General features: G+C 67.9%; 57 protein-coding genes, 1 tRNA gene and 1 pseudogene (2 of these 59 only partly in view). 22 read left to right on the forward strand and 37 right to left on the reverse strand.

Annotation, left to right across the window (positions count from 1 at the left end):
* The 5 genes from ASC95_RS24075 to ASC95_RS24095 form a co-directional block, all read left to right on the forward strand.
* A protein-coding gene (locus ASC95_RS24075) for a DUF962 domain-containing protein (protein WP_057300190.1) crosses the window boundary here: on the forward strand, positions 1 to 413 show its 3' portion. 127 nt of this gene lie to the left of the window's left edge; only the last 413 of its 540 coding nucleotides appear in the window; its start codon lies beyond the left edge, outside the window; the stop codon is at positions 411 to 413.
* Positions 414 to 759: 346 nt separating this feature from the next.
* Positions 760 to 1773, forward strand: a complete 1014-nt coding sequence (locus ASC95_RS24080; protein WP_057300191.1) for a 2-dehydropantoate 2-reductase — start codon at positions 760 to 762, stop codon at positions 1771 to 1773.
* Positions 1774 to 1859: 86 nt separating this feature from the next.
* Positions 1860 to 2438 carry a cysteine hydrolase family protein gene (locus ASC95_RS24085; RefSeq protein WP_057300192.1) on the forward strand — a complete coding sequence of 193 codons (579 nt, stop codon included), beginning with the start codon at positions 1860 to 1862 and terminating at the stop codon, positions 2436 to 2438.
* Positions 2431 to 3408 carry a GlxA family transcriptional regulator gene (locus tag ASC95_RS24090; RefSeq protein ID WP_235538034.1) on the forward strand — a complete coding sequence of 326 codons (978 nt, stop codon included), beginning with the start codon at positions 2431 to 2433 and terminating at the stop codon, positions 3406 to 3408. Before ASC95_RS24085 ends, ASC95_RS24090 begins: the two co-directional genes overlap by 8 nt.
* Before the next feature lie 125 nt (positions 3409 to 3533).
* Positions 3534 to 3779: a hypothetical protein gene (locus ASC95_RS24095; RefSeq protein WP_057300193.1), complete on the forward strand. Its 246-nt coding sequence runs from the start codon at positions 3534 to 3536 to the stop codon at positions 3777 to 3779.
* A gap of 52 nt (positions 3780 to 3831) precedes the next feature.
* Here ASC95_RS24095 and ASC95_RS24100 read toward each other — a convergent pair whose 3' ends face one another.
* The 3 genes from ASC95_RS24100 to ASC95_RS24110 all read right to left on the reverse strand — a co-directional run bounded on the left by ASC95_RS24100 (position 3832) and on the right by ASC95_RS24110 (position 8291).
* Complete coding sequence (locus tag ASC95_RS24100) at positions 3832 to 4965, reverse strand: serine hydrolase domain-containing protein (protein ID WP_057300194.1); 1134 nt, start codon at positions 4963 to 4965, stop codon at positions 3832 to 3834.
* A 10-nt stretch (positions 4966 to 4975) separates the two neighbouring features.
* A complete protein-coding gene (locus ASC95_RS24105) occupies positions 4976 to 7126 on the reverse strand; it encodes a TonB-dependent receptor (RefSeq protein ID WP_057300195.1) in 2151 nt (716 codons plus the stop codon).
* A gap of 118 nt (positions 7127 to 7244) precedes the next feature.
* A complete protein-coding gene (locus ASC95_RS24110) occupies positions 7245 to 8291 on the reverse strand; it encodes a helix-turn-helix transcriptional regulator (RefSeq protein WP_057300196.1) in 1047 nt (348 codons plus the stop codon).
* A 227-nt stretch (positions 8292 to 8518) separates the two neighbouring features.
* On the opposite strand from ASC95_RS24110, the gene ASC95_RS24115 reads away from it, so the two are divergent.
* The 4 genes from ASC95_RS24115 to ASC95_RS24130 all read left to right on the forward strand — a co-directional run bounded on the left by ASC95_RS24115 (position 8519) and on the right by ASC95_RS24130 (position 10659).
* Positions 8519 to 8956, forward strand: a complete 438-nt coding sequence (locus ASC95_RS24115) for a hypothetical protein (protein ID WP_057300197.1) — start codon at positions 8519 to 8521, stop codon at positions 8954 to 8956.
* A 105-nt stretch (positions 8957 to 9061) separates the two neighbouring features.
* Positions 9062 to 9829, forward strand: a complete 768-nt coding sequence (locus ASC95_RS24120) for a TerC family protein (protein ID WP_057300198.1) — start codon at positions 9062 to 9064, stop codon at positions 9827 to 9829.
* Positions 9830 to 9871: 42 nt separating this feature from the next.
* A complete protein-coding gene (locus ASC95_RS24125) occupies positions 9872 to 10270 on the forward strand; it encodes a DUF1801 domain-containing protein (protein ID WP_200960193.1) in 399 nt (132 codons plus the stop codon).
* Complete coding sequence (locus ASC95_RS24130; RefSeq protein WP_235538035.1) at positions 10267 to 10659, forward strand: hypothetical protein; 393 nt, start codon at positions 10267 to 10269, stop codon at positions 10657 to 10659. The genes ASC95_RS24125 and ASC95_RS24130 overlap by 4 nt, the downstream gene beginning before the upstream one ends.
* An 8-nt stretch (positions 10660 to 10667) precedes the next feature.
* Here the strand turns inward: ASC95_RS24130 and ASC95_RS24135 are convergent, their stop codons facing one another.
* The 4 genes from ASC95_RS24135 to ureE form a co-directional block, all read right to left on the reverse strand.
* Entirely contained in the window at positions 10668 to 11510 is an 843-nt protein-coding gene (locus ASC95_RS24135) for an urease accessory protein UreD (protein WP_235538036.1), read from the reverse strand.
* Positions 11500 to 12147 carry an urease accessory protein UreG gene (gene ureG, locus ASC95_RS24140; RefSeq protein ID WP_057300199.1) on the reverse strand — a complete coding sequence of 216 codons (648 nt, stop codon included), beginning with the start codon at positions 12145 to 12147 and terminating at the stop codon, positions 11500 to 11502. The genes ASC95_RS24135 and ureG overlap by 11 nt, the downstream gene beginning before the upstream one ends.
* A gap of 79 nt (positions 12148 to 12226) precedes the next feature.
* Positions 12227 to 12910, reverse strand: a complete 684-nt coding sequence (locus tag ASC95_RS24145) for an urease accessory protein UreF (RefSeq protein ID WP_057300497.1) — start codon at positions 12908 to 12910, stop codon at positions 12227 to 12229.
* Entirely contained in the window at positions 12894 to 13541 is a 648-nt protein-coding gene (gene ureE / locus ASC95_RS24150; protein WP_057300200.1) for an urease accessory protein UreE, read from the reverse strand. Before ureE ends, ASC95_RS24145 begins: the two co-directional genes overlap by 17 nt.
* A gap of 63 nt (positions 13542 to 13604) precedes the next feature.
* On the opposite strand from ureE, the gene ASC95_RS24155 reads away from it, so the two are divergent.
* From ASC95_RS24155 to ASC95_RS24170, 4 genes are all read left to right on the forward strand, one after another.
* Positions 13605 to 13829, forward strand: coding sequence for an AbrB/MazE/SpoVT family DNA-binding domain-containing protein (locus ASC95_RS24155; RefSeq protein WP_057300201.1), 225 nt, complete (start codon positions 13605 to 13607; stop codon positions 13827 to 13829).
* Positions 13826 to 14221, forward strand: a complete 396-nt coding sequence (locus ASC95_RS24160) for a type II toxin-antitoxin system death-on-curing family toxin (protein WP_057300202.1) — start codon at positions 13826 to 13828, stop codon at positions 14219 to 14221. Before ASC95_RS24155 ends, ASC95_RS24160 begins: the two co-directional genes overlap by 4 nt.
* A gap of 17 nt (positions 14222 to 14238) precedes the next feature.
* The gene (locus ASC95_RS24165) at positions 14239 to 15060 is read left to right on the forward strand and encodes a crotonase/enoyl-CoA hydratase family protein (protein ID WP_057300203.1); all 822 of its coding nucleotides are present in this window, start codon (positions 14239 to 14241) and stop codon (positions 15058 to 15060) included.
* Positions 15061 to 15251: 191 nt separating this feature from the next.
* Positions 15252 to 15908, forward strand: coding sequence for an energy transducer TonB (locus tag ASC95_RS24170; RefSeq protein ID WP_162250842.1), 657 nt, complete (start codon positions 15252 to 15254; stop codon positions 15906 to 15908).
* Positions 15909 to 15991: 83 nt separating this feature from the next.
* On the opposite strand, the gene ASC95_RS24175 is transcribed toward ASC95_RS24170, so the two are convergent.
* From ASC95_RS24175 to ASC95_RS24200, 6 genes are all read right to left on the reverse strand, one after another.
* A complete protein-coding gene (locus ASC95_RS24175) occupies positions 15992 to 17872 on the reverse strand; it encodes a hypothetical protein (RefSeq protein ID WP_057300205.1) in 1881 nt (626 codons plus the stop codon).
* 321 nt (positions 17873 to 18193) lie between these two features.
* Positions 18194 to 19990: a hypothetical protein gene (locus tag ASC95_RS24180; RefSeq protein ID WP_235538037.1), complete on the reverse strand. Its 1797-nt coding sequence runs from the start codon at positions 19988 to 19990 to the stop codon at positions 18194 to 18196.
* A gap of 202 nt (positions 19991 to 20192) precedes the next feature.
* Positions 20193 to 20450: a TfoX/Sxy family protein gene (locus tag ASC95_RS24185; protein WP_057300207.1), complete on the reverse strand. Its 258-nt coding sequence runs from the start codon at positions 20448 to 20450 to the stop codon at positions 20193 to 20195.
* Positions 20451 to 20459: 9 nt separating this feature from the next.
* Positions 20460 to 21272 (reverse strand): alpha/beta hydrolase, encoded by an 813-nt coding sequence (locus ASC95_RS24190; protein WP_057300208.1) that lies wholly within the window; start codon positions 21270 to 21272, stop codon positions 20460 to 20462.
* Between the two features lie 45 nt (positions 21273 to 21317).
* Positions 21318 to 21995 carry an ion channel gene (locus tag ASC95_RS24195; RefSeq protein ID WP_057300209.1) on the reverse strand — a complete coding sequence of 226 codons (678 nt, stop codon included), beginning with the start codon at positions 21993 to 21995 and terminating at the stop codon, positions 21318 to 21320.
* 165 nt (positions 21996 to 22160) lie between these two features.
* Positions 22161 to 23060 (reverse strand): PEP-CTERM sorting domain-containing protein, encoded by a 900-nt coding sequence (locus ASC95_RS24200; protein ID WP_057300210.1) that lies wholly within the window; start codon positions 23058 to 23060, stop codon positions 22161 to 22163.
* Positions 23061 to 23423: 363 nt separating this feature from the next.
* Here ASC95_RS24200 and ASC95_RS24205 point away from each other — a divergent pair, with 363 nt between their 5' ends.
* Complete coding sequence (locus ASC95_RS24205) at positions 23424 to 24245, forward strand: spondin domain-containing protein (RefSeq protein ID WP_057300211.1); 822 nt, start codon at positions 23424 to 23426, stop codon at positions 24243 to 24245.
* 39 nt (positions 24246 to 24284) lie between these two features.
* Here ASC95_RS24205 and ASC95_RS24210 read toward each other — a convergent pair whose 3' ends face one another.
* Entirely contained in the window at positions 24285 to 25376 is a 1092-nt protein-coding gene (locus ASC95_RS24210) for a hypothetical protein (RefSeq protein WP_157256479.1), read from the reverse strand.
* Positions 25377 to 25468: 92 nt separating this feature from the next.
* Positions 25469 to 26020: pseudogene (locus ASC95_RS24215) on the reverse strand (CoA transferase); the annotation flags it as partial.
* Positions 26021 to 26478: 458 nt separating this feature from the next.
* On the opposite strand from ASC95_RS24215, the gene ASC95_RS30165 reads away from it, so the two are divergent.
* The 4 genes from ASC95_RS30165 (at position 26479) to ASC95_RS24230 (ending at position 28476) form a co-directional block, all read left to right on the forward strand.
* A complete protein-coding gene (locus ASC95_RS30165; RefSeq protein WP_082568053.1) occupies positions 26479 to 26736 on the forward strand; it encodes an AbrB/MazE/SpoVT family DNA-binding domain-containing protein in 258 nt (85 codons plus the stop codon).
* Positions 26733 to 26873 carry a hypothetical protein gene (locus ASC95_RS30925; protein ID WP_157256480.1) on the forward strand — a complete coding sequence of 47 codons (141 nt, stop codon included), beginning with the start codon at positions 26733 to 26735 and terminating at the stop codon, positions 26871 to 26873. The genes ASC95_RS30165 and ASC95_RS30925 overlap by 4 nt, the downstream gene beginning before the upstream one ends.
* A complete protein-coding gene (locus ASC95_RS24225; protein WP_057300213.1) occupies positions 26866 to 27129 on the forward strand; it encodes a PIN domain-containing protein in 264 nt (87 codons plus the stop codon). Before ASC95_RS30925 ends, ASC95_RS24225 begins: the two co-directional genes overlap by 8 nt.
* Positions 27130 to 27270: 141 nt before the next feature.
* Positions 27271 to 28476: an FRG domain-containing protein gene (locus tag ASC95_RS24230; RefSeq protein ID WP_082568054.1), complete on the forward strand. Its 1206-nt coding sequence runs from the start codon at positions 27271 to 27273 to the stop codon at positions 28474 to 28476.
* Positions 28477 to 28746: 270 nt separating this feature from the next.
* On the opposite strand, the gene ASC95_RS24235 is transcribed toward ASC95_RS24230, so the two are convergent.
* From ASC95_RS24235 to ASC95_RS24255, 6 genes are all read right to left on the reverse strand, one after another.
* Positions 28747 to 29046: an addiction module antidote protein gene (locus tag ASC95_RS24235; RefSeq protein WP_057300215.1), complete on the reverse strand. Its 300-nt coding sequence runs from the start codon at positions 29044 to 29046 to the stop codon at positions 28747 to 28749.
* 6 nt (positions 29047 to 29052) lie between these two features.
* Positions 29053 to 29349 (reverse strand): type II toxin-antitoxin system RelE/ParE family toxin, encoded by a 297-nt coding sequence (locus ASC95_RS24240; RefSeq protein WP_057300216.1) that lies wholly within the window; start codon positions 29347 to 29349, stop codon positions 29053 to 29055.
* A 68-nt stretch (positions 29350 to 29417) separates the two neighbouring features.
* The gene (gene ureC, locus ASC95_RS24245; protein ID WP_057300217.1) at positions 29418 to 31136 is read right to left on the reverse strand and encodes an urease subunit alpha; all 1719 of its coding nucleotides are present in this window, start codon (positions 31134 to 31136) and stop codon (positions 29418 to 29420) included.
* Complete coding sequence (locus tag ASC95_RS24250) at positions 31133 to 31438, reverse strand: urease subunit beta (RefSeq protein WP_057300218.1); 306 nt, start codon at positions 31436 to 31438, stop codon at positions 31133 to 31135. The genes ureC and ASC95_RS24250 overlap by 4 nt, the downstream gene beginning before the upstream one ends.
* The gene (locus ASC95_RS31525; RefSeq protein ID WP_200960194.1) at positions 31438 to 31605 is read right to left on the reverse strand and encodes a hypothetical protein; all 168 of its coding nucleotides are present in this window, start codon (positions 31603 to 31605) and stop codon (positions 31438 to 31440) included. The genes ASC95_RS24250 and ASC95_RS31525 overlap by 1 nt, the downstream gene beginning before the upstream one ends.
* Before the next feature lie 9 nt (positions 31606 to 31614).
* Positions 31615 to 31917 carry an urease subunit gamma gene (locus ASC95_RS24255; RefSeq protein ID WP_056195107.1) on the reverse strand — a complete coding sequence of 101 codons (303 nt, stop codon included), beginning with the start codon at positions 31915 to 31917 and terminating at the stop codon, positions 31615 to 31617.
* Between the two features lie 225 nt (positions 31918 to 32142).
* On the opposite strand from ASC95_RS24255, the gene ASC95_RS24260 reads away from it, so the two are divergent.
* A complete protein-coding gene (locus ASC95_RS24260) occupies positions 32143 to 33642 on the forward strand; it encodes a peroxidase family protein (protein WP_057300219.1) in 1500 nt (499 codons plus the stop codon).
* Here the strand turns inward: ASC95_RS24260 and ASC95_RS24265 are convergent.
* From ASC95_RS24265 to apbC, 15 genes are all read right to left on the reverse strand, one after another.
* On the reverse strand, positions 33626 to 34204 hold the full coding sequence (locus tag ASC95_RS24265) for a nitroreductase (RefSeq protein ID WP_057300220.1): 579 nt from the start codon (positions 34202 to 34204) through the stop codon (positions 33626 to 33628). The genes ASC95_RS24260 and ASC95_RS24265 overlap by 17 nt on opposite strands.
* On the reverse strand, positions 34201 to 34971 hold the full coding sequence (locus ASC95_RS24270; RefSeq protein WP_057300221.1) for an ABC transporter permease: 771 nt from the start codon (positions 34969 to 34971) through the stop codon (positions 34201 to 34203). Before ASC95_RS24270 ends, ASC95_RS24265 begins: the two co-directional genes overlap by 4 nt.
* On the reverse strand, positions 34968 to 35786 hold the full coding sequence (gene phnE / locus ASC95_RS32095) for a phosphonate ABC transporter, permease protein PhnE (protein WP_235538038.1): 819 nt from the start codon (positions 35784 to 35786) through the stop codon (positions 34968 to 34970). Before phnE ends, ASC95_RS24270 begins: the two co-directional genes overlap by 4 nt.
* Positions 35783 to 36589, reverse strand: coding sequence for a phosphonate ABC transporter ATP-binding protein (locus ASC95_RS32100; RefSeq protein WP_057300223.1), 807 nt, complete (start codon positions 36587 to 36589; stop codon positions 35783 to 35785). The genes phnE and ASC95_RS32100 overlap by 4 nt, the downstream gene beginning before the upstream one ends.
* On the reverse strand, positions 36586 to 37458 hold the full coding sequence (locus ASC95_RS24285) for a putative selenate ABC transporter substrate-binding protein (RefSeq protein ID WP_057300224.1): 873 nt from the start codon (positions 37456 to 37458) through the stop codon (positions 36586 to 36588). Before ASC95_RS24285 ends, ASC95_RS32100 begins: the two co-directional genes overlap by 4 nt.
* 30 nt (positions 37459 to 37488) lie before the next feature.
* Positions 37489 to 37890, reverse strand: coding sequence for a DsrE family protein (locus tag ASC95_RS24290; RefSeq protein ID WP_057300498.1), 402 nt, complete (start codon positions 37888 to 37890; stop codon positions 37489 to 37491).
* Positions 37869 to 38300 (reverse strand): glycine cleavage system protein H, encoded by a 432-nt coding sequence (locus ASC95_RS24295; protein ID WP_057300225.1) that lies wholly within the window; start codon positions 38298 to 38300, stop codon positions 37869 to 37871. Before ASC95_RS24295 ends, ASC95_RS24290 begins: the two co-directional genes overlap by 22 nt.
* Before the next feature lie 12 nt (positions 38301 to 38312).
* Positions 38313 to 38408, reverse strand: a tRNA-Sec gene (locus ASC95_RS24300).
* 1 nt (position 38409) lies between these two features.
* A complete protein-coding gene (selB, locus tag ASC95_RS24305; RefSeq protein ID WP_057300226.1) occupies positions 38410 to 40353 on the reverse strand; it encodes a selenocysteine-specific translation elongation factor in 1944 nt (647 codons plus the stop codon).
* Positions 40354 to 40363: 10 nt separating this feature from the next.
* Entirely contained in the window at positions 40364 to 41788 is a 1425-nt protein-coding gene (gene selA / locus ASC95_RS24310; protein WP_057300227.1) for an L-seryl-tRNA(Sec) selenium transferase, read from the reverse strand.
* Positions 41788 to 42786 carry a formate dehydrogenase accessory protein FdhE gene (gene fdhE, locus ASC95_RS24315; protein WP_057300228.1) on the reverse strand — a complete coding sequence of 333 codons (999 nt, stop codon included), beginning with the start codon at positions 42784 to 42786 and terminating at the stop codon, positions 41788 to 41790. The genes selA and fdhE overlap by 1 nt, the downstream gene beginning before the upstream one ends.
* On the reverse strand, positions 42773 to 43399 hold the full coding sequence (locus ASC95_RS24320; RefSeq protein WP_057300229.1) for a formate dehydrogenase subunit gamma: 627 nt from the start codon (positions 43397 to 43399) through the stop codon (positions 42773 to 42775). The genes fdhE and ASC95_RS24320 overlap by 14 nt, the downstream gene beginning before the upstream one ends.
* Positions 43400 to 43411: 12 nt before the next feature.
* A complete protein-coding gene (gene fdxH / locus ASC95_RS24325) occupies positions 43412 to 44326 on the reverse strand; it encodes a formate dehydrogenase subunit beta (protein WP_057300230.1) in 915 nt (304 codons plus the stop codon).
* A 9-nt stretch (positions 44327 to 44335) separates the two neighbouring features.
* Complete coding sequence (gene fdnG / locus ASC95_RS24330; RefSeq protein WP_157256482.1) at positions 44336 to 47407, reverse strand: formate dehydrogenase-N subunit alpha; 3072 nt, start codon at positions 47405 to 47407, stop codon at positions 44336 to 44338.
* Between the two features lie 145 nt (positions 47408 to 47552).
* Positions 47553 to 48647 carry an iron-sulfur cluster carrier protein ApbC gene (gene apbC / locus ASC95_RS24340; RefSeq protein WP_057300231.1) on the reverse strand — a complete coding sequence of 365 codons (1095 nt, stop codon included), beginning with the start codon at positions 48645 to 48647 and terminating at the stop codon, positions 47553 to 47555.
* A gap of 116 nt (positions 48648 to 48763) precedes the next feature.
* Between apbC and ASC95_RS24345 the strand changes: the two genes are divergently transcribed.
* From ASC95_RS24345 to ASC95_RS24355, 3 genes are all read left to right on the forward strand, one after another.
* Positions 48764 to 49654 carry a DUF3034 family protein gene (locus ASC95_RS24345; protein WP_057300232.1) on the forward strand — a complete coding sequence of 297 codons (891 nt, stop codon included), beginning with the start codon at positions 48764 to 48766 and terminating at the stop codon, positions 49652 to 49654.
* Between the two features lie 13 nt (positions 49655 to 49667).
* Entirely contained in the window at positions 49668 to 50117 is a 450-nt protein-coding gene (locus ASC95_RS24350) for a group 1 truncated hemoglobin (RefSeq protein WP_057300233.1), read from the forward strand.
* A 62-nt stretch (positions 50118 to 50179) separates the two neighbouring features.
* Positions 50180 to 52432: a TonB-dependent siderophore receptor gene (locus ASC95_RS24355; RefSeq protein ID WP_057300234.1), complete on the forward strand. Its 2253-nt coding sequence runs from the start codon at positions 50180 to 50182 to the stop codon at positions 52430 to 52432.
* A gap of 742 nt (positions 52433 to 53174) precedes the next feature.
* Here the strand turns inward: ASC95_RS24355 and ASC95_RS24360 are convergent.
* On the reverse strand, positions 53175 to 54530 hold the 3' portion of the coding sequence (locus ASC95_RS24360) for a LapD/MoxY N-terminal periplasmic domain-containing protein (protein ID WP_082568059.1). 564 nt of this gene lie beyond the right edge of the window; the window shows 1356 of its 1920 coding nt (coding positions 565-1920); its start codon lies off the right edge, out of view; its stop codon occupies positions 53175 to 53177.

Raw genomic sequence — 54530 nt, forward strand, 5'->3', positions numbered from 1 at the left:
TCGCGCGCGCCGAGTTCTCCATCGGCGATACGCCGATGAATGCGGCCATCGTGCTGTGGGCGTTGTCGGCGCTCTGGTACCTGACGCGCGGCAACCTGGCGCTCGGCTTGGCCACCACGGTCGTCAACGGCATGCTGACGGCGCTGGCCATGATCGCCGCCCAGGGTTCGATGACGAGCTGGCTCGTCATCGGCATCGGCAGCTTCGTCGTCGGCTGGGTGTTCCAGTTCATCGGCCACTACTACGAGGGCAAGAAGCCCGCCTTTGTCGACGACCTCGTCGGCCTGCTCGTCGGCCCGATGTTCGTCGTGGGCGAGGGTATGTTCATGCTCGGCTGGGGCCGCGCGCTGCTGGCCGAGATCGAACGCCGCGTGGGGCCCACGCATCTGCGCGACCTGGCTCACCCCGTTTAACGTCGCATTACCGTCACGTCGTTTGTGACCGTGTACCTCCGCTATGCCTTCGCTGCGCTTCCTGCCGCAGTCACCTTCGGAGGCTGGCAGCTTGCGGCTTGGGCCTACGTGCACTTCGGCTGCTCGGGCAGCCTTAAAAGCTTGGCTCCATGCTTTGCGGGGGAGGTGAACCTTCTTCCGTGGCTTGGTCTAGGCCTATTCTGGTGTCAGTTGCTTGTTTGGGTGGCAGTACCCATCTCGCTATGGCTCATGCTTCGCGTCTTTGCGCTTCATCATGCTCGGCACTCTGGCTCGGCAATCTAAACCGTTCCAGCCGACTGCCTTCGGCCGCGGCTGAGCGCCAACAATGACCGGCATTCTTGTCATGGGCGCCGGCTCCGTCGGCTGCTTTGTCGGCGGCCTGACCCAGTTGGCCGGCGTGCCGGTCCATTTCGTCGGCCGCCCGCGGGTGCTGGCCAACCTGCGCAAGCACGGCTTGCGGCTGACCGATCAGGACGGGCTGGACCGCCACATCCCCGCACTGGACCTGCGCCTGCATGAAGAGCTGCCCGCCGGCCTGAAGCCCGACCTGGTGCTGCTGTGCGTGAAGTCCGGCGCCACCGCCGAAGCCGCCACGGCGCTGGGGCTGACGCTGCCGCTGGGCACGCCCGTCGTCAGCCTGCAGAACGGCATCGCCAATGCCGACGCCGCCCGCGCGGCCGCGCCGCAGCTGCACTGGCACGCGGGCATGGTGCCCTACAACATCGCCGAGATCGGCCCCGGCCGCTACCACCGTGGCACCGGTGGGTCGCTCGCGGCCGAGGGCTCAGCCGAGGATCTGGCTCTTGCCGCCTGGCGGACGGCCCTGGCCCGCATGGGCATGGGGCTGGAGCTGTATGCGGACTTGGCGCCGGTGCAATGGGGCAAGCTGCTGCTGAATCTGAACAACCCGGTCAATGCACTGTCCGGCCGGCCGTTGCGCGACGAGTTGCTTGAGCGCGGCTACCGCCGCGTGTTGGCGGCCCTGCAGGAGGAAGCCCTCGACCTGCTGAATGCGGCGCAACGCCCGGTCGCCCAGCTCACGCCACTGCCGCCGCGCCGGCTGATCACACTGCTGCGCATGCCGACATTCGTCTTCCGCCTGGCCGCCGCGCGCATGTTGCGCATCGATGCCAAGGCCCGCTCCAGTATGGCCGACGACCTGACGCAGGGCCGCATGACCGAGATCGACGCGCTGTGCGGCGAGATCGTCCGCCTGGCCCGCAGCCAGGGACGCAGCGCACCGCTGAATGCGCGCATGCTGAACCTCGTCGAGTCCTGGCCCAAGCGCCGCCGGCCCTACACGCCCGTCGAGCTGCTGCAAGCCATCAGTTTGTCCTGAATTGATCCATCTCCGTCTGCCAGCGCGTGGCGGCGGATGCATGACGGCGGAACACTGGAGGCCTCAAACAACGCAACGAGGCCCCCATGACTACCGCCCTCATCGTCATCGACGTCCAGCACTCCTTCACCCAGCGCCCCACATTCGAGACCGACGGCCTTCCGGCCTATCTGGCCGCGCAGAACCGCCTCATCGAGGGCTTCGAGGCTGCTGGCCTGCCCATCGTGCGGGTCTTCCACGTGCAGCCCGATGCCACCGGTGCTGACCCCTTCAGCCTGGAGAGCGGCCATGTCCGCCCGCTTGAAGGCCTGCGCGACTTCAAGGCCGACCTGACCGTGCACAAGACCCGCCACAGCGCCCTGGTCGGCAGCGGTCTGGACGTGTGGCTGACGCAGCGCGGCATCCGCCAGCTCGTCATCAGCGGCATCCGCACCGAGCAGTGCTGCGAGACGACGACCCGGCATGCGTCGGACCTCGGCTGGGACGTCATCTACGTGCCCGAGGCGACACTCACGTTCACCATGCAACACCCCGACGGCTCGCCCCTGACCCCCGCCCAGCTCCGCGCCCGCACGGCCGCCGTGCTGGATGGCCGCTTTGCCCGGATCATGGACGCGGAAGGCGCACTGCTGGCTGTCACTCAAGAGGAAGCCGCCATTGCCTGAACCCCTACAGGTTGTCTTCGTCCTGCAGGACGACAGCCTCGTCCTCGACTGGGCCGGCCCGGCCGAGGCGCTGCGCCTGGCCAGCCTGGAGATCGCCGCGCTGCAGTTGGATGTCGCTCCCTTTGTGCTGCGCTTCGCCGGCACGCACAGCGAATCCACGGGTTCGGTCGGCATCCAGCTGCAGGCCCTCGAACCGCTGCCGGACCGCCTGCCCAAAGACAGCTGGATCGTGCTGGTGGGCCGCACCTCGGCCGCAGAGGCAAAGTCGCAAGCCTCGCGGCGCGAACTCATCGCCTGGCTGTCTCGCCTGGCACCTGGGCGACCCGGCCTGCGCCTGGTCACCGTCTGCTCCGGCGCCCTGCTGGCGGCGCAGGCCGGCCTGCTCGACGGCCGCCGCGCGACCACCCATCACCAGCACCTGGACGACCTGGCCCGCCTCGCGCCCAGCTGCACGGTGCTGCAGGACCGCGCGTTCGTGCAGGACGGCAACGTCTTCACCAGCGCCGGCGTGACGGCCGGCATCGATCTGGCTCTGCACCTGATCGCCGCGCATGCCGGTGAGCTGGTGGCGGCCCGCGTAGCCGAGCAGATGGCCGTGGCGCTGCGCCGTGGCCCGGCCGACCCCGAGCTGTCGCCGCTGCTGGCGCACCGCCAGCACCTGAACGCGCGCCTGCATCGCGTGCAGGATGCGCTGAGCGTCGCCCCGGCCGAAGACTGGCCGTTGGAGCGCATGGCCGATCTCGCCGCGACGACGCCGCGCACTCTGAGCCGCCTGTTCGCCCAGCATGCCGGCACCAGCCCGCAGGCCTATCTGCGCGGCGTGCGCCTGGCGGTGGCGAAACGTTCGCTCGAGACGGGCGCCAGCGTGGCCGCCGCCAGCGAAGCGGCGGGTTTCAACTCCGAGCTGCAGTTGAGACGCGCCTGGGCTGCGGTGGGCTGGCCCGGCACGCCGTCCAGCGCGAGGCGCTGACGCGTTCGTCCCGCCGGATTGCAGTTCATCCGCCCGCGGCGGCGATCCGTCGCCCGGACGTCGCGCTGCCCGAGGTCAGTGACGAAACTGCAATCACTGACCCAGCCAACCCACAGGAGCCCAGCATGAACACCGCCGCCAAGACCTTCATCGTTGCCATCGCTTCCGTCGCCGCCGCAGCTGCTGCGGGCGTGGGCCTGGCCAACCGCACGGCGGCTCCGGCCACCGAGATCGTCAAGCTGGAGCGCGTGGTCATCGTCGGCAAGCGTGCGCAGACGGCGGTCGTCGCCCAACTGCCGCGCGTCATCATCGAAGGCCGCCGCGACGTCACGACGATTGCCGCCGCCCAGACGCCGGTCTGGATCGTCTGAGCCTCCACGCTGCCGTCAGTCACCCACCCGCCGCTGGCGGGTTTTTCTTTTTCTAGCAGCCGTAAAGCGCCTGCACCAGCAGGGCCGCATTCGGCCCGCCAACCACCCCCGGCGCCATGCGGTTCATCATGTAGGCAAGGCAGAGCCGCCTCTGGACATCGACGAGCACCAGCGACCCGCCCCAGCCGCCCCAGAAGCAGATGCGCTGCTCGGGGATGAAGGGCAGCGTGGCCGGCTCGGGCAGGCCGTAGCCGATGCCCATGCACAGCGGTACGCCGAGCACGAGGTCGATGCCGCGTGCCTGCACGTCGAAGATGCGGTCCACCGTCGCGGGCTTGAGCCAGCGGCGGCCACCGAGCGTGCCCTCGCAGGCGACGATGGACTGCAACTGGGCCACCGAGCGCGCATTGCCATGGCCGTTGGCGGCCCCGATGTCGGCCCGGCACCAATCCTCGCGATGGCTGTAGGCCGCGTCGGGTGCGGGGTTGCCCAGCGTGCGCAGCATGGGGCTGCCGGGCGGGATGGCCGAGAAATCGACCCGCGCGGGCGTCGGTGGCACGACGCGGGCCACGCGCGCATCGTGCTCGGGCGGCAGGCCGATGTGGAAGTCCGCGCCCAGTGGCCCAGCCAGCTCGCTCGCCAGGAAGGCGCCCGTCTTCTGCCCCGTAATGCGGCGGATCAGCTCGCCGACCAGGTGGCCGTAGTTCAGCGCGTGATAGCCCGACGCACTGCCCGGCGTCCACCACGGCGACTGCCCCGCCAGCAGCGCCGTGCTGCGCTCCCAGTCGCACAGGTCGCCCATGCCCATGGGCTGCTCCCAGCCGCTGACACCCGAGGTGTGGCCCAGCACGTCCCGCACCAGGATGCCGCTCTTGCCGTTGGCGGCGAACTCGGGCCAGTAGGCGGCCACCGGTGCGTCCAGGTCCAGCTCGCCGCGGTCGGCCAGCAGCAGGGCACAGAGGGACGTCATGGTCTTGGTGGTCGACCAGACATGGGTCAGCGTGTTGCGGTCCCAGGGTCGTTGGTGGGCCTCGTCGCACCAGCCGCCCCAGTGGTCGAGCACGAGCTCGCCCTCGACGGTCAGCGCCAGCGAGGCGCCCAGGTCGTCGCCACGATCGAACAGCGCGTCGAAGGTGTGGGCGAGCGGCTCCCAGCGGGCCTGGTGGTGTCCCAGCAGATGCTTCATGGCGTTCTCCTCAGAAGTCGACGCTGGCGCCGAGGGCAAACTGTCGCGGCGGCGTGTACGTGACCTGGCGCGCGGCGCCCAGCACGGGCGAGGCGATGCTCATGCTGGTGATGGCCGTCGTGTCGGCCACGTTGCGCACATTCGCCCACAGCTTCCAGTGCCCCGCAGCCGGCCGCAGCGTGGCGGTCAGGTGGAGCATGCCGTAGGCGCCCTGCATCGCGTCAGGCGTGTTGAATTCAGTGAAGTAAAAGCGGCCGCGCCAGCTGTAGTCGGCGCGCAGCGTGGTGCGCATATCGCCAACGCTTGCGGCCCATTCAGCGCCGAAGGTGAGCTGCTGCCTGGACGCCTGGGCCAGCTGCCGGCCGCGCACATTGACCGGCGTGGTGGGCGCGTTGCGCAGGTCGACGTTGGTGAAATCCGTGTACCTGGGGTCCATCAGGCCGAGGCCGGTGGACAGCGTCAGCGGCGCGACGGGCTTGACCGCCGCTTCGATCTCCACGCCATCGATGCGCGCCGCCGAGGCGTTGGCCAGCAGCGTCGTCGCCTTGCCGACCTGGGACACCTGCATGTCCTTGTAGCGGCTGCTGAAGACGGCCGCGCTGAGCACGCCGCGGCGTTGCAGGAACTCGGTCTTGAAGCCGAGCTCGATGCTCGTCACCTTCTCCGGCTTGACGAGATCGGGCTGCAAGGCGCCCAGGTTGACGGCGCCCGACTTGAAGCCATGGGCCCAGCGCGCATAGGCCAGCATGCCGGCGGCCGGCTTGCATTCGACGCCGACGCTGCCCGGCATGCTCGTCCAGCCTTCCCCGGGGTGGCCGGTGCCTGTGAGGCCGAAGGCGGCGATGTTCTGGTACTCGTCGACGCGCTTGCTGTCATGGTTGACGCGCAGGCCGGCCAGCAGCGACCACTGCGGGTTCAGCGTGTAGCGCAGGTCGGCGTAGGCCGCCGTGGAGCGCGTGTGCACCCTGCCGCCCAGCAGGAAGCCGACACCGCCGGGGAAAGGCACGCTCACGGGAGCGCCCGGCACGAGAAAGCCCAGCGGCACCTGGGTCAGGATGGCGACGTCCTGGCGCTGGTCGAACTGCAGGGCCGTGACGCCCACCAGCCACTGCAGCGGGCTGGCCTCGTCGGAGGCAAGGTGGACGTCCAGGCTCTTGTCGGTGCTGCCGGTCTGGAAGCCCGAGGTGGTGACGGCGGCCTCGGTGGTGTCGCTGTCCCACAGGCGATCGACCTGGCTGCGCCGCCAGCTCACGGAGGCGCTGAGCGTTTGGCTCCCGAGCGGCATCTCCAGCAGCGCCTGCGCCGTGCTGACCTCCACGCGGTTGCTCGAACCCTGGCTCTTGACGACCCGCGGGTCGCTGCTCTGCGTGACGCCGTAGAGCAGCACCGGGATGGACACCGGGTCGGGCAGCACAGGCACACTCATGCCGGCATCGCGCTCGCGGTAGTGACCGGCCACGAAGCGCAGGCTGCCGTTGCCGCCCAGGCCAGATTGAAGTTGTGCCCGGAAGGCGCGGCTGGACAGGTCGTCCAGGCGCCGCGGCCCCTCGGCCAGCGGGTTGCGGGTATGGCCGTCGCCCTCCCTGACCTGGTAGGACAGCCGGCCATCCAGTCCGTCGCTCAAAGGCCCGGAGACGAAGCCTTCGCTCTCACGCCGGCCATCGTTGCCCAGCAGGAGGCCGACGCGTGCCTGCAAGGCGGAGGTCGGCAGTGCCGAGATGATGTTGACCGCACCGCCAGTGGCATTGCGGCCGTAGAGCGCGCCCTGCGGCCCGCGCAGGATCTCGACGCGCTGGGTGTCGAACAAGGCGGCGTTGGAACTGGTCTGGTCGGACACATAGGCGCCGTCGGCGTACAGGGCCACGCCGGGGTCGCCGCCGGCCAGGATGAAGACATTGCCGATGCCGCGCACGAACAGCTGGGTGGCGCCCTGCCCGTTCGTGAATGCGGTGTTGGGGCTGAGCATCACGAGGTCCGCCAGGCCGGTGTCGCCGCGCTCGGCCAGGCGGGCGCCGTTCAACGCGGTGATGGCGGCGGGCGTGGTGTCCAGCACCGTCACGCGGCGTTCGGCCGTGATGACGACGCGCTCGATCTGCACGTTGTCGGACTGCGCTGCGGCCAGCGTGGACGCCGCGGCCAGCGCGAGGGGGCTGAATCTCATGCTCTGTCTCCGGTCGCCGCGTCTGTGTGGCGGCGTCGGGGCATGGTCGCGAGCCCGGCTTCGGCCGGCTATGGCGAATCGGCAGCGCGTGGTGCCGAATCGGAACTCCTGCGGACTTTCAGTGCCTGTTCAGGGTCTGGCTGGGCGATTCACCGAAGCGCTCGCGGTAGCGCGCCGCAAAGCTGCCGAGCTGCCAGAAGCCCCATTCCGCAGCGATGGCCGTCACCGTGACGCCGGGCGGCGCCGAACGCAGCGCCTCGCGCACGCGGTCCAGCCGGTACTGCTGCAGGTAGCGCTGCGGTGACACGCCGAAGTGGCGCTCGAAACCGCGCCCCAGCGCCCGCACGCCGACGCCGGCGGCGCTGGCGATGTCGGCGACCGAGGGCACATCGGCCGCGTGGGCGTGGATGTAGTCGCGCGCGCGCCGCGTGGACAGCGGCAGCGCGGCCGGCGCGTCCAGCCCGCGCGTGTAGCTGTTGGGCCAGGCCAGCAGCAGCTCGAACAGGGCCGCATCGCGCAGGCTGCCCTCCAGCTGCGGGGCCGCCGCATGCGGATAGGCCGGCGTGGCGGCCAGGTGGCCGAGCACGCGCAGCAGGGCCGCCACCGGCGCGCCGCCGGCACCGCAATGGTCGGCAAAGCGCAGCGGGTGGGCCAGGTCCGAGCCGAGCAGGCTGCGGCAGGCGCTGCCCATGTCGGCGTCGTCGACGCGCAGGTTCAGCAGCTGCATGTCGCCCGACATCTCCAGCCCGTGCACCTCGTCCGGCGCGATGACGCCGGCGTCACCGGCGCCATAGCGCTCGCCGTCGCCGCTGCGCCAGACCTCGCCCTGGCGCAGGTAGGAGAACACCCAGTGGCCATGGGCGCGCGGCATGGCCATGCGTGCGGACGTGCCGTAGCGCAGCTCGCCCAGGTGCAGGCGGGCGAACTCGGCGCCGCGCAGCTTCAGCGCAAGGGTGGATTCGTCCTGCACGCGCAGCACATGCGGGCCGTAGACGCCGCTCAGCACGGCCCGCGCTTCGTCGGGATCGGTCGTCTCGCAGACCGAGACGAGGCGGGAATTGCCTAGCGCGGCCTCGACCTCCGCCCCCTGCAGGGGCCGTTCGGCGCTGAAGGCGGCGGTGGGCAGCATGACCGGGTTGTAGGCCAATTCAGCGGCAGCCGCCATCGGGGCACATGCCCGGACGCGACAGTCACTCCGGGGACAGGCGTGACGAAGCACATCCCCTAGTTCAAGCCGTCCCCAGGCTGTCGCCGCAACCTGTCGCGGCCGCGCCGAACTCGATGCCGGATTTGCCGCCCCGGTCGCATCACCATCCTCAAGGACAGCCGCCTTTCACACACTGCCGCCGCCCGCAGCCCGACGTTGACGGGCATCAACCCAAGGAGCAAGCCATGAACTTCAAAGCCACCCTGTGCGCCGCGGCGGCGGCCCTTTCCCTGTCCCTGCCGGCCCTGGCCGACGACTCCAGCTACACGCCCGGCTCGGTCTGGTTCTTCTCCAACATCCAGATCGAGCCGGGTCATTTCGAGAAGTACATGGACTACCTCGGCGCCAACTGGAAGAAGGTGCAGGAGCTGGGCAAGAAGGAGGGCATCATCGTCTCGTACCACGTGCTGGCCGTGAACGCCCAGCGCCACGGCGAGCCCGACCTGGTGCTGGCCGTCGAGCTCAAGGACTACCAGAACGCCGCCCAGCAGCTGGCCTTCCAGAAGAAGATCGAGGCCATGCTGGCGGCCGATGTGCGCAAGCAGGACGTCGCCTCCGGCGAGCGCGGCGCCATGCGCAAGCTGGTGGGCAACATGCAGTTGCAGGAGCTGATCCTGAAATAGGCGACAGTCCATACCCAAAGCAAAACCGAAGCTTCGTTCAGGCTGAGACTGTCCGTGGGCAGCGGGGCGCTGGAGACAATGCCCGGCTCACCACGGACGCCTGCCATGCTCGAACTGCTGACCGACCCGCAGACCTGGATCGCCCTCGCCACGCTGACCGCGCTGGAGCTGGTGCTGGGCATCGACAACATCATCTTCATCAGCATCCTGGTGGACAAGCTGCCCAAGGCGCAGCAGGAGACCGCGCGGCGTGCCGGCCTGTTCGCCGCGATGTTCATGCGCATCGGCCTGCTGATGGTGCTGGCCTGGATCGTCGGCATGGTGGAGCCGCTGTTCAACCTGCCCGGCATCGAGCGCGGCATCTCGGGGCGTGACCTCATCCTCATCGGTGGTGGCCTCTTCCTGATCTGGAAAAGCACCGGTGAAATCCACGGGTCGCTGGAAGGCGAGGACGAAGGCACCAGCGCCGGCGGCAAGACCAAGGCGGCCTTTGGCGCCGTCATCCTGCAGATCATGGTCATCGACCTGGTGTTCTCGCTGGACTCCATCATCACCGCCGTCGGCATGGTGGACGACGTGCGCATCATGATCGGCGCCGTCATCGCCTCGGTCGGCCTGATGATGCTGTTCGCCGGCCCCATCGGCCGCTTCGTCTCCAACCATCCGACCATCAAGATGCTGGCCCTGAGCTTCCTGGTCGTCGTCGGCGTGGTGCTGGTCGCCGAGGGCTTCGGCCACCACGTGCCCAAGGGCTACATCTACTTCGCCATGGCGTTCTCGCTCGGCGTCGAGATGATGAACATCAAGATGCGCCGCAAGTCCGTCAGCAAGGTCAAGCTGCGCCAGCAGATCCCAGGGAGCAGCGGCGACTGACGGCGGCCCGCACAATCATCGGGTCGTCGACCGAGGCCACCGATGATGAAGACCGACGGGCTGTTCCGCTTTCCCGCCGCTACGCGGCACGACGCCGGCGTTGTGGCCTGGATGGACGCGCACCCCGGCGAGCTGGGCGACCTCGCCCGCCACTGGTTCGACGTCATGCGCAGCTGCGACGACGACGTGCGCGAACTGCTGCACGACGGCCACCCTACCGCCTGCGCGGGCGACGTGGCCTTTGGCTACGTCAATGCCTTCACGGCCCACGTCAACGTCGGCTTCTTCAAGGGCGCCGAGCTGCCCGATCCGGCAGGCTTGCTGCAGGGCGCGGGCAAGTCCATGCGCCACGTCAAGCTCAGGCCTGGCGAAGCCATCGACGAGAACGCGCTGCGCGCCTTGATTGCCGCCGCCTGGACCGACATGGACTCGCGCCGGTGATCGCACTGCGCCTGGAGCCGTTCACCGCCTTCGGCGACCTGCTCTTCAGCCTGAGCGTCGAGGACCTGATCGCGCGTCTCGGGCCGCCCAACCGCTGCACGCGCAACGACGTGGCCTTGAACGAGTACGACTACGGCCACAGCGTGCTGCGCTTCCAGGACAACGGCCGGCTGGAGGAAATCACGAAGCGGGCGCCGGTCCTGCAACTGAAAACGGTCGCCATCCCCTTCGCGGCGCTAGCCGGCTTTGTGCGCGCGCAGGACGCCAACACCTTCGAGCGCGCCGGTTTTCTGGTCAGCCCGGCCTTGGGCATCGCCTTCGTGCCGGAGGAGCCCGACTGGGTCACCGCGCTGGCACGCCATTGCATCGCCACATGGCGGGCGCTGTGAGGTTCTGATCAGGTGGCCCAGATACGAGGGTCGGTGCTCGCCAGCGCCCACAGCCGCTCACGCCACAGCGCCCTGACCCGCCGCAGCGCCAACGTGACCGTCTCGACCTCGTCGCCGGCGATGCGCGCCAGCAGCACGGTGCCGCGCAGGCTCTGCAGATGCGTGATGCCGGCAGCAGGCACATCGGCCAATAGCGCGCGGCCGTCGGCCAGCAGCGCCTCCGCATCGGCCAGCGCGCCAGTCTGCGCATAGACCAGCGTGCCCAGCACGCGGTGGCCAGCCAGGCCGCAGGGGCCGTCCATCAGCGCTGCGTCCGTCGCATCCAGCCAGCCGCGATCCAGCCACTGGCCGGTGATCTCCAGGTGCTGCAGCATGCGGCCGGCCACAAAAGGTTGCGCCGCAGCGGGTAGGCCCAGTCCCAGCACCTCGGTCGCCAACAGGCTGGCGCCGGGCGCGAGGCTGAGCTTCACCTCGTTGCGGGCGATGCAATCCGGATAGGCCAACGTCTCCTGCGGCAGCCATTCCAGCCGCGCGCCCTGGCCCACGGTGGCCTGCACGACCTGGGCCGCCTCGCCAGCGTTGGAACGATAGAAGCGTGTCGCCGCCGGCGTCGTCACCAGCAGATGGGCGCCGGCCTGCACGTCGATGTGGATGTCCAGCCGGTCGCCGCCGACGAGGCCGCCGGGCGGATGCACGAGCACCGCGTGTGCAATGCCGGCGCCCTCGGGGTAGAGCGTCTTCAGCAGGCGCAGCGGGCCGTCGTGGCGGGCATGCACGCGGGTGGCGTTGCCGCCATCGCGTGCCGCGCTCAGCGTCAGCCGCGCGGGCCAGTGGATGGGGTCAGCCGACAAGCAGACCCTTGGTCTCGATGAAGCGCACCACTTCGGCCAAGCCGTCCCGGGTCTTGAGGTTGGTCATCACCCAAGGCTTCACCGGCCGCATGCGTGCGGTGTCGCTGCGCATGACGTCGAGGTCGGCACCCACGTGCGGCGCCAGGTCGGTCTTGTTGATGACGAAGAGGTCGCTCTTGGTGATGCCGGGGCCGCCCTTGCGCGGGATCTTCTCGCCGGCGGCCACGTCGATGACGTAGATGGTCAGATCGGACAGCTCGGGGCTGAAGGTGGCCGCGAGGTTGTCACCACCGCTCTCGACGAAGACGATGTCGGCGTCGGGGAACTTCTCCAGCATGCGGTCCACCGCTTCGAGGTTGATGGAGCAGTCCTCACGGATGGCGGTGTGCGGGCAGCCGCCAGTCTCCACGCCCATGATGCGTTCGGGGGCCAGCGCACCCGCCACGGTCAGCAGGCGCTGGTCTTCCTTGGTGTAGATGTCGTTGGTGACGACGACAAGGTCCCAGCGCTCGCGCATGGCCTTGCACAGCATCTCGACGAGGGTGGTCTTGCCCGAACCCACCGGGCCGCCGACGCCGACGCGCAAGGGCGGCAGTTTCTTCGTGCGGTTGGGAATTGCGTGCAGCGGTGAAGTCATGTGAGCCCCCGAACCTGCCGCTGTGCGTCAGGCCCCCCGAGGGGGATAAAAAAACTTGGAGCGGTCCGGCGTTTTCTTGTCATGAGCGGAACAGTCGTGAGTATTGGTTTTCGTGGCGGGCGCCATGGATGCCGAGCAGCGGTGCGAAGGCCATGGGCTCGGATGCCGCCAACGCGGTCGCCACGGCTTGTGGGATGACTTGCACGAGGCGTGCCAGCAGGCGCTGGCCCGAGGTCTGGCCCAGGGGCACGCAACGCACGGCAGCCTGCATCAGGTTCTCGGCCCAGCCGAAGGCGATGGCTTGCAGCGCCGGCTCCAGCGCCGCGCCGCGGGCGGCCGCGGCAGCGCCCATGACGACGGGCCAGGTCGGCGCAGGCTTGAGCTTTTGCAGCAAGGGCAGCACCGCGGCATCCGGCATCAGGCCCTGCATCCACACGACCAGGCTGCGGCCCATCTGCTGGGCCTGCTGCAGGCTCTCGCTGGTCTCGCGGGTCTGCAGCACCCAGGCGTTCAGCTCGGCCAGCCGCGCACCATCAAGCGCCAGCGCCGCCGCATGCGCCGCCGCCGCGATGGGCAGCTCGGCGCGCGCCTGCACGAGTTCGAGCTGGTTCAGCAGCCAGGCGCCGGCACTGGTCTCGTCATGCACGACGCCGGCGTCGACCGCCGCCTCCAGGCCCTCGGAATAGCTGAAGCCGCCGACCGGCAGGGCCGGCGAGGCCAGCCACAGCAGATGCAGCAGCGCAGGATCAGTGCTTGTGGTCATGGCCGTGGTCATGACCGCAGCCCGGGCCGTGCACGTGGCCGTCGTCATGCGCCTTGACCGGGATGGCCAGCGGCTTGCGGGCCGGCGCGGCCGCAGCGGTGTGCTCATGTGCATGACCGCGGTCGTGGTCGTGGTCGTCGTGGCCATGACCATGGTGATGATGACCATGGCCGGCGCCTTCGCCATACGCCCCACCTTCCGGCTCGAAGGCAGCCTGCGCCTCGGTCACGATGAGATGCTGGCGGCGCAGCATGTCGGCCAGCACGGGGTCGGGCTCGAACTGCAGCAGTTCGGGCTGCAGCTCTAGTGGCACATGGCGGTTGCCGAGGTGGTAGGCGGCGCGCAGCAAATCAAATGCGGAGCCGTGCTCCGGGCAGTGACGCACCTGCAGCACAGGTTGGGCAGAGGCGATGACGCGCACCAGCGTGCCGTCCTCAGCCACCAGCACGTCGCCGCCACGCAGGCTGGTGCCGCGCGGCAGCACGACCCCGATCTCGCGACCGGTGGAGTCGGTGGCCGCGAAACGACTCTTGCTGCGAGTGTCCCAGTCGAGTTCGAGGGTCGGCGCGCGCTTGACGAGCACGGCGGCGAGGCCGGCGCCGCCGGCGATGCGTTTGGAGGCGTGGATCATGGGCTTGTAAAAAGGCAGAGGCGTCGGATAGTATTACAGAAGTTATAACTCGAAGGGATCGCGATGAGCGCGCTCAAGGTAACCCAGATCGGCAATTCGCTTGGCGTGATCTTGCCCAAGGAAGTGCTGGCACGCTTGAAAGTGGAAAAGGGCGATGTGCTCTACCTCTCCGATGCGGTCAACGGCGTACTGATCTCGCCCTACAGCCCGGAATTCGAGCAGCAGATGGACGCGGCGCGCAGCATCATGAAGAAGCGCCGCGCCGTGCTGCGGGAACTGGCCAAGTGAGCTCGCCTGCCTGGCGCTGGCTGAGCGCCGACGTTCTGAGGGCCATCCACCACGAGCAGCTGGCGGAGCACGGCGGCGCCGCGGGCATTCGTGACGAAGGCCTGTTCGAGTCGGCCGTCGCACGGCCACAGAACCTGGCGGCCTACGAGCAGCCCGACGTGTTCGAGCTGGCGGCCGTCTACGCCGTGGGCTTGGCCAAGAACCACCCCTTCATCGACGGCAACAAGCGCACGGCCTACGTAGCGATGGAGCTGTTCCTCTGGCTCAACGGGCTGGAATTGTTGGCTACCGATGCCGATTGCGTCATCACCATGCTGGGCGTTGCCGCTAGCCAGATCAGCGAAGCGGAGCTGGCCGACTGGCTGAGGCAGCAAACCGAACCTATTGCCTGAATCTCAAGAGACTGCACATGACCGCCCCTCAACTCGAAACCCTCACCGTCTCAGTCCAGGACCACATCGCCACCGTCCGCCTGAACCGCCCCGACAAGGCCAACGCGATGAACGCGGCGATGTGGCAGGACATCCGCCGCGCCTTCGACTGGGTGGACGCTGAAGCACAAGCGCGCGTCGCCGTGCTGGAAGGCGAAGGCAAGCACTTCACCGCGGGCATCGACCTGGCCATGATGATGGGCATCGCCCCGCAGATCGAAGACCCCTGCGACGGCCGCACCCGCGAGGGCTTGCGCCGCGTCATCCTGGACATGCAGGACACCCTCACCAGCCTGGAGCGCTGCCGCAAGCCCGTGCTCGCGGCCATCCACGGCGCCTGCGTCGGCGGCGGCATCGACCTGATCTGCGCCGCCGACATGCGCTACTGCAGCGCTGACGCCTACTTCTCCATCAAGGAGATCGACATCGGCATGGTGGCCGATGTCGGCACGCTGCAACGCCTGCCCAAGCTCATCGGCTCGCAGGGCCTGGTGCGCGAGCTGGCCTACACGGGCCGGCGCGTGGAGGCGGCCGAGGCACGCGAGATCGGTCTCGTCAATCGCGTGTTCGACAGCCGCGAGGCGCTTGGGGTTGGCGTGCGCGAGATCGCCGCGACGATTGCGTCCAAGTCGCCCCTGTCCATCCGCGGCACCAAGGAGCAGCTGAACTACGCCCGTGACCACTCGGTGGCCGACGGCCTCAACTACATCGCGACCTGGAACGCCGCGATGTTGATGAGCGAGGACCTGACCAAGGCCATGATGGCCGGCAAGGGCGCGGCGCCCTCCTTCCGCAATTGAGCGCGAACGCAGCGGACGCAGGCACCGCCAAGCGGATCTGAGCACGGCCTGCCGCGGCGTGGTTGCTGCAGGCACCGGAGAGCAGTGGCTCAAGTCTCGAGGGCATCGGCGCCTGCAGCCAACAATTCGTGCGTCGAAAAAAGCGCGCTGTGATGGGCCGCCGACCGGATTCGTTCAGCCAGGGAGACCGCGTGGATTTCGCTCAACGGCAGTACCGCCCGGGCAGGCGCTTCACCGGCATCGGCGTCGTGGTGCTGTTGCATCTCATGCTGGGTTGGGTCTTGGTCAACGGCCTGGCACACCACATCGTCCAGATGGCCCAGAAGGCCCCCGTAGAGATCAAGCTCGTCCATCCAAAAACACCGCCGCCGCCATCGCCGAAGATGGCCTTGCTGCCACTGCCTACCTTGTCTCCGCCGCCGCCGCGCTTCATACCGCCGCCGGAAGTGCAAGTCACGCAGCCGCCGGAGACGACCGTCGCTGCCACAGCCATCCCCCAGCCTTCGCCTGGCGCGGGCACTGAAGCGGCACCTCAACCAGGCCGGGGCCAGCCGGGAGGTGCGCTGGTGCGCACGCCGTTGCAACTGGACTTCAGCAAGTGCGGCTCGCCGACCTATCCCGACATCGACGTGCAAGGCACGACGATGGTCGTCTTCACGATGGACATCACCGGCGCCATCTCTGAAGCGCGGGTGGCCGAGTCCAGCGGTCCGTCACGCAGGCACAAGGTGCTCGACAGACTGGCCGTCAACTTCGTGCTGTCCTGCAAGGGCACGCCCGGCACGGTGAATGGCAAGCCCGTGCCGCTGCGCGGCATCACGCCCATCACCTGGAACCTGAAGGACTGAGAAGGCGGCTTTGGCCAGGACGGGCGGGCCCGCCCGCGTGCGTTGGCCATCCGGCGTCCCTCGCGCCGCGCTGAATCCCATGGCTAATTCCTTTTCGTGCTGTCCGGCGCGAGCTTGCGCCGCCTCATGGCTTCCATGCGCAGCCCCTGCGCGGCAGCAATCAGTTGCATCTGCTGCTCGATTTTTCCAGCACGAAGCGCCATGGTCTCGAGGAAGGCTGCCGAGGCTTCCGCGTTGGAGATGAACTCCACGCTTTGCAACACATCCTTTTTGTCGATGGTCCACTCCTTGAACGGCGCGTCGGGCGCTGGGTTGCGACGCATCTCCGCAAGGATGTCGCCGCGGGTCACACCTGCTTGGAGGCGGCCCTGCCACTGCTTGGCCCATTGGGCCGAAGGCGCGTCGCGCACGTTCTGCGCCAGCGAAACGAGCGTATGGTGGGCCTCATCCGCATTGCCGGCATAGGCGTAGGCCAGCGCAGCGGAGCGCGCGAGCGCGTCGACTTCGCGTGCGGTCTGCCAGGCCGAGATGACACCCTCCAGCGCTGCGCTGTCCGGGGCATCCGTGGCGGCCACCTCGGTTTTGAAGGCGGCCAAGGCAGCTTCCGGCGATTGCGGGTTCAAGCCGCGGGCGCGCTGCAGGTGGCCCTGAGCAGCCTGGAGATAGGCGCGCCTGGCATCGCCCTCGTTGCGCTCGGCCAGGCGCAGGTTCGCCATGCCCAGCAGATACCGGGCCTCGAAATTGGCGTCCTCCCCTTGCAGCACGGCATTCAGCGCAGGCAGGGCCTCCTGCGGGTTCCCCCAGTCGATCTGCGCCCGGCTCAAGGTGAGGCGGGCCAGGTCGTCGTTCGGGAACTGCGCCGCCAGCCCTGCGACCTTCTTCAACAGCGCCTCCCCGGCTGGCCGGCTCGGGCACGCCTTCAAGGCGGCATCCGCCAGCACGAATTCGCCTGCCGCACGGGGCAGCGCATGAAACCTCACCCGGCTGGCGGGCAGCGATGGGAGCGCCACACGCAGGGCATCCGTGCCCCGAAGGCTATACCGCCACATCACCTGGTCGATCTCGGATGCCTTCAGGCCGTAGGCCCGCTCGAAGGCTGTCGTCGGGGAGGCGCCGCGGTCGACGAGACCGAGATAGCGGTTCAGGCGCTGGCGCCTGTCGTCCGACGACAGCATGTAGTGCGTCAACAGCCACGACTTCGCCTCGAACTCCAGTCGCGCCCCGCCCGGTCCGGCATCGTTGTGGGCGTTGGCGAGCTTCTCCTCCAGGACGTCGCCATATTCCAGGCTGGATACCCGGTTGTCTCTGACAAGTCGCAGGTAGCCGCCGATGTCCTTCGGCACCCGGCCCACCACCATCTGCTTTTCCGAGAATCGCGCGGCGGAGAAGTACTGCGCGAAGCCGTCGACGAACGACGTCGGGATGCGGATGTCCGTGTGGCGATAAAGGAAGTGCCGCGCATACGCCTCGAAGACATAGGACAGGGTGTCGTCCAGCGGTGACCGGTCGAGTTGCTCGTCGGCGAGGCTGGGGACGCGTTCCAGATGCACCCCGAACCCCTGGACGCCGGAAGCGCAACTGCTGTACAGGCCCACGGCATCAGCCGGCACGCTGGCGTCGACCTCACGCAAGGCCGAGACTCGGCTGTGGTAGTACAGCGTCAGCTTCGGTTCCTGCTGCTCGGCCTTGCCCTTGGTTTGATGATTAGGCCGGGTGTACAGGCGCAGCACATGGTCGAGCTTTTCCAGGTTGTCCAGCAATTGAGTGACGTCTTCCTGATTGGCGTCGGAGTACACGACGAAGCGCTGGCTTTCGGCCCGGACCCACGCGGAGAGGTCGTCCTTCTTGCCGGCCACCTCCACGCGCTCCAAGTTTGCCGGGCGGGTTTGCTGGGCGCCGGCGGCGCAGGCCGACAGCAGACAGAAGGCGGCAGCGAGTGTGTTCGCCCAGGGTTCTTTGCGCATGGCTATCCTTTTCTTTTGAAGTGTGGCGGTGCATGGTTGCGGAACCGAGTCTTCATCCTAACTGGCCAGTCAGTGCCGCACCAACTCCACGATGGACTGTTCTTTCTATCCTTCCTGCCGCAGTTCGTCGTCGCGTCGCAGGGCCAGGTGAAGTGGCAGTTGCGCCTACTGGTCACAGCGCAGGCGGCGGGCTGTTCGGGTTGCTGGGCTACTTCTCCCGCAGCACTGAGAGGGCGGCACTGACCGGGGATGGACTGCGCCTGTCCGCGTTAATTTGCCACCCGCCGTGCCGCAGCCGCGCGCCCCGCTGAAGCCCCGGGCCTATTCCTTTTTCGTGTCGTCCGGCGCGAGCTTGCGCCGCATAAGGGCTTCCATGCGCAGCCGCTGCGCGGCAGCATTTAGTTCGCTCCGCAGATTTAGATTAATAGAATTTGGTTTCGAATTCGGCGGCTCAATCACCGGCGCGTTAATCGCCTGGGTATCGATGAAGTCCGCCGAGGCTTTCGCACCGGAGATGAACTCCACGCTTTGCAGCACTTCCTTCTTGTCGATGGTCCACTCCTTGAACGGCGCGTCGGGCGCTGGGTTGCGGCGCATCTCCGCAAGGATGTCGCCGCGGGTCACGCCCGCTTCGAGGCGACCCTGCCACTGCTTGGCCCATCGCGCCGCAGGCTCGTCGCGCAGGTTCTGCGCCAGCGGAACGAGCGCTTGGTGTGCCTGGTCCACCTTGCCGGCATAGGCGTAGGCCAGCGCTGCGGAGCGGGCGAGCGCGTCGACTTCGCGCGCGGTCTGCCAGGCCGAGATGACACCCTCCAGCGCTGCGCTGTCCGGGGTGTCCGTGGCGGCCACTTCGGCCTTGAAGGCCGCGAAGGCTGCTTCCGGCGATTGCGGGTTCAGCTTGCGCGCGCTTCGCAGATGGCCCTGGGCGGCCTGCAGATAGCCGCGCTGGGCATCACCTGCGTTGCGCTCGGCCAGGCGCAGGTTCGCCATGCCCAGCAGATACCGGGCTTCGAAGTTGGCGCCCTCCTCTCCCAGGACGGCATTCAGCGCAGGCAGGGCGTCCAACGGGTTGCCCCAGTCGATCTGCGCCCGGCTCAGGGTGAGGCGGGCCAGGTCGTCGTTCGGGAACTGCGCCGCCAGGCTGGCGACCTTCTTCAGCAAGGCCTCTCCGGCCGGCCGGCTCGGGCAGGCCTTCAGGGCGGCATCCGCCAGCACGAATTCGCCCGCCGCGCGCGGCAGCGCCCGGAACTTCACCTGGGGGACGGGCAGCGATGGGAGTGCCACCCGCAGGGCATCCGTGCCCTGTTGGCCATACCGCGACATCACCTTGTTGAGCTCGGCTGCCTTCAGGCCGTAGGCAGTTTCGAAGGCGGTCGTGGGGGAGGCGCCGCGGTCGACGAGCCCGAGATAGCGGTTCAGGCGCTCGCGCCGGTCTGGCGACGACAGCATGTAGTGCGTCAACAGCCAGGACTTGGCCTCGAACTCCAGGCGCACGCCGCCCGGCCCGTCGTAGTTGCGGGCGTTGGCGAGGTTCTCCTCCAGGACGTCGCCATATTCCAGGCTGGAGACCCGGCTGTCTTTGAGCAGTTGCAGGTAGCCGCCGATTTCGTTCGGAATCCGGCCCACCACCATCTGGCTTTGCGAGAACCGCATGGCGGAGAAGTACTGCGCGAAGCCGTCGATGAATGACGTGGGGATGCGGATGTCCGTGTGGCGATACAGGAAGTGCCGCGCATACGCCTCGAAGGCATACGACAGGGTGTTGTTCAGCGGTGATCGGTCGAGTTGCTCGTCGGCAAGGCTGGGGACGCGTTCCAGATGCACGCCGAATCCCTGGACGCCGGAGGCGCAGCTGCTGTACAGGCCGACGGCATTGAGCGGCATGCTGGCGTCGACTTCACCCAGGTCCGAGGCCCGGCTGTGGTAGTACAGCGTCAGCTTGGGTCCGCGCTGCTCGGCCTTGCGCAGGGGCTGCGTATACAGGCGCAGCACATAGTCGAGCTTTTCCAGGTTGTCCAGCAGCTGCGTGACGTCTTCTTCCCTGGCGTCGGAGTACACGACGAAGCGCTGGCTCTCGGCCCGGACCCACGCGGAGAGGTCGCCCTTCTTGCCGGCCACCTCCACGCGCTCCAGGTTTGCCGGGCGGGCTTGCTGGGCACTGGCGGCGCAGGCCGACAGCAGACAGAAGGCGGCGGCGAGTGTGTTTGCCCAGGGTCCCTTGCGCATTGGCTATTCCTTCAGGAAGTGTGGCTCGGTGCGTGGTCGCTGATCCGAGCTTTCATCCTAACGGCCAGTCACTGCCGCACGGGCGCGCGCGGCGCTACTCGCAGTCCTCCAGCGCCATCAGCAGCCGGGTGCGATGCTCCCGCGCCACGTCCCGCCAGTGCATGCCGATCAGCGCGCCCTCGAGGGCCCAAAGCAGGTTCAGCGACACCTTGTTGTGCCCGGCCCGCTTGGCCCTGGCGTAGGTGGCGACGGCGCCCAGCGCGCGCAGCTCTTCAAGCGTCGTGACGCCGACGCTTGCCAGCATCGCGGCGGACTTGGGGCCGAGGTTGGCCAGGGACTCGATGCCTGACATGTCCGTACCTTAGTCGATCTGATCGATCGCCCAATCGAACGACGGGTCGCCCACGTCGTTGTGCGCGATGTTGAAGTCCTTGCGCTGGATCAGCAGGTCCACATAGGCGCGGCCCTTGTAGCGCGCTTCGTAGGCGATCACGTCGTTCACGTTGCCCGGCGCATTCGCACTGGTCAAGATCAGGTGCACTGGCAGACGGGGGTTGGCCGCGAAGCGCGCCTGTTCGTCCTGGATGTTCTTGGCCGTCAACGCCCAGAAGGAGCCGTCGAACAGCAGGTAGTTCCTGAAGAAGGGCGTGCCCACGGCTTCGGTGCTCAGCAGGATGGAACCCAGCAGCCCGCCGTAGGACGTGCCCGAGAAGCTGCGCACGCCCGTCGTGCGGTAGCCGGCTTCGATCAGCGGCGCCAGCTCCTCCTTCAGGAAGCGGGCATAGGCCGGCGCGCCGTTGACGGTGTAGTCGATGGCCCGGCGGTCACCCGGGCCTTGCTCGATGTTCACCAGGATCATGGCCTTGCGGCGCTTGTCCAGCAGCTGCGAGAACGCGTTGAAGCTCCATTGCCCGTCGGTCGCATACATCACCGGATAAGCCTTGCCCGAGGCCGCGTAGTTCTCCGGCAGGTAGACGTGGTACGGATAGGTGATGCCGGTGATCCTGGACGTGATGGACTTGTCGCGCTCCAGCGTGCCGGCGTAGACATAGTTGGGCGTGACCAGCACCGGCGGCTGCGTGACGGCCGGCGGCGCGTCGCTGCTCGACCCACCACCGCCGCAGGCGGACAGCAGGCAGGCAAAGCTCAGCAGCAGGCACAGGCGTCTGGACATGGAAGGGCCCTCAAGTTGCCCGCTGCGCGGTTCCAGGCACTGCGGTCATGCAGACCCCCGGCGCAGCAGCGTCAGCCCGATCAGCCGCGACACCACGGCCGCCAGGTAGCCTACGCCAACGAACATCTCCAGGCTGGTCGCAGCCCGAGCCAGCGGCCGCACCGGGATGACGTCGCCGATGCCCGTGCTGGACAGCAGCGCGAAGCTCAGGAACATCAGCTCGGACCAGGTGCGGGGCAGCTCGGCGTTGACGGCAGCCGAGAAGCTGCCTGGCTGCACGGCCTGCAGCACCACGAAGCTGTAGGCAAAGCCCCAGGCCAGCAGCGTGAAGGTGGCGCCGGCCGCATACAGCTCGTCGGTCGTCGCGTGCATGTCGCCCATCATGTAGGCGACAAGGCTGCCGGCGGCATAAAAGTAGAACAGCGCTTCCAGCGCGGCGGACCAAGGCTGCAGCCAGTGCATTTCCCACACCGCCTGCAGCACCAGCATGACGATGGCTGGCAAGGCCAGGCACACGCTCAGCCACGTCAGGCCCGGCGTGCGGCGCACCGTGCCGGTCGTGAAGATCAGCACCGTGATGCCGAAGGCGCTCAAGGCGATGGGACCGGCACGCGTCGATTCGAGGATGGGATAGAGCAGCAGGCCGACCAATTGCACGATCAGCAGGATGGCCGACGGGTGGCGGCGCGTGAGGGCGAGAAGTCTTCGGTGACGGACTTGCATGCCTGCATTCTGTGTCCGTCCGGCTTCGCGCCAGGCGTGAATCAGGGGCGCGCCTCGCTCGACTGTCCACTGACCCGAACCGGCGCGCTTCCTTCGGCGGATCTCAGGATGGCGCCGGGCTTCGCGATTTGAGATCGACTGAAGTCGCCGTTCGCGCAAGCCGGTTCAGCGACGCCGACGAAGCACCAGCGCCAGCAGGCCGCCGCTCAGCAGCAGCGCCATCGAAGGCTCGGGCACTGGCGCATAAGGCACGGTCCAGTCGACGCCGCTCTGGCTGCTGAGCGTGTAGCCGATCGCATTGCCAGCCAGGGTGACGCCGCTGACGCCTTGCCATGTCAGCGTGCTGGCGAAGTCGCTGCTGGCCTCGCTGAACCAGTTCGGCCCGGCGCCGGCCGTGCCCGCAGACGCCCGCGAGAAGACGCCCAGCTCGAACGGCGTGCCCAGCTTGACGGTGACGCTGAAGTTGACGTCCTGGTCGATCACCTGGTGGAAGGGAAAGCCGCCCTGCCCCTGCCCCTGGGAGCGAAAGCTCTGCCCTGCAACCGCCGTGTTGTTGAGCCAGACCTGGCTGCCGATCCGGGTGTAGCTGTTGCCAATGGGCAGGCCATCGAGCACGCCGTCGAGATGGACGCTGAAGCTCAGCACGGCGTTCTGGCCGATCTGGGCCGGGTTGGCCGGCATCAGCGTCCACGTGTCCGTCCAGCCTGCCGTGCTTTCGGCGGCCGCGAAACCGGCGCTGGCATTGGCGCGGAAGTGGGCGTACATGCCGACCGAACCGTAAGCGGCGCTGCCATGCGAGTCCGCCTGAATGGAAGGCGTCGCCTGGTTGTAGGTGCCGCTGGTCGCCAGCTGCTGTCCCGGCATCGTGGTCGAGGCGGCGTTGCAGCTGGACAGGCCCGGCCGCCAGTCGAACAAGTTGCCTTCGGTCGGGAAGGCGCCGGTGGCCAAGCCGGCGCAACTCGATACGAGAGCGCCCGTGGCACCGAGATCCTGCTGGCTCAGTTCGGCCGCGAAGGTGGGCAGGCTGGCCAGCGCGAGGGGCAGCACTTTGAGGCAGAGGCGCATGTCGGGCTCCTTGTGTAGTGGCCAGAGACTACGCGTCCACCCAAGCGCCGTCAGTCCCTAAATCCGGCTGATCCCTTGCGTGCTGGAAATACGTCTGTACACCGCGGGTGTCGCATTCGGGGCCGCCGAAATGCTGGTGCTTGCGTTCTCTTGTCAGCGAACGGGCTGGGGATCAATGGGTTCGACTCGACCCCGGCGTTCGGCTTTTCCGCGGGCGCTTTTGTCGGCCTTCTGCCCTGCTCCTTACAGCACCACCCCCATCCGGGTGGTCACTGCGAATCTAGGGAGTAATGCCTGCGGCCCGGCGGCGACTGCAGCACGCAGGGTATTGCCCTGCGTGCCAACCAACAGGAGATCTCTCAAATGAACAACGACCATCGCGCCGCCCCTTCCCCCCACGGAACAGCCATCACGTCCCATCGGCTGCGCGCCATCGGGCTGGCATTTGCGGCTGCCCTCTCGCTTCCTCAGCTGGCCGCGGCACAAGCGCCGGCCTACCAGATCACGTTCAAGAACCTCACGAGCGACGCCGCGGCAACCGGAGCGGCGACGACACAGACCGGCCAGCGACTTTCGCCACCGGTTTTCATCACGCACAGCGACGCCTACACGGCCTTCACCGTCGGCCAGGTCGCACCCGAGACGATCTGGCGCATTGCAGAAGGTGGCGACCGCAGCTTCCTGCTCAACGAAGTGAACGCCCTGGTCGGCACGAGCGTGCGAAGCGTTGTGGCACCGCTGTCGGCCCCCCTGCCTCAGCAGAACTCCGTGACGGTCATGGTAAATGCCGACGCGTCCCACCACCTGCTGTCGTTTGCCAGCATGCTGGGTTGGACGAATGACGGCTTCGTCGGCGTCAGCGGCCTGGACCTGTCGACCATCACCGGCACCGTCACGATCAACCTGTACGGCTACGACGCGGGTTCGGAGAAGAACAACGAGGCCAACGGCTTTCTCGGCGCACTCGGGCTGGGCAACGCGCGCGATCCCGAAGGCGGTTTGATCACCACCCACCTGGGCATCCGAGGCGATGCGAACGCACCAGCGGCCTGGAACTGGCTGCCTGGCCCCGCAGCCAGCCTGACCATCAGCGCGGTGCCGGAGCCAGGCAGCTGGGCGCTGCTGGCGGGTGGCTTGCCGCTGCTGATGCTGCTGCGCAGGCGGGCGACACGCGCGGCACGCTGAGGCGGACTTTGGCTTTGAGACCCGCCGCCCGACCGCGCATCAGCGGGGGCGGGTCACCAACGTAGCGACGCCCAGCGCCGGCCCAACCAAGGCGAGCGAGGCCGGCTCGGGCACCTCCTGGCGGCTGCCGCGAAAATCAGCGGCGCCCTGGTAGCACCAGGCACCTGCTGCTGCAGTGCCGCCGCGGCAGCCGGCCGAGAGACCATCGGCCGTGTCGTTGTCGTTCAGAGCCTGGTTGCTCATGGAGAAGGTCCACTGAACGTCAGCGAAACCACCAAGGGCATCGGGGATGGCGTTCGAATTGAACGCAAATTTGGCGCCACCCAGCCCGGGACCCGCCAGATCCACATCGAACAGTCCAGCGCCGAGGCTGTTCACCACGGCGCCCGACAAGGAACTGAAGGCCGCCAGAACGACCGCATTGCCCACACCACCGCCCAGATAGCCGTGGCCGGTCAGCGTCAACCAGGGTTTCATGCGCCGTATCGTCGCGAGGTTCGCTGTCGAGCTTTGAGAGAGCAGGTTCACGACCGCGTCGGCGTAGTACAGGGAGATGGTGGCGCCCGTGAACTCGACACCCTGGCTGCCGAAGTTTTTCGAACTCTTGAACGACGCCACGTAATACAGAGCGCAGCGCCCCCCACCCTCGCAATAGGCGCCGGCGCCGTTCACCGACAGCACCTGGCCATAGGCCGTGGCGTCCTGGCCATTGCCGGTCACCCAGGTCTGCGCCATGGTGGCCGTCTCGAGATGGGCCGGCGCCAGGCTGGAACCAAAAACGATGCCGCCAACGACGACATCCTTGGCGCTTGCGTTGCGACGATAGGCCGGGCGCCGCTGCATGCTTTCGCGTGACGCAGGGTCGGCAGCGCTCATGGCGGACCGGCCATCCGGCACCGCTACACCTTTCGGCTCGTTGCTATGGTCGAGCGCGCCGGTTTGTCGGTGCAAAGAGTCTGCGTCGACCTGCTCGGCGCGGTTCTCGCACCCTCCCGCGTCGCCCTTGCAGGCCGCCTCGCAGCGGGCATTGGGAGCGGCCAGTATCAACATCATGCTGATGGCCGGAATGAGCGAGTTGCCGCCCCGTCGCCAAGATGTCAAACGCATCGTTTCCTCCGTGGTTCGCTTCACGATCAGTGCCAGCTTTGTCTTACGCCTTGCATCCTGCAGGTTGAGCCGGCCGGCTGGATTCCTAACGCGCCGACAGCGGGTGCAAGAGTTCCTTAGCTGACGATACCCCGGCTCTTCAACGCCGCGATCTGCTCGTCGGTGAGCCCCAGCTCCTTCAGCACCGCGTCCGTGTCCTGCCCCAGCGCCGGCGCGTTGCGGCGGTGGCCGCCCGGCGTGGCCGACAGCTTGGGGCAGATGCCGGGCACGTCGAGAGCGACGTCGCCGGGCAGTTGCACCTGCTGCAGGTGCCGCGCGCGGTAGTGTGGGTCGGCCGCGATGTCGGCCACCGTGTAGATGCGCCCGGCGGGCACGTCGGCGCCTTCCAGCGCCGCCAGCACCTCGTCCACGGTTCGCTGCGCGGTCCAGGCGGCTATGGCCGCATTGATCTCGGTCACGCGGGCCACGCGGCCGGCGTTGTCGGCCAGCGCGGGGTCCTGCCCGAGGTCGTCGTGCTGGATGAGCGTCATCAGCCGGCGGAAGATGCTGTCGCTATTGCCGGCGATCAGCGCATGGCCGCCGTCGGCGCAGCGATAGGCATTGCTCAGCGCGATGCCCGGCATGCCGCTGCCGGCCAGCTCGCGCTCGATGCCGAAGGCGCTGTACTCGCGGCTGGCGCTGATGCGTTCGCCTTGAGGGACCCGCGGCGAGAAGCCTTGCTTGATGAGCGTGATGCGCGTGGCGAAGTCGGCGTCCTCGCGCGGCAAGGTCATCAGCAGATGCAGGTGGTCTGGCGGCATGCAGATCGCGTCCATGACGAACGGGCGTGACTTGCGTACGGCGCGGAAGCTGTCCCGCAGTGCGTCGATGTTCTCGGTCAGCGGTCGCCCGCTGCGGTCGGCCACATTCAGCGCGAAGAAACAGCTGGCACACGGCGTATAGGCTCTGCGGTAGCGCATGGGCTCTTCGTAGGTTGGGGTGAACGGAGTGAACCCCAGCGCATTCTGCCGGCCGAGATGTTGGGGTTCGCAGGCTCACTCCAACCTACGAGTCAGCACCCCGCGGCGCCGGTTGTCGCATCATCCTCACCTGGGCAACATGTAAGGAATCCATAGCGGGAGTTGCCATGCTTGCCACCCTCACCAGCACAGGCCAGGTCACCCTGCCCAAGGAAATCCGCGACCGGCTGGGCCTGGACGCCGGCTCGACGCTGGACTTTGAACTGATGGCAGACGACACCATCATCGTGCGCGTCATCAAGCCCAATGCGCTGCGCTTGCGCGGGCTATTGAAGTCGCCCCACGCTGCGCCGCTGTCGGTGGAAGACATGGACGCCGGCATCGCCGCACAGCTGCGATGCAAGCACACGAAGGCCAAACGGTGATCGGGCTCGACACCAACGTGCTGTTGCGGCTGTGGCTGAACGATGACCCCTCACAGGCGCCGCGCGTCGAAGTCCTGCTGAGTGAACACGGCCAAGGCATGGGCTCACTGCTCGTGGCCGACGTGGTTGTTGGCTGAGGCACTGTGGGCTCCGGCGTCGGCCTATGAGCAGGACAAGGCCGCCCCAGTTTGGGCCGTGCAGGCCCGTTGGACGAGCCTGCGTTTGGCTTCGCAGCACAGCGATGCGGTCGCGGTGGCGGCCGACCTGTTCGCGAAAGCGTCGTGCGGGTTCTCGGACTGCCTTATTGCGGCCAAGCACCAGCAGCTCAATTGCGAATTCACGGCAACGCTCGACCGGCGGATGGCGAAGTTGCCGAGGGTGAGGGTGTTGTGAGCGAGCGGAATTCGTAGGGCGGGTTGGCCGAAGGCGTAACCCGCGATTTCGGCGCGCGCATCCCATCAAAATTTGCAGGTTCGCGACCCGCCCTATCCGCCGGCTGTAGATTTCAGACTCAACTCCAGTTACTGCCTGTCCATGAGCTATTCGCCAAGAATTCTTCAATACTTTGGGTCTATTGAAACGGCGGACGGCAGCGCCGAAGCAATGCTGTGCATCGACGATGACCGACCTCACGATTTCATGTTCCACCTGTGGGGTCACGGCGCTGACCCTGTAGGCTTCTTGGCGACGCCTTTTGCAGATGGGGAAGGCGCAATCAACGTGCGGCCGCAGACGATGTTCGTCAGGGCCGCGAACGGCTCGCTGTATCCGGATTCCGCCAAGACTGGCGATTTGGATGGCTTCACTGCCAACCTCAGGCGCACGAAAGCGGGGTTTGCAGGATCATGGAGCCACGTGGATGGACGTGGCGGGCGCGTGCTTCTGTCAGAGGGCCCTCACGGTCACGAACTCATTGCTGAGTCTTGCGAGACTTGGGACCAATTCAAGACGTGGGCAGTACGCGCGCGCCAGTCTTTGGACGCGGTTCTTTTCCGGGGTCACGGCAGCAACAAGTTCCGTTTGCAAACCACCCTGCATCGCGCGGGACGGACGCGACTCGACCGCTACTGCGCTGAAATCCTGCCTGCGTTCCATGCCCAGGTGGAAGCGGTGCTGGGTCTGAAGCTAGACATGACCGATGGGCGCGACTATGCGCTGGTCATGGGCTTGGCACAGCACCACGGCCTTCCAACGCCTCTTCTCGACTGGTCTGAATCACCATACATTGCGGCGTTTTTTGCCTTCTCCGATGCGCTGGAATACGCGAGCGCGCGTACCGATGTCACACACGTGAGGGTGCTTTCGCTTGCTCGGGATTTCGTAGACGTTTCATCTCCGCCAACCGTGGTGCTCGAGTACGCGACGCCTTACGTGGCCTGCCTTGCTATTCCACCCCGACTAAATCCACGCCTTCAAGCGCAGCAGGGCCGATTTTTAGTCACCAACATTGCGGACGTGCAGCGTTGGTTCGGCAAGGCTCAGAAGCAGGTGGATGAGTCCTTCCTCCACGCGATAGACATACCGGTCGAATGTGCGCGGGAAGCCCTTGAGGACTTGAAATTCATGGGTGTGACAGCAGCGACGATGTTCCCGGGGCTAGATGGCGTCAGCCGAAAACTGCGCCACGAAATGGCCTTTAGCCGCCCTCCCATTCGATCGGCAGGCCTTCCTGCCGAAGCTGCCGCGCCATTGCAGCCCGAGCATGCGGCCGGAACAAGTGGGCCCGATGAAAAGGAATAGTGCTGCCGCTGAGCAACCATTCGCACATCGACGGCTACCGATCAATAGCCCTGCGGGACCTGGACCCGCCCGCTGCATCTACGGTGGCAGCTTACGTCCCCACATCTGACCGCGCAGCATCCAGCCCAGGACCCATGCGCCTTGCATGTACGTCAGACTGACAACGTTCTTTGTGTCGCCGCCACGCATCCACGCAATGCCAACCGGGTCATCCACTTGGGGAGTACCACGAGGAACGGGGTCAGGTCTCAAATCTCAACCCCTCCGCCCTCAAGCCACCTGCGCCACCAACTTGACCCCAAGCGCCGCACACACGCGCTGAATGGTGTCAAAGCGCGGCCGAGCGCCGGGCCGCAGCGCCTTGTAAAGCGCCTCGCGGCCGATGCCGCTGGCCTCGGCCATCTGCGTCATGCCGCGCGCCTTGGCGGCGACGCCCAGCGCGTGTGCCAGTTCCCCTGCGTCGCCCTCGGCCAACACCTGGTTCAGGTATTCGGCAACGTCGGCCTCGTCCGCGAGTTGCTCTGCCATGTCAAAGGCAGGCAGATCGGCCAGCTTGGTTTTCCTGCTCATGGTTCGTCACTCCTCAAGGGTTTGGGCCAGCACCTGGGCGGCCGCAATGTCCGCCTTCTGGGTGGACTTGTCGCCCCCGCACAGCATGACGATCAACACGTCACCCCGCTGCACGTAGTACATGCGCCAGCCCGGGCCGAAAAACTCGCGCATCTCCATCACGCCCTGGCCCACGGGATTCACATCACCCAGCAGCCCCCGTTGTGCCTTGTCCAGGCGCCGGGCCAGCCGGATGCGCGTCGCGCGGTCCTTGAGACCCTGCAGCCAGTCCGAGAACTCGGGCGTCAGCAGGACTTGGTACATACGCCCAATTGTATTCGCTCGACTACAAAATGGGGAGTCCCGCCTGGCTCAAGCCCTGGCGAGGCCGCTCAAAACAAGAAATACCTCTGCGCCATCGGCAACTCCTTCGCCGGCTCGCAGGTCAGCAGCACGCCGTCCGCCCTCACCTCGTAGGTCTGCGCGTCGATCTCCATGACCGGCAGGTAGTTGTTGAGCAGCATGTCGGCCTTCTTGACCGAGCGGCAGCCCTTGACCGGCACCAGGGTCTTGGCCAGGCCCAGCTTCTCGACATTGCCCTTCCCTGACTGGCTCACGAAGGTCAGCGACCCCTGCTGAAGCGCCGCGCCGAAGGAGCCGAACATCGGCCGGTAGTGCACCGGCTGCGGCGTCGGGATGGAGGCATTCGCGTCGCCCATCGCGGCGGCGGCGATGAAGCCGCCTTTCAGGATCAGTGACGGCTTCACGCCGAAGAAGGCGGGCTTCCACAGCACGAGGTCGGCCCACTTGCCGACTTCGATGCTGCCCACCTCGTGGCTGATGCCATGGGCCAGTGCGGGGTTGATGGCGAGCTTGGCCAGATACCGCTTCACGCGGGCGTTGTCGTTGCCAGCGCCGTCGCCGGGCAGTGCCCCGCGCTGCACCTTCATCTTGTGCGCGGTCTGCCAGCAACGCAGGCTCACCTCGCCCACGCGGCCCATGGCCTGCGAGTCGGACGAGAACATGCTGATGGCGCCGAGGTCGTGCAGGATGTCTTCGGCAGCGATGGTCTCGCGGCGGATGCGGCTCTCGGCAAAGGCCAGGTCTTCGGCGATGCCCGCGTCCAGGTGATGGCAGACCATCAGCATGTCGAGGTGCTCGTCCAGCGTGTTGACGGTGAACGGCCGCGTCGGGTTGGTGGAGCTGGGCAGCACATTGGCTTCGCCCACCACGCGCATGATGTCCGGCGCATGGCCGCCGCCCGCGCCTTCGGTGTGAAAGCTGTGGATGGTGCGGCCCTTGAAGGCGGCAATCGTGTCTTCGACGAAGCCGCTTTCGTTCAGCGTGTCGGTGTGGATGGCGACCTGCGTGTCGGTCAGCTCGGCCACGTTCAGGCAGTTGTCGATGGCCGCGGGCGTGGTGCCCCAGTCCTCGTGCAGCTTCAGGCCGATGGCGCCGGCATCGATCTGCTGCATCAGCGCCTCGGGGCGGCTGGCATTGCCCTTGCCCATGAAGCCGAGGTTCATCGGGAAGGCTTCCGCCGCCTTCAGCATCGTGGCGATGTGGTGGGGCCCTGGTGTGCAGGTGGTGGCCAGCGTGCCGGTGGCGGGGCCGGTGCCACCGCCGATCATGGTGGTCACGCCGCTCATCAGCGCCTCTTCGATCTGCTGCGGGCAGATGAAGTGGATGTGGGTGTCGATGGCGCCGGGCGTGACGATGAAGCCCTCGCCCGCAATGATCTCGGTGCCGGGGCCGATGACGATGTCCACGCCGGGCTGCACGTCGGGGTTGCCGGCCTTGCCGATGGCCGCGATGCGGCAGCCGCGCAGGCCGATGTCGGCCTTGACGATCCCCCAGTGGTCGACGATGACGACGTTGGTGATGACGGTGTCGACCGCATCACCCGGGCCGGGCCCATTGATGCGTTGCGACTGGCCCATGCCGTCGCGCACGGTCTTGCCGCCCCCGAACTTGACCTCTTCGCCGTAGCCGCCGGCACGCAGCGTCAGGTCCTGCTCGATCTCGATGATGAGGGCGGTGTCGGCCAGGCGCAGTTTGTCGCCGACGGTGGGGCCGAGCATCTCGGCGTAGGCGCGTCGGGAGATTTTCATAGCTTGCCTTGGACGAGGCCGCGGAAGCCGTAGACGGTGCGGTCGCCGGCCAAGTCCACCAGCTCAACGGTACGCGACTGCCCGGGCTCGAAGCGCACGGCCGTGCCGCTGCAGATGTTCAGGCGCATGCCGCGTGCGGCCTCGCGGTCGAAGCCGAGGGCCGCGTTGGTTTCGGCGAAGTGGTAGTGGGAGCCGACCTGGATGGGCCGCTCGCCGGTGTTGGCAACCTTCAGCGTCAGCGTGCGGCGGCCCGGGTTGAGTTCGTGTTCGCCGTCGGCGGTGATCAATTCGCCCGGCACCATCACTTGCGGCCCTTGGCGAACCACCAGATTGCGACGCCGGCCGCGGCGACGAGGGCCGTCATGCCGACGCCATCCCAACCGTGCAGGTGGACACTCGGTGCGCCATGGCCGTCGTGGGCCAGGGCGGAAGCGCCGATCAACGGCAGCAGCAAAAGCATTTTGCGCATGGGAAGGGCTCAGGCAATGGGTTGATGAACGGTCACGAGCTTGGTGCCGTCGGGGAAGGTGGCCTCGACCTGGATCTCCGGGATCATCTCGGCGATGCCGTCCATGACATCGGCCCGGGTCAGGATCTCGCGGCCCTCGCTCATCAGCTGCGCGACCGTCTTGCCGTCACGCGCGCCTTCGAGGATGGCGGCGCTGATGAAGGCGACGGCCTCGGGGTAGTTGAGTTTCAAGCCGCGCGCGCGGCGGCGCTCGGCGAGCAGCGCTGCGGTGAAGAGCAGCAGCTTGTCTTTCTCTCGGGGAGTGAGTTCCATCTCGCTTTGCTCGATATTTTTCAGTCAGCCCGAGCGACCGCAAAGGCCGGTCGAACACGTGGAGTGAGTTCCATCTCGCTTCGCTCGATATTTGATGTCGACCCATCGTAGCGAACACCTAGCTTGAAGCGTGCCAGAAGCAGCGCTTCCCTAAGTCTGGGGATTCGGGGGCCGGAACCGAGGCTCAGGATGCTTGTCTGCACGCCCATTTTTCAGGAGACAGCCATGCCCATCCCGCTCAAAGGCCACGGCCTGCTCGGTACACGAGAACAGAAGTTCGTCCGGCTGCTCCCCGAGAACCCCCGGCCCTTCAGCGACGCCAGCCTCGACGCGCTGGCCGCGCTGATGGTCGTGCCCGACGACGAGCTCAACGACGGCGCCGACGCCGAGGAGAACCTCAAGGTGCCGGCCGGCTACACCTACTTCGGCCAGTTCATCGACCATGACCTGACGCTGGACATCACCTCGTCCTTCTCCCGACCCACGGACGCTGCGTCCAACCTGCGCAACCCGGCCTTGGACCTGGACTGCGTCTACGGCGCCGGCCCACAGGACCAGCCTTACATGTACGCGGCCGACGGCGCCACGCTGCTGATCGACCCCACTGGCCTGGATCTGATGCGCCAGCCGGCCAATGGCCGCGCCATCATTGGCGACAAGCGCAACGACGAAAACTCCATCGTCTGCCAGATCCAGCTGGCCATGATCAAGTTCCACAACGCCGTCGTCGCCAAGCTGGCCGCCAGTGGGGACACCAGCAACCTCTTTGAGCGCGCCCGCGCCGAGGTCACCTGGACCTACCAGCGCGTCGTGCTGGAGGACTACCTGCTGCGCATCGTCAACACCCACACCTACGACTTCTTCACGCAGCGCCGCGCCGCACTCGGCGATGCGGCCTACGACCTTTACGTGCCGACGCTGCGCACCCAGCTGCCCAAGGAATTCGTTGGCGCGGCCTACCGCTACGGCCACTCCATGGTCAGGCGGGGCTACCGGCTCAACAGTGCGACCAAGAAGCTCATCTTCGACGGCGGCGACCTCACCGACGACAGCCTGATTGGCTTTCAGCCGCTGCCCGCGGCGCACGTCATCGACGACTGGGGCCGTTTCTTCTCGCCGAGCTTCGGCATCCCCGTCAAGAACGGCCCGGAGCCGGTGGAGAACAACCCCGCCGTGCGGCTGCAGTGGGCCTACAAGATCGACCCTTCGCTGGTGGACCCGCTGGCCAAGCTGCCACCCAGCGTGGGCGGCGGTGCGTCGCTGGCGAGCCTGAACCTCAAGCGCGGCAACCTGCCCAGCTACGCCATCGCCACCGGCCAGGCCTTTGCGGCCAAGCTGCGCGAGAAGCCGCTGACCCCGGACGAACTGATGGTGCGTGCCGAAGGCACCGACGGCTTCACGTTCAAGAGCATCGAAAGTGCCGACAAGCGCTTCCTGACAGAGACGCCGCTGTGGTTCTACATCCTGGCCGAGGCGCAGGCGCCGGTGTTGAGCTACTGGCGCGAGGCGGGCAAGCGGGACCTGAACGACGACGACTTCGCCAGTGGCCCCTGCTCGATCTCCCAGCTCGGCCCGGTGGGCGGGCGCATCCTGATGGAGGTGTTCAACGGCATCGTCGACGCCGACCCGCGCTCCTTCCGCAATGCCGCGCCGGCGGGCTGGGTGCCGATGATCGGCAATGAGATCAGCTTCTGGAACGTGCTGAAGTTCACCGGGCTGGTCTGACCCAGTCGACCAGCACCTCGGCCGCGTTCGGCTTGCGTGCCGGCCCGGCGGGGCGGCGTGCGGGCGTGCCCAGCGCGATCCAGCCGACCAGCGTCTCGCCCGGCTCGCAGAAGGCCGCGGCGATGGCCGGGTTGCGCACCTTGGCGCCGCTGAGCATCTTGCCGCCGAAGCCCAGCGCGTGCGCCGCCGTCAGGAAATTGGCGATGGCGCCGCCGACGGCCGCCCATTGCTCATGGGCCGGCACCTGCGGGTGGCCCAGGTCGATGCGGGCGACGACGGCGACCGTCATCGGCGGTTTCAATGCCCGCTCGGCATCCAGGGCCGCGCCCTCTTCGTCCTTGCCGGCCGCACATGCCGCGTCGGCAAACAGGGCGGCCATGCCCTGTTTTGCGGCACCACGCACCAGTTTGAATCGGTAAGGCACCAGTTCGGCGTGATCGGGTGCACGCAGGGCCGCGTTGGCCATCAACGCAAGCTGCTCGTCGTTCGGGCCCGGCTCGACGAGGTGCTTGGGGCCGACCGAATAGCGGCTCAGCAAGGCTTGCAAGGATTCGGGATTCATCGCGTGAGGCTCCTGCGGGCGATCCAGGACAGTGCGTCCACCAGGCCGACCAGCGCGATCATGCCGGCCAGCACCGTGCAGGTCTCGGCCATCTGGAACAGGCCCAGGTGGTAGCTCAGCATCTGGCCCAGGCCGCCAGCGCCAACGACGCCCATCACGCTGGCCGCGCGGATGTTGTTCTCCCAGCGGTACAGCGTGTAGCTGACGAGCTGGGGCAGCGTCTGCGGCAGCGTGGCAAACAGCCACACACGGCCCTCGCGCAGGCCGCGCTGGCGCAGCGCGAGTGCACCGGCCGCCGGTGCGTTCTCGAAGCTCTCGGCAAACAGCCGCCCCAGCACGCCGCTGGTGTGCAGGGCCAGGGCCAGCGTGCCGGGCAAGGGGCCGAGGCCGGCGACGATGAGCAACTGCGTGGCCCAGACCAGTTCGGGCACGCTGCGCAGCAGGTTCAGCAGCATGCGCGCCGTCGCCCGGCCCAAGCCCTGGCCCGAGGCCGGCAGCGCCAGCAGCAGGCCGCCAACGACCGCCAGTGCTGTACCGAGAGCCGACATGGCCAAGGTCTCCAGCAGCGCCCAGCCGGTCTTGGCCAGAAATGCCGGCGCCAGCTGCGGCGGGAAGAAGCTCATTCCGAAACGGCCCATGCTGGCCAGCGCATCCACGCCCAGGAAGGCCGACCACTGCAGGTTCAGCGACCAGAAGCTGGCGACGACCAGCACCGCCAGGCCGGCCAGCACGGCCCAGGTCGACGCTCGAACGGGTTCGCGCTTCATGCCAAGCGCCCGCGCAGCCAGCGGCTGAAGGCGTCGCTGGCCATCACCAACAGCACGAAAACCAGCAGGATGGCGCTGACCTCATTGCCCGCGAACATCTTGGACGCGTTGTCCAGCTGCTGGCCCAGCCCGCCCGCACCGACAAAGCCCAGCACGACCGAAGAGCGCACCGCGCATTCCCAGCGGTAGACGGTGTAGCTCAGCAGCTCGGGCAGGCAGCTTGGCAGCGCACCGAAGCACAGCGCCTGCCAGCGCGTGGCGCCGGCGCTCAGCAGGGCCTGGGTGGGCGTGGCGTCGGCGCTTTCCAGGATCTCGGCGTAGACCTTGCCCAGCATGCCGCCGTAGGCGATGGCGATGGCCAGCACGCCGGCCGTGGCGCCCAGGCCCACGACGCGCACGAACACCAGCGCCCAGATCAGCTCGGGAATGGAGCGCAGCGCCACCAGCAGCGCCCGCACCGCGCGGCGCAGCCAGCGCGCCGGACCGGGGCGGCCTTCCAACGTGCTGGCGGACAAGCGCGCCGTGGCCAGCAGCGACAGCGGCACGGCCAGCACCAGCGCCAGCGTGAGGCCCGCGGTCGCGATGGCCACCGTGCGCCAGGTGTCCAGCGCCAGCATCTGCAGGAACTCGGCGTCGCTGCGCATGTGGATGAACTGCGCGAGATAGCGCCCGGTGGCGCGCAGGCCGCGCTCGTCCAGCAGCGTCCAGGGCTTGAACTCGGACAGCACCAGCAGCGGCCACAGCAGCACCAGGCCGATCAGCAAGGCCAGCCAACGGCGACTCAGCGCCGGGTCGCGCAGGGCGGGGTCCGTCACCGGCACATCGCCTGCGGCAGGGCCACCGGCTGAGGCAATGGCGCGATTTCGGGCGGCGGCTCCAGCTGGCTGCGGTAGAGCTCGTCCAGCAGCTCGCCGGCGAGACCCGCGGGCGGGCCGTCGAACACCAACTGCCCGGCCCGCAGCGCGATCACGCGCGGAAAACGCGCCAGCGCCAGGTCCACCTGGTGCAGGCTGCAGACCAGCGCGGCGCCAGCGGCGCGGGCGCCGTCCTGCAGCGCCGCCAGTGATTGGCCGGCGCGGGTCGGGTCCAGCGCGGCCAGCGGCTCGTCGGCCAGCCACAGCTGGGTGTCGGACACCAGCAGCCGCGCCAGGCCCACCCGCTGGCGCTCGCCGCCGGAGAGGCGGTCCACGCGCAGCCAGAGCTTGTCGGGCAGGCCGAGCTTGTCCAGCGCGTCCTGCGCGAGCGCAGCGTCGGGCGGGCTCCACAGGGTGCGCAGTGCGCGGCCGAAGGACATGCGCGGCAGCCGCGCGGCCAGCACGGCCACGGCCACACGCTGGCGCGGCGGCAGCGGCGGGTGCTGGGGCGCCAGCGCGATGCCGGCGCGCAGCCGGCGGCGCTCGGCGCGCGCGAGCGCCCAGGGGTCGCGCCCCTGCAAGGTGAAGCGGCCGGCCAGCGGGCATTGCATCAGTGCGAGCAGGTTCAGCAGCGTCGTCTTGCCAGCGCCCGAGGCGCCGATGACAGCCACCTGCTCGCCGGCGGCCAGCCCGAGAGTGATGCCGCGCAGCACCGGCGCCACACCGCCCAGCGCGGCGGCGTCGACGCCATTCAGTTCAATCATTTCAACAGGCCAGCGTTCTCGGCGGCGGCCTTGATGCCGGTGTAGTTCTCGGGCTTGCTCGGGATGAACTTGGTCGCGCGCTGCAGGCCCAGGATTTCCTTGCCCTGCGGCGTGTTCGGGTCCAGCGCCAGGAAGGCGGCTTTGATCTTGTCCTGCAGGGCCTGCGGCATGTCGGCGTGGACCGACCAGTTGTAGTCGTAGTAGGGCGGCGTCGTGAAGAAGACCTTGACCTGGCTGGTGTCGACCTTCTTGTCGGCGATGAACTTCTCCCACACCGAGATATTCAGCGCGCCGGCGTCGACCTTGCCGCTGGCCACCGCGGCGATGGTCGCGTCATGCGCGCCGCTGAAGGCCACGCGCTTGAGGTCGACGTCGGGGTTGATCTTGGCGGCCAGCAGGAAGCTGCGCGGCATCAGGTGGCCCGAGGTGCTGCTCTGCGAGCCGAAGCTCAGTGTCTTGCCCTTCAGGTCTTCCAGTTTGTTGATGCCGCTCCTCGCATCGGTGATGAAGACGGAGCGGAACTTCTCGTCCTCCTCACGCTGCACCAGCGGGACGATCTTGCCGCCCGAGCGCACGTTGGCCTGCACGAAGGTGAAGCCGCCGAACCAGGCCAGGTCGATCTTCTTGTTGACGACCGTCTCGACCGCCGCGGCGTAGTCGGTCACCGGCGTCCATTCGACCTTCATGCCAAGCTTGCTCTCCAGGTACTGGCCCAGCGGCGCGAACTTGCGCGCCAGCTCGGTGGGCGATTCGTCGGGGATGGCAGTCACGCGCAGCACCTGCTGGGCCTGCACCGCGGCGCCGGCAAGCGCCAGCACGGCAACCAGGCCACGCGCCACACGGGCGACGGAACGGGGGAAGGCGGTCATCAAGGTTCTCCAGTCGTGGGAAGCAAGGGGTCAGAAAACGAGCGTGGCCCAGGCAGGATCGGCCGCGCGAAGGGCGTATTGGACCGCACCGCCGTGATGCCGGCCGGCAGGGACCAGATCGGCCAGTGCCAAGCCCTGGGCTGCGAGGGCGTCGGAGCAGGCAAAAAAGCGTGCTCCGTGGTCGATGGCGTCCTGCATCCAGGCAGCAATCGTCTTGTCGAAATGCTCGGACGCACACGAGGCTTCGGCCACGCCGGGCTTGAGCAGCAGCACGGCGCGCGCCGAGAAATAGACCTCGACCTGCAACTCCAGCGCTGCGGCCGCGGCCGCATGCGCAAAGGGTGTGGCCAGGCGCACCGGGTCGTCGGGGTCGGCGGCCCAGAGCAGGATGGCGAGGCCGGTTCGGGACTTCAGCTCAGCTGGTTCAGCCATGCCCACTCCTGCATCGCCTTGCGGATCGCGTCCTCACCGATGGCGAGCCTGCCCTTCTCGGCGTCGAGATTCGACGGCTCAAGCTCGACCAGCCAGCCGGCGTCATAGGGTGATTGATGCACCAGCTCCGGCCGCTCTTCCAGCACCCCGTTGACCTTGATGACCCGGCCCGACAGCGGCGACTTCACCGACACGATGGACTTGGCCAGCTCGACGACGCCGATGGAGCGGCCCTGCTCCACCTCGCTGCCGACCGGCTTGGGGCGGCACATGTAGATGTCGCCCGAGGCCTTGAGGCCCAGCGCCGTGATGCCGATGCGCACATGGCCGCCGGGCAGCGGTTCGGCCCAGGTCTGGTCGTCGACCCAGTACCAGAGCGCCTCGGGCATTTCGGCGCCGGCGATCAGCATGGCCAGGCCTCATGGCGGAAAGAGGAGGGAGTCGAACCCACCCAGCGGCGCGTGGCGCCACCCACCGGGTTTGAAGCCCGGCCGACACACCGGTGTCGTTCTCTTTCCATCAAATTGTGGACTCCGCGAACAGCGCGCTGTCCGCGCGGAGCCGATGTTCATCGCCCACGCGGCGCAGCAGGCCGACGCGGTCGAAATGTTCCAGATGCTGGATGGCCCGCTTGCGGCCGAGGCCTGTGGCGTCGCGAAAGGCCGCTGCGGTGACCGTGCCCTGCGCGGCGCCGATGGCGCGCGCGATGCCGGCGAGCCGCGTCATCGTCGCGGTGTCGCAGTAGAGGTCCTTCACCACCTGGTGCAGCTCGCCCTGCTGGGCCAGCCGCGCCAGCGTGGCGCGCATCAGCGGCTCGGGCTCGGTGCAGTCCCTGGCGAGGTCGCGGGCCCAGGCGCCCTCGGCACCTGCTGCAGCCAGCCGGGGCGCAATCTTCTGCGCGATGCGCTCCTCGGTGGCCGACAGCTGCACGCCGTGCTCGGGCAGGTGCACGAAGGCGCCGCGCTGAGCGATGCGGCCACTGCCGCGCAGCTCGGCCAGCAACTGGCGCCACAGGGCCTCGGCGATGCGGGGCGCGACGAGGCGGCGCAGACGGGCGGCGTCGGGACCGAGTTCGTCGGGCGATTTCAAGTGGAAGTCGGCCAGCGTGGTGAGCAGCTTGCTCGTCAACGTCGCACGGGTCTCGGTGCCCAGGGCCCAGCCGTCCAGCGGCTCGGCGAGGCCCTCGGCCTGCGCAAAGCGGGCCAGGTCCAGTCCCAGCGACGACAGCGCCACCAGCCGCTCGCGGCGTTGCTCGGCGGTGGGCAGCTCGCAGGCCGCGAGTTCGGCAAGCCGCTCGGGGGTGCGGCGGTAGCGCGCGGGCGCGAAGGGATCGAGCACGATGCCGCCGGCGATGGTGCGGCTGGCGCCGGCATCGCGCAGCACGAGGCGGTCGCCGCGCCAGGCACCGACCGGCAGGTGGCAGACGAGCTGCACGCGCGCCGTGCCGCCGGGCGCTATAGCCTCGCCGTCCAGCACCGCCACGCTGGCCATGACGGCCTGGGCGCCGAGGTGCAGGTGCACGCGCGTGCCCGAGCGCAGCGGTTTGGCCTCGCCGGGCCAGACCGTCAGCCGCGCGTCGAGGCGTTCGGTCGCCAGGGCCACGGCCGGTGCGGTCAGCCACTGGCCGCGCGGCGCCTGCTCCCTGGCAAGGCCGGCCAGCGCGACGGCGCAGCGCTGGCCCGCCCGGGCGCGCTCGACGGCGCGATTCTGGGCGTGCAGGCTGCGGACCCGCGCACGGTGGCCCCGGATGAGGAGCTCGTCGCCAACGGCGATCTCGCCAGCGTGCAGGGTGCCGGTGACGACGGTGCCGACACCGTCGAGGCTGAAGGCGCGGTCGACGGCGAGACGGGCGGCGAGGTGCTGGGAGGCGCGAGGAGGCAATTGGCGGGCGGCGTTGAACAGCAGCTCGCGCAGCTCGCCCAGGCCCAGGCCGGTGGGCGCGGACACCGCAAGGATGGGCGCGGCATCCAGGCCCGTACCGGCGAGCAGCGCCCTCACCTCCTCCTGCAGCGCGGCAACGCGTCCTGGCTCGGCGCGGTCAGCCTTGGTGATCACGACGGCACCACGCGTCAGGCCCAGCAGACTGAGCACGGCCAGGTGCTCGCGCGTCTGCGGCATGACGCCGTCGTCGGCCGCAACCAGCAGCAATGCGAAGTCGATGCCGCTGGCACCGGCCAGCATGGTGTGCACCAGCTTCTCGTGCCCGGGGACGTCGATGAAGCCAATCCTTTCGGCGCAAGCCGGCGACGGGCCGCCCCTAGCCGGCGGCACCCCCTCGGGGGGCGGCGGCGTACTCGCCGCCTGGGGGCCCCATGTATCGGGGACATCGAGATAGGCATAGCCCAGCTCGATGCTGATGCCGCGCGCCTTCTCCTCGGGCAAGCGGTCGGTGTCCACACCCGTCAGCGCACGCACGAGCGTGGTCTTGCCGTGGTCGATGTGGCCGGCGGTGCCCACGATCATAGCAATCCCTTCACGACAGGGCCTCCTTCAACACGGTCAGCTGCGAGGTCAGCAGCGCGGGCTCTTCGAGGCAGCGCAGGTCCAGCAGCAGCCGGTTGTCTTGCACGCGGCCGATGACCGGGCGCGGGAGCCCGCGCAAAGCGGTGGCCAGGGCTTCCAGCGTGCGGCCCCGGCCGTCGACAGCAGTGATCGCGAGGCCGGCGGAGGGCAGGCGCTCGACAGGCAGCGAGCCTGAGCCGATCTGGCTTTGCAGCGCCAACGCCTCGACGGTGAAGCGCGGCGCGACAGCGGCGGCGATCTCGGGCAGCAGGCGTTGGGCCAGCGCGGCGATCTGGTCCTGAGGCCTCGTCAACAGGCGCAGTGTCGGCAGGTCCCGCGCCAGCCTTTCGGGCCGCAGATAGAGCCGCAGCGTAGCCTCCAGCGCCGCGAGGGGCAGCTTGGACAGGCGCAGCGCGCGCTTCATCGGGTACTTGCGGATCCTGCCGACCGCCGCGCGGCTGCCGACGATGAGGCCGGCCTGCGGGCCGCCCAGCAGCTTGTCACCGCTGAAGGTGACGACATCGCAGCCCGCCGCGAGCATACCCTGGGGCAGCGGCTCGGCGGGCAGGCCATAGGCGGCCAGGTCGACCAGCGCGCCGCTGCCGAGGTCGGTCATCAGCGGCAGGCCGGCAGCATGCGCGATGGGGGCGAGCGTGGCCTCGTCCACGGCGGCCGTGAAACCCTGGACCTGGTAGTTGCTGGTGTGGACCTTAACGATCAGCCCGGTGCGGGGCGTGATGGCCTGCTCGTAGTCGCGCGGATGGGTGCGGTTGGTCGTGCCCACCTCCACCAGCGTCGCGCCGGCCGCGCTCATGACGTCGGGCATGCGGAAGGCGCCGCCGATCTCGACCAGCTCGCCGCGCGACACGATGGCCTCTTTGCCCCGCGCCAGCGCCGCGATGCCCAGCAGCACGGCGGCGGCGTTGTTGTTGACGACGGTGGCCGCCTCGGCACCGGTCAGCTCGCACAGCAGGCCTTCGATCAGCTCGTCGCGGTCGCCGCGGCCACCCGCGGCAAGGTCGAACTCGAGGTTGTTGGGCGAACCCATCAGCGCCAGCACCTGCTGCAGCGCAGCGTCGGCCAGCAGGGAGCGGCCGAGGTTGGTGTGGATGACGGTGCCGGTCAGGTTGAGCACGGCGCGCATGGCGGGCTGCATGCGCGCCTGCACGCGGGCGGCGAGCGCGGCGGGCAGGCCGTCCAGGTCCGAACGGGTCAGCGCGCCGGCCAGGGCCTGGGTGCGCAGCGCGTCCAGCAGCGCCCTCGCCTCCTTGGCGACCAGCGTGTGGCCATGCTCGGCCACCAGCGGCGCGGCTTCGCGCAGCAATCTGTCCAGGGCCGGGAGGTCTTTTGGACTTGCCTTGGAACCGTGGACCACGGATTCGTCGGGCGCAGCCATCAGTGCTCTCGTCCTGGCGGCGGTGCCTCGTCCGGCTCGCCGAGCAGGAGCAACAGGTTGACGCCATGCGGATGCAAGCCGGCTTCGCCGACCAGCAGGTCCAGCGTCAGGCTGGCGAGGTCGTCGGCGACGGGCTCGACGCCGTTGTCGCGGGCCGGGTGCATCAGCTTCAGGTAGTGAACGCACTCGCTGCAGCACTCGGCCTGCACGACGGCGCCGGTGGTGGTCGAGGCGCCGTCGGCCGCGACCAGGCTTTGCAGCGAGATGCCCTTGGTGCTCTGGCAGTGCGTGCACTTGATGCGCACGTAATGCCATTGCGTGGCGCACAGGCCGCAGGCGAGGTAGCGCGCGCCCTCGGCGCCCAGGCGTTCCACAGAAGCGACGGGGTGCGACCCGCAGCAGGGGCACAGCGTGGGATCGTCGGTGCGGCCGAAAGGCGGCACGGGCGCGTCGGCGTGCTCGGCAAAGGTCTGCCGCACCAGGCGCGTGAAATGCAGTTGCAGACCGGCGGCGATCAGCGGCGCACTGGCCAGGTCAAGCCCCAGCATGACGCCAGACAGCAGCCGGCCGGCCTGGGTCTCCAGGTCCTCGTCGCTGGCGGCGGCGAGCTGCAACGCGGCCGCCTTGGCGAGGCCGTCAGGCAGGCGGCGGGCAAGATCGGTCAACAAGGCGCGCAGCGAGTCGCGCCAGATGGGCGCGCGCGGCCAGGTTTCGGCCGGCAGCAGCGGCGCGCCGGCACGCGCAGCAGCGTCGATGTCGTCCCGCGTGGGCAGGGGCACCGCGACCTTGGCCGACAGCGCGCGGTGCTGGGCGTCGGCCAGTTCGGCGACGAAGCGCAGGAAGTCGCCCATGGCATGCCCGTCGGCCAGCGCGCGCAGGCGCAGGGCGCGGTCGGCAAACACGCCGGGCTCGGGCAGGTGCAGAAAGCTCAGTTGCTCGCCGGCGCGAACGGCGATCTCTTCCGGGCTGAGGATCTTCTGGGAGCTACCGACGGTCATTGGTCATTTCGCGATGCCACAGCGCGTGATTCTGGCGCGCCCAGCCCTCGGTCACCGTGCCGCGCGTCATGGCGCGCAGCGAGCCCCTGATCCAGATGGCGGCGTAGACGTGCACGATGACGGTCAGGATCAGCACCGTGGCCGACAGCGCATGCAGCACGACGGCGATGCGCCGCGCCAGGATGGGGAAGCTGTCGGCGAACCAGGGCTGCCAGAAGATGAAGCCGGTCAGCACCAGCACGAGCAGGCTGGCGGCCATGAGCCAGAACACCAGCTTCTGGCCGCCGTTGTAGCGCCCCACGGGCGGCATGTGGCTCTTGTCGCCGCGCAGCATGTCGCCGCTGTGCCTCATCCATTCCTTGTCCGCCTCAGTCATGCGGTTGTGCCGCCACAGCTTCATGAACATGACGATGAAGCACAGCGCCATCACAAGGCCCATGAAAGGATGCAGGATGCGTGCCCAGGTGCCGCCGCCGAACAGCGCGGTCAGGAAGTAGAAGGCCGGGTGGAAGAAGGCCAGGCCCGAGAGGCCGGCGCCGAGGAAGAACAGCACGATCAACCAGTGGTTGGTGCGGTCGCCAGCGCTGTAGCGCTGCAGAAGGCGGGCTGCCATGGTGCGCTCCTGTCAGGCGGTAGGGTGGTCGGCATCGTCCCGAGCGACGTTGCGATCCGCTTCGGGGTCGTCCGGGTCTTCGATGGGGCCGACGCGCGTGTAGTGGAAGAAGCCGGCGATGACAGCGCCGATCATGGCCGCAACAGCCAGCGGCTTGGCCGCGCCCTTCCACAGCCATACCAGCGGGCTGATCTTCGGGTCCTTGGGCAGGCCGCTGTAGAGCTCGGGCTGGTCGGCATGCTGCAGCACATAGACGACGTGGGTGCCGCCGACGCCCGGCGGGTCGTACACGCCCGCGTTCGCGTAGCCGCGCTCCTTCAGGTCGACGACGCGTTCGGCGCCGTAGTCCAGCATGTCCTCCTTGGTGCCGAAGCGGATGGCGCCGGTCGGGCAGGCCTTGGCGCAGGCCGGCTCCAGGCCGACGCCGACGCGGTCGGAACACAGGCTGCACTTGTAGGCCTTGCTGTCGACCTTGCTGATGCGCGGCACGTCGAAGGGGCAGCCCGTCACGCAGTTGCCGCAGCCGATGCAGTGCTCGGAGATGAAGTCGACGATGCCGTTGGTGTACTTGACGATGGCGCCGGGCGCCGGACAGCTCTTCAGGCAGCCCGGGTCCTCGCAGTGCATGCAGCCGTCCTTGCGGATCAGCCATTCCAGCTTGTCTTTCTCGACCTCCACTTCCGAGAAACGCATGACCGTCCAGCTCTGCGGCGTCAGGTCGCGTGGATTGTCGTAGGTGCCGTGGTTGTCGCCGACCTCGTCGCGCAGGTCGTTCCACTGCATGCAGGCCACCTGGCAGGCCTTGCAGCCGATGCAGGAGGACACGTCGATGAGCTTGGCGACCTCGGCGACGTGGCGGCGCGCCACGGGCGGCTGCGTGGTGGTGGCGGAGCGCTTGGCGATGTCGAGTGATTGGAGTGAAGACATGTGCGCTCCTTATGCCTTCTCGAGATTGACCGTGAAACTCTTGAACTCCGGCGTCTGCGTGTTCGCGTCGCCCACGAAGGGCGTCAGCGTGTTCACCAGATAGCCGGGCTTGGCCACCCCTACAAAGCCCCAGTGGTTGGGCAGGCCCACCGTGTGCACGCGCTTGCCGTCCACGTCCAGCGAGACGATGCGCTTGGTGACCACAGCCACGGCCTTGATGAAGCCGCGGTTGCTGCTCACCTTGACCCAGTCGCCGTTGGCGACGCCCTTTTCCTTGGCCAGCTCCTCACCGATCTCGACGAACTGCTGCGGCTGCAGCACGGCCGACGTCAGCACGTTCTTGGTCCAGTAGTGGAAGTGCTCGGTCAGCCGGTAGCTGGTGGCCACGTAGGGGAAGTCCTTGGGCGTGCCGAAGGCCTCCATGTCGCCCTTGAAGACGCGTGCGGCCGGGTTGGACTTGGCCTTGGCGTTCTGCGGATGCATGGGGTTGTTGGCCAGCGGCGTCTCGAAGGGCTCGTAGTGCTCCGGCAGCGGGCCGTCCACCAGGCCGGTGGGTGCAAACAGCCGTGCCACGCCCTCGGAAGTCATGATGAAGGGCCGCACTGCGTCGGCATCGGTCGGGTTGGCGTCGAGCCGGATGTCGGGCACGTCGGAGCCGCCCCAGCGTTCACCGTTCCAGGCCATCAGCCGGCGCTTGGGGTTCCAGGGCTTGCCGGTCGGGTCGCAGGACGCCGCGTTGTAGAGCACACGCCGATTGGCCGGCCAGGCCCAGGCCCAGTTCAGCGTCTGGCCGATGCCATAGGGGTCAGCGTTGTCGCGCCGGGCCATCTGGTTGCCGGCCTGCGTCCAGGCGCCGGCATAGATCCAGCAGCCGCTGGAGGTGCTGCCGTCGTCGCGCAGCAGGCCGAAGCCGCTGAGCTGCTCGCCCGCCTTGGCCAGCACCTTGGTCGCGTCCTTGGGGTCGGTCACGTCGGCCAGCGCCTTGCCGTTGTATTCCTTGGCCAGCTCCTCGGCCGAGGGGTTGGTGGGCTGCAGATAGGGCCAGCTCAGGTTGACGATGGGGTCGGGGAAGGCGCCGCCCTCCTTCACGTAGGCCGCCTTCATGCGCATGAACAGCTGCGCAATGATCTCGGGATCGCCCTTGGCCTCGCCCGGCGGCTCGGCGCCCTTCCAGTGCCATTGCAGCCAGCGGCCGGAATTGGTCAGCGAGCCGTCCTCCTCGGCGAAGCAGGTGCTGGGGAAGCGGAACACCGTCGTCTGGATGTCCTCGCTCTTGACGTCGTTGTGCTCGCCGTGGTTCTTCCAGAACTCGGCGGTCTCGGTGTTGAGCGGGTCGATGACGACGAGGAACTTCAGCTTGGACAGGCCGCCGATGATCTTCTTCTTGTTGGGGAAGCTGCCGACCGGGTTGAAGCCCTGGCAGATGTAGCCGTTGAGCTTGCCCTGGCCCATCAGCTCGAAGGTCTGCAGCACGTCGTAGCCCTTGTCCCACTTGGGCAGGTAGTGGAAGGCCCAGTCGTTCTCGGCCGTGGCGGCCTTGCCCCACCATGCCTTTTGCTGGCTCACGAAGAACTTGGGGTAGTTCTGCCAGAAGCTCATCTGGCCGGGGCGCAGTGGTTTGAGTGCGCGGGTCTTGTAGTAGGTCTCGAGGTCCTGCTCGGCGTCGCGGGCCAGGCTCATATAGCCCGTCAACGAGGTGGACAGCAGGCCCAGGTCGGTCAGGCCCTGGATGTTGGAGTGGCCGCGCAGCGCATTCATGCCGCCGCCGGGCAGGCCGATGTTGCCCAGCAGCAGCTGCATGATGGCGCCGGTGCGGATCATCTGCGAGCCCTGGCTGTGCTGTGTCCAGCCCAGGGCGTACATGATGGTCATGACCTTGTTGGGCCTGGACGTCTCCGCGATCATTTCGCAGACCTTCAGGAACTTGTCCTTGGGCGTGCCGGTGATCTTGCTGACCTGCTCGGGCGAGTAGCGCGAGTAATGCGCCTTCATGATGTTGAGCACGCAGCGCGGGTGCTCCAGCGTCGGGTCGACCTTGGCGAAGCCCTTGTCGTCGAGCTCGTAGCCCCAGCTCTTGTTGTCGTAGCGGCGCTTGGCCTCGTCGTAGCCGCTGAAGATGCCGGCCTCGAACTTGTAGTCCTCACCGACGATGAAGCTGGCGTTGGTGTAGGCCTTGACGTACTCGGTCTGGATCTTGTTGTTGGTCAGCAGGTAGTTGATGACCCCGCCCAGGAAGGCGATGTCAGAGCCCGCGCGGATGGGCGCGTAGTAGTCGCTCATGGCGGCCGAGCGCGTGAAGCGCGGGTCCACGACGATGAGCTTGGCCTTGTTGTGGTGCTTGGCCTCGATGACCCACTTGAAACCACACGGGTGGGCCTCGGCGGCATTGCCGCCCATGATGAGTACCAGGTCTGCGTTCTTGATGTCCACCCAGTGGTTGGTCATCGCGCCGCGGCCAAACGTCGGGGCCAGACTGGCCACCGTCGGGCCGTGTCAAACACGTGCCTGGTTGTCGAATGCGAGCATCCCCATCGAGCGCATCGCCTTGTGGGTGATGTAGCCCGCTTCGTTGGAGGATGCGGAGGCGCAGAGCATGCCGGTGGTCAGCCAGCGGTTCACCGTCTTGCCGTCGGCGTTCTGGGCGACGAAGTTCGCGTCGCGGTCGGCCTTCATCAGCTTGACAAGGCGGTCCATGGCCTCATCCCAGCCAACGCGCTTCCATTCCTTGCTGCCCGGTTCGCGGATCTCGGGGTGCTTGAGCCGGTTGGGGCTGTGCACGAAGTCCAGCAGGCCGGCGCCCTTGGGGCACAGCGTGCCACGGTTGACCGGGTGGTCGGGGTCGCCCTCGATGTGGATGATGGACGACGTGACGTTCTTCGCCTTGTCGCCCAACGAATACATGATGACGCCGCAGCCCACCGAGCAGTAGGGGCAGGTGTTGCGGGTCTCGGTTGCCCGGGCAAGCTTGAAGTTGCGCGCCTCGGCCAGGGCGGCCGTTGGCGAGAACCCCAGCGCTACCAGGCTGGACGCTGCCAGCCCCGCGCCGCTCACCCGGAAGAAAGCCCTCCGGTTCATGTCCATTCGGCTGTCTCCTGCGGGCAGGGCCCGCTCTTGTGCAGGAACGAATCACGCCAGCAGCCATCGTTGGCCACCGCACTGTGATTTCTTCACAAAGGAGGGCCCTTGTCCAGGCAGGGCAACCCTGGGGGACTGGATCAGTCGGGTATCAGGTCGACTTGGAAATCGAGATGCTCGGGAACTTGGCCGAGTAGTCCTTGCCTTGGGCGGCGATCTTGGCCGCGACCTTGCGGGCCAGCGCTTTGTAAAGACCGGCCACCTCGCCGTCCGGCTCGGCGGCGACGGTGGGCGTGCCGGAGTCGGCCTGGGCGCGGATGCTCATGGCCAGCGGCAGGGAGGCCAGCAGCTCGGTGCCGTACTGGGCCGCCATCTTCTGGCCGCCGTCGGCGCCGAAGATATGTTCGGCATGGCCGCAGTTGGAGCAGATATGCACGGCCATGTTCTCGACGATGCCCAGGATGGGGATGCCCACCTTCTCGAACATCTTCAGGCCCTTCTTGGCGTCGATCAGCGCGATGTCCTGCGGCGTCGTGACGATGACGGCGCCGGTGACGGGCACGCGCTGCGACAGGGTCAGCTGGATGTCGCCGGTGCCGGGCGGCAGGTCGATGACGAGGTAATCCAGCTCCTGCCAGCGGGTCTGGCGCAGCAGCTGCTCCAGCGCCTGCGTGGCCATGGGGCCGCGCCAGATCATGGCCTGGTCGTCCTCGACGAGAAAGCCGATGGAGTTGACCTGCAGCCCGTGCGCGATGTGGGGCTCCATGTTCTGGCCGTCCAGCGACTCGGGCCGGCCGCTGGCGCCCAGCATCAGCGGCTGGCTGGGGCCGTAAACGTCGGCATCCAGTACGCCCACGCGGGCGCCTTCGGCATGCAGGGCCAGGGCCAGGTTGGCGGCCGTCGTGCTCTTGCCCACGCCACCCTTGCCGGAGGCGACGGCGATGATGTTCTTCACGCCCGGCAGCAGCTGCACGCCGCGCTGCACCGCGTGAGCGACGACCTGGGTGGTGATGGCGACGCTGACATTGCCGACGCCCGCCAGTCCCTTGGCCGCGGCGATGACAGCCGCGCGCAGGGCCGCGTGCTGGCTGGCAGCCGGGTAACCCAGTTCGATGTCGACGCTGACATCCGCGCCATCCACCTTGATCGACCTGACCGCCTTGGCTTCACCCAGCGGGCGGCCGCTGCCGGGGTCCACCACGGCTTGCAGCAGAGGTTGCAGCTGGACATCGGAGATCGCGGTCATGGCAGGGAACAGTTCACGGCAAACGGGGCGAACAGTCTAGCCCGCAAGCGGTCTGCATCCAGTAGGCGGGCTTTGTGCGTAGAGTGAGGCGGCCCCGCATTGCCGCCGGAGATTCCATGCGCCGACCTGTTGTCTTGCTTGCCGCCGCCCTGCTGGGAACCTCGGCCCTTGCCCAGTCCGGCAAGCTGCTGTTGACCGGCGGCGTGTCCAGCATCGACGGCGCCGCCGGCGGCGGGCTGACGCCCTGGGCCGTGACCGGCAGCTATGCCACGGCCGGCGAAGTCGGCGCCACCGCCTTCATCACCCGCGCCAAGACCGGCAACTACGGCCTGCTGACCTATGGCGCGGCCATCGCCTTCCACGACCGCATCGAGGTCTCGCTGGCCAGGCAGGACTTCGACACCGAGAGCAACCTCGCTCCCCTCGGCCTGGACGGCCTGCACCTGAAGCAGGACATCCTCGGCGTGAAGATGCGCGTCATTGGCGACGCCGTGCTGGACAGCGACACGCTGATGCCGCAGATCGCCGTCGGCCTGGAGCACAAGAAGACCCACGCCGGCAACCTCGGCCCGACGCTGTTCGGGCCACTCGGCGCCAGGGATTCGGGCACGGACTTCTACGCCAGCGCCACCAAGCTCTTCCTGGCCGACGGCGTGCTCGTCAACCTGACCCTGCGCGCCACCAAGGCCAACCAGAATGGGCTGCTGGGCTTCGGCGGGGCCCAGGGCAAAGGCTACCGGCTGCAACCCGAGTTCTCGCTCGCCAAGCTGCTGGCCAAGAACCTGGCCGTCGGCGTCGAGTTCCGCGCCAAGCCGGACAACCTGAACCAGTCGGTGCTGGGCGCGGGCGCGCTGAAGGAAGACGACTGGAAGGACGTCTTCATCGCCTGGGCGCCGAACAAGCATGTCTCGCTGACCGCTGCCTGGGTGGACCTCGGCCGCATCGCGCCGGCCGTGCAGCCCAAGCGCCAGACCGGCAGCTATCTGTCCGCGCAGTTCACGCTCTGACCCGGAGTTCCCCATGGCCCGTGCCGTTCTTGCCTGCCTGCTGCTCAGCAGCGCCGCCGCGTTCGCGCAGACGCCACCGGCCAACGACAGCGTCTACCAGGCCTGGGGCGGCAAGGCAGGCATCCGCGCCGTCATGGACGAATTCGTGCCGCGCCTGTTGACCGACCCACGCACGGCGCCCTTCTTCAAGAACACCAACCGCGAAAATCTGGTGACCCAGTTGACCGATCAGCTCTGCCAGGAGGCCGGCGGCCCCTGCGTCTACGAGGGCGTGCCGATGAAGCTGGTGCACCAGGACCTGGACATCGGCCGGCGTGACTTCAATGCGCTGGTGGAGATCCTGCAGCAGGCCATGGATGCCAAGGGCATTCCCTTCAGCGCGCAGAACGGCATGCTGGCCAAGCTGGCGCCGATGCACCGCGAAATCGTCACCACGGTGACTGAAACGCAGCAACGTCAGTAAAGAATTCTTTCGTTAACCGCGGCGCCACAAGGAGGGCGGGCCTGCACGGCACACTGCCGGCCATGCGACTCACCCGTGTATCCGCGGCCGCCCTGCTGGCGGCTTGCGGCAGCTTGCCTGCCCTTGCCCAGCTCCCCGCCACGCCCGATGCGGCGGCCTCCGCACCGGCTCGCCCGGCACCTAAGCCCGCCGACGCCAAATCCGAGCAGCTCAAGCGCGTCGAAGTCACGGGCACGGCCAGCGACGAATCCATCCGCAAGGCCTCGACGGCGAGCAAGATCGTCATCACCCGCGAGGAGATCGAGAAATTCGGCGACTCGACACTGGGCGAGATGATCAAGCGCCTGCCGGGCGTGACGACCGGCGGCCGCCCGGGCCGCGGCGGCGACATCCGCATGCGCGGCATGGGTGGCGGCTACACGCAGATCCTCGTCAACGGCGAACGCATGCCGCCCGGCTTTTCGCTGGACCAGCTGCCGCCCGAGCAGGTCGAGCGCATTGAGGTGCTGCGCGCCCCCACGGCCGAGTACGGCGCGCGGGCCGTCGCCGGCACCATCAACATCGTGCTGCGCGAGGCGCTGAAGAAGCGGCTCAACGAGTTCCGCGCCGGCTTCGCCACCGAGCGCGGCCAGATCAGCCCCGGCATCAGCTGGACGCGCAACGACAATTTCGGCGAGGGCCACGCTTACAACCTGACCGTCAACGCGCTGCACGGCGAGCGCATCGACGACATCATCAACGACACGCTGACGCATACCGTCGCAACGAACAGCGACAGCCTGCTGACCTCGCGCGGCCGCAGCTCGGATGAGCGCAGCGCGCTGAACCTGACCGGCCGCGTGCAGTTCAAGCTCAACGCGACGGACAGCCTGGCCATCCAGCCCTTCATCGTGTCGACCAAGTCCAGCAGCAACACCCAGCTGCTGCAAACGACGACACCCCAGCCCAATCCTCTGCCGGCCGGTTTCTTCGACCAAGCCGACACCGACGGTGACAGCCGCTTCACGATGGCGCGGCTGAACGCGCAGTGGCAGAGCAAGCTCAGCAACGACACCCGCGTGGAAGCCCGCGGCGGCATCGGCCGCGCCCGCGGTGAAAGCCACAGCCTGCGCCAAGAGCGCCTGGTGGGCGCGGCCACGCGGCTGCAGGACGACAGCAACACCAGCCGCGACAGCAACTGGAGCGCGCTGGCCAAGCTGTCGCACAACCTGGGCGGTGACCATTCGCTGGTCAGCGGCATCGAGGGCGAAGGCACGACGCGGCACACCAACCGCATCACACTCGTCAACGGCGCGCCCCAGCCCGGCCTGGACGACTTCGGCGACGACCTCGACGCGTCGTCGGTGCGCGTCGCGGCCTATGCGCAGGACGAATGGAACGTCGGCAAGCAATGGGACTTCTACGCGGGCCTGCGCTGGGAGGGCATCACCACCAAGTCCAGCGCGGCGAGCTACGACGCGCGCAACAAGTCCAGCGTCTTCACGCCGCTGGCGCATGCCCGCTACAAACTCGACGACAAGGGCCGCGACATGATCCGCGCCAGCCTGACGCGCAGCTACCGCAGTCCGCAGCTGCAGGACCTGCTCGCGCGGCCGACCATCAACAGCCAGGTGCCCCACCAGGCCAACACGCCCGACCGTGCCGGCAACCCCGACCTCAAGCCCGAACTCGCGACCGGCTTCGAGATCGGCTATGAGCATTACCTGACCAAGGGCGGCCTGCTCAGCGCCAATTTCTTCGCCCGCCGCATCAGCAACCTGATGCGCACCGTGACGGCGCTGGAGACCGTGCCCTGGGCCGCCACCCAGCGCTGGGTGGCGCGGCCGCAGAACATCGGCAAGGCATCGACGGCCGGCGTCGAGCTGGAGGCGCGCTTTCGCCTGGATGAGTATTTCGAGGACGCGCTGCCCATCAATATCCGCAGCAACTTCAGCGTCTTCACGTCGCGCGTCGAGGGTATTCCGGGGCCGAACAATCACATCGATGGCCAGCCCAAAGGGACGGCCAACCTTGGGGCTGACTACCGGCTGCGGTCTTTGCCTCTGACGCTGGGCGCGTCGCTGAACTGGACGCCGTCGACGACCATCCAGCAGACGCTGATCACCGAGACCACGGCCAGCCGCAAGGCGGTCGTCGATGCCTTCGCGCTGTGGGCCATCAACACCGAGCAGTCGCTGCGGCTGTCGGCGACGAATCTGTCGGCGATGGACTACTTCAATGGCACGGTGATCGCGACGGGAGACCAGGTGATCACGTCGCGCAGTGGGGGGCCGAGTTATACGCAGTGGCAGTTGAGGTGGGAGATGAAGATTTGATGGCTTTGTTGGTTGCCTTTGCGTAGAGCGCTATTGATCGATGCATTGCCGGGAGTCCGTCCCGGCGGCCGGGTAACTTTCTTCTGCGGGGCCAGAAGAAAGTCACCAAAGAAGAGGCCCTGAACCGCACACGAGCGCGGCGCCGCCATGAGCGGCGCGCGAAAACGCCCACTGGCATTGCGCGACGACGCGACCCGCTGCGCTCTCGCTGCTGTCCCTATGACGAGCGCCATCCATTGGCCCTTCATGCCGCTTAACGCCGGCTGCACGCCGGGCTCATCAGAAATACCGCGTCGCTGGTGCGACGGCACGGAGGTGCTGGCAGCGGTCGCGTCGCCCGAGCGACGCTGTATTTGGTTTTCTGGTGAGCCCGGCGTGCAGCCGCGCGTTAAGCGGGCAGGTGGTGCGATGGGCGGTGCTGGTGATAGGGACAGCAGCGAGAGCGCAGCGGGTCGCTTCGGCCCACTCATCGATTGGTTGTTGCACGGCGTAGCTCGTGCACGTGGTACTGGTGTGCGGTTCAGGGCCTCTTCTTTGGTGACTTTCTTCTGGCCCCGCAGAAGAAAGTTACCCCGCTGCCGGGCGGGACTCCCGGCAATGCACCGAGCAGACNTGCGGTTCAGGGCCTCTTCTTTGGTGACTTTCTTCTGGCCCCGCAGAAGAAAGTTACCCCGCTGCCGGGCGGGACTCCCGGCAATGCACCGAGCAGACGCGCTCTATGCAAAACCGACCAAGCCAACAATCAGCCCAAACTCGAAGTTACCCACGGCCCGGTGAGCCCATCCAGCTCACAGTCCCACAGCGCCTGCGCATCCATCTCGTCGACGACACCCTCGCCGTACACCTTCAAAGCAAGACTGCGCAGCATGATCACCATGCCCCGCACAAACGCCGCCCGCCCCGCCTCACCGGCCACGCCGAGCAGCACCGAAGCATCCAGCTTCACATAGTCCAACCCCGCCTGATAGAGCTTCTCGACCTGCGCCAATCCGGCGCCGGCATGCTCCAGCCCCAGCTTGACGCCCAACGGCCTCAACTGGCGCCCAAACTCCAGCAGCCGCTCGAAATGCTCGGTCGCCGCCGCCTCGGCCAGGTCCAGCAGCAAGGCACGCGCAGGCTGCGGCCACTGCGCCAGCAGCTCACGCAACTGCGGCAAAAACGCAGCATCGGCCAGCGACACCGGCGCCACATTGATGCAGCGCGCCTTGCCGTCGGCCGCGATGGCCTGCAGGGCCAGACCGACGGCGAGCAGGTCGACCTGGGCCGTCATGCGCGCACGCACCGCGAGAGGCAGCCAGGCCGTGGCCGGCTGGAAATCGGCATCCAGTCGCAACTGCAGCGGGCATTCCAGATGCAACACACGGCCACCTCGGTCGCGCACCGGGAACTCGATCAAGCGACCACGCTGCTGGCTGACGGCCTCCTGCAGCTGGGCACGCCACAGGCCCTCGCCCTGCTCGCGACCGATGCCAGGGTCGGCGACGATTTCGACGACGAAGCCGCCACGAGCCTCGCCCTGATGCTCTGCACGGGCCAGGGCCGCATCGGCCTCGCCCAGCCAGACGCTGCTGGGCCGCTCGCGCGGCAGCTCGATGGCGCCAAGCGCCACCTGCACGCCGGGCCCGAAGGCCGGCAGGCTGGCGCGCAGCGCGTCGGCCAGCGCATGGGCGGTCTCGGCGGCCACGCCCTCGGCCGGCAGCCACAGTGCGAAATCGCCGCCGTTCAAGCGCCCGACTCGGCATCCCGCGACAGATTCGGGATAGGCCTGCAGGGCCGAGACGACGGTCAGCAGCACGTCGTCCACCGCGCCACGGCCCAAGCGGGCGTTCAGGCCGGCCAGCTCACGCAGGCGCACCAGCACCAGGCCGGCAACGGCCGGGCCGTCATCGCGGCGCAGCGCGGCATCCAGCTCGGCCAGGAAATGCTTGCGGGTCGACACGCCGGTCAGCGGGTCATGGTGGACCTGCTCGCGCAGCACCAGCAACTGCCCGGCCTGGGCTTCGAAGAGGTCGCGCACGCGCTGCACCATCGCGTTCATGGCGCGGGTCAGGCGCTGCAGTTCGGGCACGCGCGGCTCGATGACCTGCCCATAGCTGCC

The organism is Pelomonas sp. Root1217 (genome assembly GCF_001425705.1).
Lineage (GTDB): Bacteria > Pseudomonadota > Gammaproteobacteria > Burkholderiales > Burkholderiaceae_C > Pelomonas.

Excerpts from the sequence above, each read along its gene's own strand:
- ASC95_RS24255 (WP_056195107.1), bottom strand. The coding sequence starts at position 31,917 with ATGGAACTCACTCCCCGAGAGAAAGACAAGCTGCTGCTCTTCACCGCA.
- ASC95_RS24100 (WP_057300194.1), bottom strand. The coding sequence starts at position 4,965 with ATGAAGCATCTGCTGGGACACCACCAGGCCCGCTGGGAGCCGCTCGCC.
- ureE (WP_057300200.1), bottom strand. The coding sequence starts at position 13,541 with ATGATCCACGCCTCCAAACGCATCGCCGGCGGCGCCGGCCTCGCCGCC.
- ASC95_RS24195 (WP_057300209.1), bottom strand. The coding sequence starts at position 21,995 with ATGCAAGTCCGTCACCGAAGACTTCTCGCCCTCACGCGCCGCCACCCG.
- apbC (WP_057300231.1), bottom strand. The coding sequence starts at position 48,647 with ATGACCGCGATCTCCGATGTCCAGCTGCAACCTCTGCTGCAAGCCGTG.
- ASC95_RS32100 (WP_057300223.1), bottom strand. The coding sequence starts at position 36,589 with ATGATTGAACTGAATGGCGTCGACGCCGCCGCGCTGGGCGGTGTGGCG.
- ASC95_RS24240 (WP_057300216.1), bottom strand. The coding sequence starts at position 29,349 with ATGTACCAAGTCCTGCTGACGCCCGAGTTCTCGGACTGGCTGCAGGGT.
- ASC95_RS24120 (WP_057300198.1), top strand. The coding sequence starts at position 9,062 with ATGCTCGAACTGCTGACCGACCCGCAGACCTGGATCGCCCTCGCCACG.
- selB (WP_057300226.1), bottom strand. The coding sequence starts at position 40,353 with ATGATCGTGGGCACCGCCGGCCACATCGACCACGGCAAGACCACGCTC.
- ASC95_RS24165 (WP_057300203.1), top strand. The coding sequence starts at position 14,239 with ATGACCGCCCCTCAACTCGAAACCCTCACCGTCTCAGTCCAGGACCAC.
- ASC95_RS24285 (WP_057300224.1), bottom strand. The coding sequence starts at position 37,458 with ATGACCGCCTTCCCCCGTTCCGTCGCCCGTGTGGCGCGTGGCCTGGTT.
- ASC95_RS24260 (WP_057300219.1), top strand. The coding sequence starts at position 32,143 with ATGCCCATCCCGCTCAAAGGCCACGGCCTGCTCGGTACACGAGAACAG.
- fdhE (WP_057300228.1), bottom strand. The coding sequence starts at position 42,786 with ATGACCGTCGGTAGCTCCCAGAAGATCCTCAGCCCGGAAGAGATCGCC.
- ASC95_RS24290 (WP_057300498.1), bottom strand. The coding sequence starts at position 37,890 with ATGGCTGAACCAGCTGAGCTGAAGTCCCGAACCGGCCTCGCCATCCTG.
- ASC95_RS24095 (WP_057300193.1), top strand. The coding sequence starts at position 3,534 with ATGAACACCGCCGCCAAGACCTTCATCGTTGCCATCGCTTCCGTCGCC.
- ASC95_RS24230 (WP_082568054.1), top strand. The coding sequence starts at position 27,271 with ATGAGCTATTCGCCAAGAATTCTTCAATACTTTGGGTCTATTGAAACG.
- ASC95_RS24155 (WP_057300201.1), top strand. The coding sequence starts at position 13,605 with ATGAGCGCGCTCAAGGTAACCCAGATCGGCAATTCGCTTGGCGTGATC.
- ASC95_RS24145 (WP_057300497.1), bottom strand. The coding sequence starts at position 12,910 with ATGACCACAAGCACTGATCCTGCGCTGCTGCATCTGCTGTGGCTGGCC.
- ASC95_RS24105 (WP_057300195.1), bottom strand. The coding sequence starts at position 7,126 with ATGAGATTCAGCCCCCTCGCGCTGGCCGCGGCGTCCACGCTGGCCGCA.
- ASC95_RS24345 (WP_057300232.1), top strand. The coding sequence starts at position 48,764 with ATGCGCCGACCTGTTGTCTTGCTTGCCGCCGCCCTGCTGGGAACCTCG.
- ASC95_RS24085 (WP_057300192.1), top strand. The coding sequence starts at position 1,860 with ATGACTACCGCCCTCATCGTCATCGACGTCCAGCACTCCTTCACCCAG.
- selA (WP_057300227.1), bottom strand. The coding sequence starts at position 41,788 with ATGGCTGCGCCCGACGAATCCGTGGTCCACGGTTCCAAGGCAAGTCCA.
- ASC95_RS30165 (WP_082568053.1), top strand. The coding sequence starts at position 26,479 with ATGCTTGCCACCCTCACCAGCACAGGCCAGGTCACCCTGCCCAAGGAA.
- ureC (WP_057300217.1), bottom strand. The coding sequence starts at position 31,136 with ATGAAAATCTCCCGACGCGCCTACGCCGAGATGCTCGGCCCCACCGTC.
- ASC95_RS24320 (WP_057300229.1), bottom strand. The coding sequence starts at position 43,399 with ATGGCAGCCCGCCTTCTGCAGCGCTACAGCGCTGGCGACCGCACCAAC.
- ASC95_RS24265 (WP_057300220.1), bottom strand. The coding sequence starts at position 34,204 with ATGAATCCCGAATCCTTGCAAGCCTTGCTGAGCCGCTATTCGGTCGGC.
- ASC95_RS24250 (WP_057300218.1), bottom strand. The coding sequence starts at position 31,438 with ATGGTGCCGGGCGAATTGATCACCGCCGACGGCGAACACGAACTCAAC.
- ASC95_RS24110 (WP_057300196.1), bottom strand. The coding sequence starts at position 8,291 with ATGGCGGCTGCCGCTGAATTGGCCTACAACCCGGTCATGCTGCCCACC.
- ASC95_RS24355 (WP_057300234.1), top strand. The coding sequence starts at position 50,180 with ATGCGACTCACCCGTGTATCCGCGGCCGCCCTGCTGGCGGCTTGCGGC.
- ASC95_RS31525 (WP_200960194.1), bottom strand. The coding sequence starts at position 31,605 with ATGCGCAAAATGCTTTTGCTGCTGCCGTTGATCGGCGCTTCCGCCCTG.
- fdxH (WP_057300230.1), bottom strand. The coding sequence starts at position 44,326 with ATGTCTTCACTCCAATCACTCGACATCGCCAAGCGCTCCGCCACCACC.
- ASC95_RS24080 (WP_057300191.1), top strand. The coding sequence starts at position 760 with ATGACCGGCATTCTTGTCATGGGCGCCGGCTCCGTCGGCTGCTTTGTC.
- ureG (WP_057300199.1), bottom strand. The coding sequence starts at position 12,147 with ATGACTTCACCGCTGCACGCAATTCCCAACCGCACGAAGAAACTGCCG.
- ASC95_RS24270 (WP_057300221.1), bottom strand. The coding sequence starts at position 34,971 with ATGAAGCGCGAACCCGTTCGAGCGTCGACCTGGGCCGTGCTGGCCGGC.
- ASC95_RS24125 (WP_200960193.1), top strand. The coding sequence starts at position 9,872 with ATGATGAAGACCGACGGGCTGTTCCGCTTTCCCGCCGCTACGCGGCAC.
- ASC95_RS24350 (WP_057300233.1), top strand. The coding sequence starts at position 49,668 with ATGGCCCGTGCCGTTCTTGCCTGCCTGCTGCTCAGCAGCGCCGCCGCG.
- ASC95_RS24115 (WP_057300197.1), top strand. The coding sequence starts at position 8,519 with ATGAACTTCAAAGCCACCCTGTGCGCCGCGGCGGCGGCCCTTTCCCTG.
- ASC95_RS24185 (WP_057300207.1), bottom strand. The coding sequence starts at position 20,450 with ATGTCAGGCATCGAGTCCCTGGCCAACCTCGGCCCCAAGTCCGCCGCG.
- ASC95_RS24235 (WP_057300215.1), bottom strand. The coding sequence starts at position 29,046 with ATGAGCAGGAAAACCAAGCTGGCCGATCTGCCTGCCTTTGACATGGCA.
- ASC95_RS24295 (WP_057300225.1), bottom strand. The coding sequence starts at position 38,300 with ATGCTGATCGCCGGCGCCGAAATGCCCGAGGCGCTCTGGTACTGGGTC.
- ASC95_RS24175 (WP_057300205.1), bottom strand. The coding sequence starts at position 17,872 with ATGCGCAAAGAACCCTGGGCGAACACACTCGCTGCCGCCTTCTGTCTG.
- ASC95_RS24190 (WP_057300208.1), bottom strand. The coding sequence starts at position 21,272 with ATGTCCAGACGCCTGTGCCTGCTGCTGAGCTTTGCCTGCCTGCTGTCC.
- ASC95_RS24205 (WP_057300211.1), top strand. The coding sequence starts at position 23,424 with ATGAACAACGACCATCGCGCCGCCCCTTCCCCCCACGGAACAGCCATC.
- ASC95_RS24200 (WP_057300210.1), bottom strand. The coding sequence starts at position 23,060 with ATGCGCCTCTGCCTCAAAGTGCTGCCCCTCGCGCTGGCCAGCCTGCCC.